Annotated in this window: 45 protein-coding genes, 1 tRNA gene and 1 pseudogene; 20 read left to right on the top strand and 27 right to left on the bottom strand. The window is 45.2% G+C overall.

Features of this window, described 5'->3' with window-relative positions; all coding sequences use genetic code 11:
* Window positions 1–279: 279 nt before the first annotated feature.
* Window positions 280–1,257 carry a class II fructose-bisphosphate aldolase gene (locus QUA47_RS12475; RefSeq protein WP_333430971.1) on the bottom strand — a complete coding sequence of 326 codons (978 nt, stop codon included), beginning with the start codon at window positions 1,255–1,257 and terminating at the stop codon, window positions 280–282.
* A gap of 299 nt (window positions 1,258–1,556) precedes the next feature.
* Entirely contained in the window at window positions 1,557–2,291 is a 735-nt protein-coding gene (locus QUA47_RS12470; protein WP_190733564.1) for a phosphoadenylyl-sulfate reductase, read from the bottom strand.
* A gap of 929 nt (window positions 2,292–3,220) precedes the next feature.
* Between QUA47_RS12470 and QUA47_RS12465 the strand changes: the two genes are divergently transcribed.
* The 7 genes from QUA47_RS12465 to QUA47_RS12435 all read left to right on the top strand — a co-directional run bounded on the left by QUA47_RS12465 (window position 3,221) and on the right by QUA47_RS12435 (window position 15,070).
* On the top strand, window positions 3,221–3,586 hold the full coding sequence (locus QUA47_RS12465) for a response regulator (protein WP_333287695.1): 366 nt from the start codon (window positions 3,221–3,223) through the stop codon (window positions 3,584–3,586).
* A 257-nt stretch (window positions 3,587–3,843) separates the two neighbouring features.
* Window positions 3,844–4,347, top strand: coding sequence for a chemotaxis protein CheW (locus QUA47_RS12460; RefSeq protein WP_190662981.1), 504 nt, complete (start codon window positions 3,844–3,846; stop codon window positions 4,345–4,347).
* Between the two features lie 90 nt (window positions 4,348–4,437).
* Complete coding sequence (locus QUA47_RS12455) at window positions 4,438–10,230, top strand: PAS domain S-box protein (RefSeq protein ID WP_333430970.1); 5,793 nt, start codon at window positions 4,438–4,440, stop codon at window positions 10,228–10,230.
* Window positions 10,231–10,522: 292 nt separating this feature from the next.
* Window positions 10,523–13,420 carry a hybrid sensor histidine kinase/response regulator gene (locus QUA47_RS12450; protein WP_333430969.1) on the top strand — a complete coding sequence of 966 codons (2,898 nt, stop codon included), beginning with the start codon at window positions 10,523–10,525 and terminating at the stop codon, window positions 13,418–13,420.
* A gap of 222 nt (window positions 13,421–13,642) precedes the next feature.
* A complete protein-coding gene (locus QUA47_RS12445; RefSeq protein ID WP_333430968.1) occupies window positions 13,643–14,119 on the top strand; it encodes a chemotaxis protein CheW in 477 nt (158 codons plus the stop codon).
* Window positions 14,120–14,184: 65 nt separating this feature from the next.
* Window positions 14,185–14,961 (top strand): pentapeptide repeat-containing protein, encoded by a 777-nt coding sequence (locus QUA47_RS12440; protein WP_190736023.1) that lies wholly within the window; start codon window positions 14,185–14,187, stop codon window positions 14,959–14,961.
* A complete protein-coding gene (locus QUA47_RS12435) occupies window positions 14,894–15,070 on the top strand; it encodes a hypothetical protein (RefSeq protein WP_333430967.1) in 177 nt (58 codons plus the stop codon). The genes QUA47_RS12440 and QUA47_RS12435 overlap by 68 nt, the downstream gene beginning before the upstream one ends.
* Window positions 15,071–15,240: 170 nt before the next feature.
* On the opposite strand, the gene urtE is transcribed toward QUA47_RS12435, so the two are convergent.
* From urtE to urtA, 6 genes are all read right to left on the bottom strand, one after another.
* Window positions 15,241–15,939, bottom strand: a complete 699-nt coding sequence (urtE, locus tag QUA47_RS12430) for an urea ABC transporter ATP-binding subunit UrtE (protein ID WP_242721685.1) — start codon at window positions 15,937–15,939, stop codon at window positions 15,241–15,243.
* Window positions 15,940–16,066: 127 nt separating this feature from the next.
* Window positions 16,067–16,813, bottom strand: coding sequence for an urea ABC transporter ATP-binding protein UrtD (gene urtD, locus QUA47_RS12425; protein ID WP_190662986.1), 747 nt, complete (start codon window positions 16,811–16,813; stop codon window positions 16,067–16,069).
* A gap of 135 nt (window positions 16,814–16,948) precedes the next feature.
* Window positions 16,949–17,671: a TIGR00266 family protein gene (locus QUA47_RS12420; protein WP_333220064.1), complete on the bottom strand. Its 723-nt coding sequence runs from the start codon at window positions 17,669–17,671 to the stop codon at window positions 16,949–16,951.
* Window positions 17,672–17,857: 186 nt separating this feature from the next.
* Window positions 17,858–19,000, bottom strand: coding sequence for an urea ABC transporter permease subunit UrtC (urtC, locus tag QUA47_RS12415; RefSeq protein WP_333430966.1), 1,143 nt, complete (start codon window positions 18,998–19,000; stop codon window positions 17,858–17,860).
* Window positions 19,001–19,027: 27 nt separating this feature from the next.
* The gene (locus QUA47_RS12410; protein WP_333430965.1) at window positions 19,028–20,182 is read right to left on the bottom strand and encodes an ABC transporter permease subunit; all 1,155 of its coding nucleotides are present in this window, start codon (window positions 20,180–20,182) and stop codon (window positions 19,028–19,030) included.
* Window positions 20,183–20,473: 291 nt separating this feature from the next.
* Window positions 20,474–21,793, bottom strand: coding sequence for an urea ABC transporter substrate-binding protein (gene urtA, locus QUA47_RS12405; RefSeq protein ID WP_333287679.1), 1,320 nt, complete (start codon window positions 21,791–21,793; stop codon window positions 20,474–20,476).
* A gap of 612 nt (window positions 21,794–22,405) precedes the next feature.
* Here urtA and QUA47_RS12400 point away from each other — a divergent pair.
* The 3 genes and pseudogenes from QUA47_RS12400 to QUA47_RS12390 form a co-directional block, all read left to right on the top strand.
* Window positions 22,406–22,858: pseudogene (locus QUA47_RS12400) on the top strand (7-cyano-7-deazaguanine synthase); the annotation flags it as partial.
* 126 nt (window positions 22,859–22,984) lie between these two features.
* Complete coding sequence (locus tag QUA47_RS12395; RefSeq protein WP_333430964.1) at window positions 22,985–23,875, top strand: phosphate/phosphite/phosphonate ABC transporter substrate-binding protein; 891 nt, start codon at window positions 22,985–22,987, stop codon at window positions 23,873–23,875.
* 148 nt (window positions 23,876–24,023) lie between these two features.
* The gene (locus QUA47_RS12390) at window positions 24,024–25,931 is read left to right on the top strand and encodes an ATP-binding protein (protein WP_333430963.1); all 1,908 of its coding nucleotides are present in this window, start codon (window positions 24,024–24,026) and stop codon (window positions 25,929–25,931) included.
* 68 nt (window positions 25,932–25,999) lie between these two features.
* Here the strand turns inward: QUA47_RS12390 and QUA47_RS12385 are convergent.
* The 13 genes from QUA47_RS12385 to QUA47_RS12325 all read right to left on the bottom strand — a co-directional run bounded on the left by QUA47_RS12385 (window position 26,000) and on the right by QUA47_RS12325 (window position 37,959).
* A tRNA-Ala gene (locus tag QUA47_RS12385) sits at window positions 26,000–26,072 on the bottom strand.
* Window positions 26,073–26,192: 120 nt separating this feature from the next.
* Window positions 26,193–26,921, bottom strand: coding sequence for an HAD family phosphatase (locus QUA47_RS12380; protein WP_333430962.1), 729 nt, complete (start codon window positions 26,919–26,921; stop codon window positions 26,193–26,195).
* Window positions 26,922–26,985: 64 nt separating this feature from the next.
* Window positions 26,986–27,885 (bottom strand): class I SAM-dependent methyltransferase, encoded by a 900-nt coding sequence (locus QUA47_RS12375; RefSeq protein ID WP_333430961.1) that lies wholly within the window; start codon window positions 27,883–27,885, stop codon window positions 26,986–26,988.
* 246 nt (window positions 27,886–28,131) lie between these two features.
* The gene (locus QUA47_RS12370) at window positions 28,132–30,558 is read right to left on the bottom strand and encodes an ATP-binding protein (protein ID WP_333430960.1); all 2,427 of its coding nucleotides are present in this window, start codon (window positions 30,556–30,558) and stop codon (window positions 28,132–28,134) included.
* A gap of 436 nt (window positions 30,559–30,994) precedes the next feature.
* On the bottom strand, window positions 30,995–31,720 hold the full coding sequence (locus QUA47_RS12365) for a TVP38/TMEM64 family protein (protein WP_333430959.1): 726 nt from the start codon (window positions 31,718–31,720) through the stop codon (window positions 30,995–30,997).
* Between the two features lie 147 nt (window positions 31,721–31,867).
* Window positions 31,868–32,854 (bottom strand): arsenosugar biosynthesis radical SAM (seleno)protein ArsS, encoded by a 987-nt coding sequence (gene arsS, locus QUA47_RS12360; RefSeq protein WP_333430958.1) that lies wholly within the window; start codon window positions 32,852–32,854, stop codon window positions 31,868–31,870.
* Between the two features lie 231 nt (window positions 32,855–33,085).
* Window positions 33,086–33,481 carry an arsenate reductase, glutathione/glutaredoxin type gene (gene arsC / locus QUA47_RS12355; protein ID WP_006633827.1) on the bottom strand — a complete coding sequence of 132 codons (396 nt, stop codon included), beginning with the start codon at window positions 33,479–33,481 and terminating at the stop codon, window positions 33,086–33,088.
* A gap of 64 nt (window positions 33,482–33,545) precedes the next feature.
* Window positions 33,546–34,205 carry an arsenical resistance protein ArsH gene (gene arsH, locus QUA47_RS12350; RefSeq protein ID WP_333430957.1) on the bottom strand — a complete coding sequence of 220 codons (660 nt, stop codon included), beginning with the start codon at window positions 34,203–34,205 and terminating at the stop codon, window positions 33,546–33,548.
* A 7-nt stretch (window positions 34,206–34,212) separates the two neighbouring features.
* Entirely contained in the window at window positions 34,213–34,917 is a 705-nt protein-coding gene (locus QUA47_RS12345; RefSeq protein WP_333430956.1) for an MIP/aquaporin family protein, read from the bottom strand.
* A gap of 104 nt (window positions 34,918–35,021) precedes the next feature.
* Window positions 35,022–35,363 carry a metalloregulator ArsR/SmtB family transcription factor gene (locus QUA47_RS12340; protein ID WP_333430955.1) on the bottom strand — a complete coding sequence of 114 codons (342 nt, stop codon included), beginning with the start codon at window positions 35,361–35,363 and terminating at the stop codon, window positions 35,022–35,024.
* A 140-nt stretch (window positions 35,364–35,503) separates the two neighbouring features.
* Entirely contained in the window at window positions 35,504–36,619 is a 1,116-nt protein-coding gene (locus tag QUA47_RS12335) for an inorganic phosphate transporter (RefSeq protein ID WP_333430954.1), read from the bottom strand.
* A gap of 233 nt (window positions 36,620–36,852) precedes the next feature.
* Window positions 36,853–37,107, bottom strand: coding sequence for a hypothetical protein (locus QUA47_RS12330; RefSeq protein WP_006633832.1), 255 nt, complete (start codon window positions 37,105–37,107; stop codon window positions 36,853–36,855).
* A 177-nt stretch (window positions 37,108–37,284) separates the two neighbouring features.
* A complete protein-coding gene (locus QUA47_RS12325) occupies window positions 37,285–37,959 on the bottom strand; it encodes a HEAT repeat domain-containing protein (RefSeq protein ID WP_333430953.1) in 675 nt (224 codons plus the stop codon).
* Window positions 37,960–38,227: 268 nt separating this feature from the next.
* Between QUA47_RS12325 and QUA47_RS12320 the strand changes: the two genes are divergently transcribed.
* On the top strand, window positions 38,228–40,687 hold the full coding sequence (locus QUA47_RS12320; protein WP_333430952.1) for a CBS domain-containing protein: 2,460 nt from the start codon (window positions 38,228–38,230) through the stop codon (window positions 40,685–40,687).
* Window positions 40,688–40,902: 215 nt separating this feature from the next.
* On the opposite strand, the gene QUA47_RS12315 is transcribed toward QUA47_RS12320, so the two are convergent.
* From QUA47_RS12315 to QUA47_RS12295, 5 genes are all read right to left on the bottom strand, one after another.
* Window positions 40,903–43,260, bottom strand: coding sequence for a polysaccharide biosynthesis tyrosine autokinase (locus tag QUA47_RS12315; protein ID WP_333430951.1), 2,358 nt, complete (start codon window positions 43,258–43,260; stop codon window positions 40,903–40,905).
* A gap of 1,038 nt (window positions 43,261–44,298) precedes the next feature.
* Window positions 44,299–45,726 (bottom strand): MFS transporter, encoded by a 1,428-nt coding sequence (locus QUA47_RS12310; protein WP_333430950.1) that lies wholly within the window; start codon window positions 45,724–45,726, stop codon window positions 44,299–44,301.
* A gap of 198 nt (window positions 45,727–45,924) precedes the next feature.
* Window positions 45,925–46,482: a Uma2 family endonuclease gene (locus QUA47_RS12305; protein ID WP_333430949.1), complete on the bottom strand. Its 558-nt coding sequence runs from the start codon at window positions 46,480–46,482 to the stop codon at window positions 45,925–45,927.
* Window positions 46,483–46,541: 59 nt separating this feature from the next.
* Window positions 46,542–47,096, bottom strand: coding sequence for a hypothetical protein (locus QUA47_RS12300; protein ID WP_190663009.1), 555 nt, complete (start codon window positions 47,094–47,096; stop codon window positions 46,542–46,544).
* A gap of 115 nt (window positions 47,097–47,211) precedes the next feature.
* Window positions 47,212–47,889: an ATP-dependent Zn protease gene (locus tag QUA47_RS12295; protein ID WP_333430948.1), complete on the bottom strand. Its 678-nt coding sequence runs from the start codon at window positions 47,887–47,889 to the stop codon at window positions 47,212–47,214.
* Between the two features lie 57 nt (window positions 47,890–47,946).
* Here QUA47_RS12295 and QUA47_RS12290 point away from each other — a divergent pair, with 57 nt between their 5' ends.
* From QUA47_RS12290 to rpsN, 6 genes are all read left to right on the top strand, one after another.
* On the top strand, window positions 47,947–48,111 hold the full coding sequence (locus QUA47_RS12290) for a hypothetical protein (RefSeq protein ID WP_333430947.1): 165 nt from the start codon (window positions 47,947–47,949) through the stop codon (window positions 48,109–48,111).
* Between the two features lie 35 nt (window positions 48,112–48,146).
* On the top strand, window positions 48,147–49,241 hold the full coding sequence (gene rseP / locus QUA47_RS12285; protein ID WP_333405632.1) for an RIP metalloprotease RseP: 1,095 nt from the start codon (window positions 48,147–48,149) through the stop codon (window positions 49,239–49,241).
* A 206-nt stretch (window positions 49,242–49,447) separates the two neighbouring features.
* Window positions 49,448–50,125 (top strand): endonuclease III, encoded by a 678-nt coding sequence (nth, locus tag QUA47_RS12280; RefSeq protein ID WP_333430946.1) that lies wholly within the window; start codon window positions 49,448–49,450, stop codon window positions 50,123–50,125.
* Between the two features lie 131 nt (window positions 50,126–50,256).
* Window positions 50,257–50,508, top strand: coding sequence for a hypothetical protein (locus QUA47_RS12275; RefSeq protein ID WP_333221125.1), 252 nt, complete (start codon window positions 50,257–50,259; stop codon window positions 50,506–50,508).
* Window positions 50,508–50,699, top strand: a complete 192-nt coding sequence (locus QUA47_RS12270) for a hypothetical protein (RefSeq protein ID WP_333430945.1) — start codon at window positions 50,508–50,510, stop codon at window positions 50,697–50,699. Before QUA47_RS12275 ends, QUA47_RS12270 begins: the two co-directional genes overlap by 1 nt.
* Window positions 50,700–51,020: 321 nt before the next feature.
* Window positions 51,021–51,323, top strand: coding sequence for a 30S ribosomal protein S14 (gene rpsN / locus QUA47_RS12265; protein ID WP_006633844.1), 303 nt, complete (start codon window positions 51,021–51,023; stop codon window positions 51,321–51,323).
* A 132-nt stretch (window positions 51,324–51,455) separates the two neighbouring features.
* Here rpsN and QUA47_RS12260 read toward each other — a convergent pair whose 3' ends face one another.
* On the bottom strand, window positions 51,456–51,785 hold the full coding sequence (locus QUA47_RS12260) for a hypothetical protein (protein WP_333049991.1): 330 nt from the start codon (window positions 51,783–51,785) through the stop codon (window positions 51,456–51,458).
* A gap of 46 nt (window positions 51,786–51,831) precedes the next feature.
* Here QUA47_RS12260 and aat point away from each other — a divergent pair, with 46 nt between their 5' ends.
* From aat to QUA47_RS12245, 3 genes are all read left to right on the top strand, one after another.
* A complete protein-coding gene (gene aat / locus QUA47_RS12255) occupies window positions 51,832–52,428 on the top strand; it encodes a leucyl/phenylalanyl-tRNA--protein transferase (protein ID WP_445242358.1) in 597 nt (198 codons plus the stop codon).
* A 281-nt stretch (window positions 52,429–52,709) separates the two neighbouring features.
* Window positions 52,710–54,884, top strand: coding sequence for an NACHT domain-containing protein (locus tag QUA47_RS12250; protein ID WP_333430944.1), 2,175 nt, complete (start codon window positions 52,710–52,712; stop codon window positions 54,882–54,884).
* Between the two features lie 311 nt (window positions 54,885–55,195).
* Window positions 55,196–57,671 (top strand): NACHT domain-containing protein (locus QUA47_RS12245; protein WP_333430943.1); only part of this gene is annotated, 2,476 nt, incomplete at its 3' end.

Genomic DNA, 57,671 nt, shown 5'->3' with positions numbered 1-57,671 from the left:
TCGCGAGTGTGGATGGGTGACCTAATTTTGGGCTTGGGTTTGTGGCAGAGTTTTAGGAAATCGATCGACTGTGGCTGCGCTGGTATGATGTTGATGGCAATTGGATTCTGACTGAAGCGAAACAGCAACGGCAGCGGGCCGAGTCAGCGGAAGCTCAATTGCAGTCTTTAATTCGGTGGCTGCGGGAATCTGGCATCGACCCCGATCGATTTTTAAACGGTTAGAGAGGACTGAAGTCCTGACTAAAAACGGGTTCGCAGTCAGGACTTTAGTTTTTTTTTACTTCAACATAAGACTCAAGGCCTCACTATACACAGGCTTTAACCTTTGATCGAAACTTGATTGGTTGCGGCTTGTTTGTTTGTTGGGGGTACTCTTTGCGGTCAATTCAGCCGTCTCGACAGAGTGATGCAAATAAGCTTTACCGACAGAACCGAAAAGTTGCAGTTTGTCAGAAATGACCCATCGCATGGCATCGATAGCTTTTTCCATTATTTCCAACAAATCCGGATGTGCCTCAGAAATGCTACTTTTTAACACGTCCATATAAGCTTCGCGAACTTCTGTATTCACATTAAATTTCGATACTCCGAATTGAATACATTGATGAATCATTGATTCCGACAAGCCGCTAGCACCGTGCATCACTAACGGCACTGAAACAGCAGCCCGGATTTTTTCCAAACGAGGAAAATCTAGTTTTGGTTCGCTGAAATATTTGCCGTGAACGTTACCAATTGTTACGGCTAAAAAATCCACCTTAGTTTCTTTGATAAACTCTACTGCTGCCACTGGATCGGTCATCCTTGCGGCTTTCTCATCGATTGTCAAACCGTTTTCCCTGCCACTAATTCTGCCGATTTCTGCTTCAACTGCCGCACCGTTAGCGTGGGCTAATTTAGTCATTTCCCGGCTAAATATTAAGTTTTGTTCGTATGGCAAAGGAGAACCGTCTGCCATAATTGATTTAATGCCGGCGGCTAGACCGATGTGAATGTCTTTTTCTGAGGTGCCGTGATCTAAGTGTACTGCGATCGGCACAAAAGATGCGCGGGCCGCTTTGATGCACAGCGCGACTAAAGGCGATTTTCCGTATAGGAGGGCGCTGGGGTGAAGTTGCAGTATAGCAGGACTGTGCAGCGCTTCGGCCGCTTTGATGACGGCTTTTACTCCTTCTAGGTTGTAGACGTTAAAAGCGCCGATCGCATAACCACTTCTCAAGGCTGTGTTCAGCAATTCTCTAGTTGAGGCGAGCATATAGTACCTACTTTAAAAACTTTTCTGAATGTTGATCATTCTATCAAAGTTCTAGGCCAAACTCAGCTTGATTTGTGTTTATTTTAATTGCGAATTCTTCCGCTAGTATTAATTCTGAATGTCGATCATTATATCAAAGTTCTAGGGCAAGGTCAGCTTAATTTGTGTTTATTTTAATTGCGAATTCTTCGGCTACGATTTATGTGAAGTGCATTTATTTTTGGGTTGGGTAAGGTGCGCTAGGCGCACCCTACTATTTTTTTGGTGCGCTAGGCGCACCTTACTCCTTAAGTGATTTACTATTTTTGCGCGTTACCAGCGTGCAAACCGCACTCTTTTACGGTCGCTTCTTCCCACCACCAGCGACCTTCACGTTCGTGTTGGTTCGGCAATATCGGCTTCGTACAAGGTTCGCAACCAATACTTATAAAACCGCGTTCGTGCAACTTGTTGTAAGGGACATCCAAAGCGCGAATGTATTCCCAAACCTCTGCCGAAGACCAGTTTGCTAAGGGGTTGAATTTAATCAATTCATGGTCGGGAGTGGAGAATGCAGTGTCAACTTCAATAACTGGAATACCGTTGCGGGTACTGGGACTTTGGTCTTTCCGCTGACCAGTAATCCAAGCATCGAGAGTATTCAGTTTGCGGCGCAGCGGCTTGACTTTCCGCACGCCGCAGCATTCTTTGTGACCGTCTTGATAAAAACTAAACAATCCCTTTTCTTCTACTAGGGCTTGTACTTCTGCTGCATCGGGAAACATTACTTCTAATTTAATGCCGTAATGTTTTCTGACTTGATCCAAAAACTGATAAGTTTCTGAGTGCAGCCGTCCGGTATCTAGGGTAAAAACGCGGAAATTTTTGGTAATTTTTGAGGCAAGATCGATCAGAACTACATCTTCAGCCCCGCTGAAAGAAATCGAGATATTGTCAAAATTTTCTAGGGCAAATTTGAGAATGTCTCGCGGTGTTTTTTGACTGTATTCTGCTTCTAGCGCGGCAATGTTGAGATTTCTTTGGATGGCAACCATATTTTCGGGTTTTCGGTGTTCTTTTCCTCTAGCCCTTTATTATAGCCGATCGCCGTCTCTCCCTCACCGACTAATTTGACAATCAAGCAATGTCATCCGGGGCTGCCGGATTCATCCGTGAAACGAGAAAAAAGCTCCGAATGCTCATCACCAGCCCCCGGATTTATCAGTGGGAGCGCTTTCTTCAATTCTAAAATCTAAAATCTAAAATCTAAAATCGATTGACCGCATCTTGCAGCAGTCTTTGCGGCTGGGCCCACGATCGAGCTCAAGGATGGCGATCGCCTGCGGGTAGTAGTTTTGGTGAACCCAACACTCCTCTACTGGGTAAAATGGGACTGCCGCGCGATCCATTGAATTTGCCCCCCAATTATAAATCGCACACAATAAAATTCTTTAAATGTCCTTGTTATCCTCCTCTATTTTGACTTGTCTCATTAATAAAATAATAGCGCTCACTAAGCGATATTGGGCTGTCTTTTAACTAAAAAAAATATTTTAAAACCAGTAACAACACCGCTATAACTACTTTTAACTTGCTGTTTGTGGCGCTAATTAAAAAATTACCCTACCTCCTTTAGGCAATGGTCTCAACTAAGTGAGTGGGAATAAAGCTAAAACAATATCATAGCAAATCCTGCTTTGGTCTTCCCATCGATCCTTCTACTAAAACCTGTGGGTTTCCCAACCGCAAATTACCAACGATCCATTACTAATTGCCGATTAATTTATTCAGAGTGATTCCGTTAGCAAAGTAAATTTTTATCGCTTTTTATCGCTGACCGCCAACCTTCAGCCATACGATCGGCTATATTGTATTTGGAAGTACATTAATTTGTCCGCAAAGCGGTCTAGTCTCATCGCCGCCGGTCGCGCCAGCTTCTGAATAAACGTAGTCCGCTGTCAATAACAGCAAGGAAGTGTGGAATATGTCAAAAATTTTAGTCGTGGACGACGTTAAGAGCGAACTAGAAATCATCTGCCGCATTCTTCAAGATGCCGGAATGGATGTGATCCGGGCAGGCGACGGCGAAGAAGCGATCGCCATGATCCGCACAACCCGTCCGGCTTTGGTCGTTTTAGATGTAGTGATGCCACGAATGAACGGGTTTGAAGTGATCAGAGAATTGCGGGGCGATCGCGCAACTGCCAAATTGCCCGTAGTATTTTGTACTCATAAAAACACCGAGATCGATAAAGCTTGGGGAACTGATTTAGGCGCCGACGCTTACGTTAGCAAACCCTTTGAACCTCAGCAACTCCTCCACATAGTGCAGCGTCTGCTTTCCGCCTAATCCGAATATAAAGCGATCGGCAGCTTTCCCAAAAATATTATACCGACAAACCCCGTTTTTTTTAAGAAACTGGGTTTTTGAAACCCATAAAAGTTTTATATTTAATGATAGCAACCTGCTTGTTTGCCAACCGGCGGTTTATTTAACATAAACATTTGACGCACCAAAACTGATGCAGAAAAACTAGATCGGCGATCGACTTTAGGGTCAAAGCAAAATTCTAATTGGTAAGCTACACTATAAACAAAAAATAAGCCATGAAAATAACGGCTCCCACGGCAGGGGGGAATCAGACAAGTATAACAAAGCAATTTCTCCTGTTCGGTCAGGGAGGCAGTCTGTTCGGCATAGAATTAGAGGCAGTGCGGGAAGTCCTTTCCCTCAAGGAACAACCGATTTCCCTGGTTCCCAACACCCTGCCATTTTTGCTGGGATTAACCAACTTGCGGGGCGAAATCTTAGCAGCAGCAGACTTCGGACTGTTCGTCGGTATTGAGTCGGTTGACATCTACCACCCAAACAGCCGCATCTTAGTTGTAGAAGCGCCCGATCCGCGAGACGTGAGATTGTTGTCGAGAATCCGCCTAGGATTAGCCGTTTCCCGCGTCGAAGGAGTTTTACCTCTCCATCCCGATCGCATTGTCTCAGCACTAGATGTGAGTCCCGACCTAGCTCCATTCTTAAAAGGTCTGTACAATTCCGAAGGACGCTTGCTAATGATTGTCGATGTAGAAGCGATCGCCCATTCCGAACGCTGGTAAAAATCCACCATAAACGTAAGTCTGCAACTGCTTTGCATCAATACATTTAACTAACGATCGCCCGCATCCGATTTGCCCATCCTTAATTTTATGATCGAAATTCTCTATACCTGGATCGCAACGACTTTAACCCTGACGTTGCCTGACTTCTCCCCATCGCTGCTAGCTGGGGCTGCTAATGTCATCATTTCTGGATGTTACTTTGCCATCGCTTGGCTAATCAGCTTAGCTATGTGGCGAAACCGGCAATTCGGGTTCGACATCTTCGCCACAGTCTCAGCAGGCATATTTTGGAGCTGCGCTTTCGGCCACAGCGGCCACGCTGCCGAATACCTAGGACTGCCGCACTCTGCGGTAGTGCAAACTGTGTTCGATTGGATCACTGTAATTGCGGCGATCGCTTTTTTGAGTTTGTCGAACCGCTACGGCTTCTTAGTAGGTTCCACCCGCATCCTTAACGCTAAAAAACAAACAGAACAAGCGCTGAGCGAAACAACCCAGCGATTTCACGCAATCTTCGACCAAGCTTTTCAAGCGATCGCATTATTGGAGGCAGACGGTACTCTGATCGAAGCCAATCAGACAGCGCTAAAATTGGGCGATTTCCCAGCATCAGAAGTGCAGGGGCTGAAATTTTGGCTGACTCCAGGGTGGGCATCATCCCCAACCAACCAGCAGCGCCTAAAAACGAACATTCAACAAGTTTCTGCCGGAAATTTTGTCCGGGAAGAATACGAAATCACCGGAGCTAACAACCAGGTAACAGTAATTGACTTGTCGTTTAAGCCGCTGTTAAATGCAACAGGAGAAGTATTTCAAATCCTCGCAGAAGGCCGGGAGATTACCAAGCGCAAACAGGCAGAAGCCGCATTGCAGCAGCTAAGCGCAGAACTAGAGCAGCGAGTGAATGAAAGAACCGAGCAGATCCTGCAAACTAACGCACAATTGGAACAGGAAATTCTCGATCGCACCGCAGCCCAAGAGCAATTAAAAACCTCAGAACTATTCTTAAACAACATCCTCAACAGCATCCCCGACCCGATTTATGTCAAAGACCAACAGCACCGCTGGATTATATTAAATGATGCTTTTTGTCAATACATAGGTCACAGCAGAGAAGAACTAATTGGCAAATCTTACGACCAGTTTTTGCCCAAAGAGGAAGCCCAGAGATATCGAGAAAAAGACGAATTAGTTTTATTGACAAATACCAGCAGCGAAATCCAAAAAACCCTCATAGACCCAGCAGGAAACACCCGCTTTCTCTCCGCCAAAAAATCTACATTTGTAGATACCGACGGCAGGAAATTTCTCGTTTCCGCGATGAGAGATATCACCAAGCGCGTGCAAATGGAAGAACAACTGCGACAGACACTCGCTGAAGTAGAAAGCTCCCAAAACTTGCTGCGGACAGTCATTGACGCTACGCCAGACTGCATATTTGTCAAAGATCGAAACTCGCGCTATACCCTAGTCAATGCAAGTTTCGCCACCGCCTTCGGCAAAACTCAAGCAGAAATTATGGGCAAAGACGACGCAGAAATAGGCATATCGGTCGATCGAATCTTTGGCAGCTTCCAGGCCCAAACCGATTCCCAGAACCAAATCCAAAACTTCCGGGCAGACAACCATCTGGCCCCGAACTCCAACGACTCAGCCACCTTAGCCGACGGCAAAGTACACAGCTTCGACACGCTGAAATTGCCTCTCAAAGACGCAGAAGGCAACACTTTAGGAATGCTCGGCTTGGCACGCGACATCACACAGCGCCGCAAATCTGAACAAGAACTATTGCGGTTCAAAGCAATTTTAGAAACCACCACAGACTGGGTAGGCATCGCCGACTCCCAACAGCGCACCATTTATCTCAACCGCGCAGCCAGAGAAATGTTGAGAGTTGGCGAAAACGCAGATGTAGCCGGATTCAGCATTTCCGACCTGACATCGCCCAAAAGTATCGACACTCTTCTCAACGTCGGCATCCCCGCAGCTTGCCGGGATGGGACCTGGAGCGGCGAGGCAACGTGGCGAACTTTAGACGGCCAAGAAATACCAGTTTCTCAAGTAATTATTGCTAACAAATCCGAGAAGGGAGAAATTGAATTTCTGTCAACGATCGCCCGCAACATTACAGAAAGCAAGCGCACAGAAGAAGCCTTGCAGCAGAACTTGCAAATGCTTGACCTGGCAAGCGACGCCTTGATCGTTCGGGATATGGACGGCACGATTAATTATTGGAATCAGGGAGCCGAACGGATGTACGGCTGGACAAAAAAAGAAGCCTTGGGGAAACTCACCCATATTCTATTGCACAGCATTTTTCCCCAGCCTTTAGCAGCTATAGTGGCACAGTTAGAAGAGCAGGATTATTGGGAAGGAGAAATAATTCACACCACAAATTATGACACCAAAATTACCGTATTCAGTCGCTGGAATTTGCAGCGAAACGAACAGGGAAAACCGAAAGCAATTTTAGAAACTAACAACGATATTACGGAGCGCAAGCAAGCCGAAATCGAAAAGGAAAGATTGATTTCGATCGTAGAAAACAGCTCGGATTTTATCGGCACGGCAACCATGGAGGGACAGGGAACATACCTGAATGCCGCTGGACTTAAACAAGTAGGATTGCAAAATATTGAACAAGTCAAAAGCAAAAGTATGTATGACTTCTTCTCAGTAGAAGATGCTAAGATTTTCAAAGAAGAAATCGTGCCGGCTACTGTACGAGACGGTTTTTGGCAGGGTGAATTCCGCTTGAGGAACTTTCAAACCGGCCAAGACTTTCCGGTTGACTTTACCCTATTTACAGTCAAAAACCCAGAAACCGACGAGCCTATGGGGTTCGCAACAGTTACTCGCGACATCAGCGATCGCAAACGCGCAGAAGAGATGCTGCGCGATCGCGAAAGACTATTCCGAGCCATTTTCGACCAATCGTTCCAATTAATAGGGCTGCTCAAACCAGACGGAACCGTTTTGGAAGTCAACCAAACAGCCCTCGCCGTCGCCGGAGTGGAGCGCGAAGACTTCCTAGGCACGCAGTTTGTAGATAATTTGTGGTGGCAAATTTCCCCAGAAGCCAAGCAAAAAGTGCAAGCTGCGCTCGCAAAAGCCGCCGCCGGCGAGGTAGTCCGCTACGAAGCCGACGTGCTCGTTGCTGGGGGTGCTGTGATAACTGTGGACTTCTCCCTCAAGCCGATCGTAGACGACAGTGGCAAAGTCGTGCTGCTGATTCCCGAAGCTCGCGACATCAGCGATCGCAAAGCCCTAGAACGAGAATTAGTTGTGCGTCAAACCCGCTTTGACGCATTTTTCAAAGCCGCCCCGGCCTCAATGTTTATTTTTGACGAGCAGTTGCGCTTCGTGCAAGTCAACGATAAATTAGCGGAAACCACCGGCCCCTCAGTGGCCGAACACCTCGGTAAGACGGTGAGGGAAGTTGTACCCGAAATGGTCGATACCCTACAGCCGATGTTGCAGCAAGTTCTCGTCACCAACCAACCGTTGTTAAACGTTGAAATGTCTGGCTCAACCTTAAACCAACCGGGCGTCGTGCGAGATTGGCTAGCATCATACTTTCCTTTGCCGGGCTCTGACGGCAAACCCATCGGTGTCGGGGGTGTGGTGATCGAAATTACCGAGCGCAAAAAAGCAGAAGAAGAGCGCGATCGATTTTTTACCCTTTCCCTAGACTTGGTTTGTATTATAGGTTTTGAAGGCAAATTCAAGCGCATCAATCCCTCTTGGGAAAAAACACTCGGCTACAAGGCGCATGAACTTGAAGACAACTATTATATCGATTTAGTCCATCCAGACGATCGCGAATCAACCATAGAACAAGCGGAAAAAGTAGCCAGCGGCGCCGAATTAAAGTCTTATGAAAATCGCTACCGCTGCAAAGACGGTTCCTACAAGTGGTTGTCGTGGAAAGTGCGACCTGTAACCGAACTAAAGCTCATGTATGCAGTCGCTCGCGACGTTACCGAAAGCAAACACGCGATGGTGCAACTGGAAAAAACAACAGCCCAATTAGCCAGTTCAGAAGACCAATTTCGCCAGCAAAGCAATCTCTTGCAACTGCTCATAAACAGCATTGGCGACGGCATAATTGCTGCCGACGAAAATAGCAATTTTATTTTGTTCAACCCCGCCGCCGAAGATATCTTTGGCACGGGTTCGACAGAGACTCTTCCCAACGAATGGTCGGCAAAATACGGTTTATTCTTGCCCGATACCGTAACTCCCTATCCCCCAGCAGAAATACCCTTAGCGCGCACGGTGCGAGGAGAATCCGTTGACGAAGTAGAGCTTTTCACCCGCCACGCAGGTAAGCCTGACGGCCTGTGGGTCAAAATTAACGGCCGGCCGCTCAAAGACGAAAGGGGGGCGCTTAAAGGCGGCGTAATCGTTTGTCGCAACGTCACCGAACAAAAAGCATCCCAGCAGCAAATGCAGCAGTTGGCCCAGACACAGGAACGCTTGCTGCAAGAACTAAAAACTCGGCAAAATGCCCTAGACGAAGCTGCGATCGTCAGCGAAACTGATGTCCAAGGCGTGATTACCTACGTCAACGACAGATTTATTGAAATCTCCGGTTACAACATAGGAGAACTCCTGCACCGCAACCACCGCCTCGTCAATTCCGGCTACCATCCCAAATCATTTTTTGAAGAAATGTGGGTGACAATTTCTCGCGGTTTGGTGTGGAAAGGGGAAGTCAAAAACCGGCGCAAAGATGGCTCGTTTTATTGGGTAGATTCGACGATCTCTCCCATTTTTGATACCACCGGCACCATAGTTAAATATATTGCCATTCGCTTTGACATCACCGAGCGCAAAGAAGCAGAAGAACGACTAGGAAAATTGGCAGCAGAACGTAAAGCTGAAGCTGATTCTCTGACGCAGCAAGTCCTTAAATTGTTGGGAGAAATTAAAGGCGCGGCTCAAGGTGACTTGACAGTCAGGGCGGAAGTTACTAACGACGTTTTAGGTGCTGTCGCCGACTCTTTCAACTTCTTAATCGGTTCTCTGCGGAAAGTGGTAACGGGAATTCAAACTTTAGCCGAACAGGTAACATCTGCCACCGACGAGTCAATTAACAATACCAGTCAACTCACCCAACAGGCAGAAATTCAAGCAGCAAAAATATCTGCCATCATGCGCGAAATCGAGCGGATTGTGAATTCGATCCGCGACGTGCGAGATGTTTCGGTGCGGGCGGAAACAGTGGCTCAGCAGTCTTCTCAAACGGCTGAAGTCGGCGGTATGGCGGTCGATCGAGCTGTCGAAGGCATTAACGGGCTCCGGTTGACGATCGCCTCTACCTCGAAAATGATGAAGCGTTTGGGGGAATCTTCGCAGCAAATTGGCAAAATTGTGACTTCGATTTCTCAACTTGCTTCGCAAACTAATTTATTAGCTCTGAATGCTACTATTGAGGCGGCGCGAGCCGGCGAACAAGGTTTAGGCTTTGCAGTTGTTGCTGAAGAAGTGCGGAAATTAGCAGAAAGATCCGCCGGCGCTACTGAGGAAATCTCGGAAATTGTCGGTACAATTCAAGAAGAAATCAGCCGCGTGATGAAGGCAATGGAATCCGGGACGCTGGAGGTAGTGGAAGGCACTAAGCTGGCAAGCGAAGCTAAAACTCACCTCAATGCCATCATCGAAGTTAGTCGAGAAATGAATGCTTTGGTGCAGAATATTACTATCGCATCTGCCAAGCAAACTGTTTCGGCTGAGGGAATTGCTAACAGTATGCAGCAAGTCAACGAGATTGCTAACACGACTGCACAAAAAGGTGCGGATGTCAAAGCATCTTTGGACGACCTGTCTGGTTCTCTGGGCCAATTGCAAAAGTCGGTGGCGAATTTCCGCAGTTAGTTGAGTTAACTGTTGACAGTTGACAGTTAACTGTTCTCTGTGGACTGTTGATTGACAGTTAACTGTTCTCTGTGGACTGTTATACGAATCACTAATAACTATCGTTGTTGTCGGGGCGGGTTGACAAATATCCTGAATGCGAATTTATAGATAATCGTGAACCAACCCTGACAACAATTACAGTTAAATTACGGCAAATATTATATATATAAACTGCCAACAGACAACAAACAACAGTTAACTGTCAACAGACAACAGTTAACTGTCAACAGACAACAGACAACAAACTAATATGAATGATGACGATTTAAACGAATTAATAGATGCTTTTACCGCAGAATGCGAAGAGTTTCTCCAGTCGATGGAGACGAACCTACTGGCGATGGAATCTGCGGGTTTGAAAGAGCGACAAGCAGCAGTTAAAGAAATGTTTCGGGCGGCTCACTCGATTAAAGGTGCGGGTTCGATGTTGGGCTTTCAAAACGTGTCTGTCGCAGCTCATACGCTGGAGGACTGTTTTGTCATTTTGCGCGATCGCACAGACTTGTCGGCTCTGGAACCGACTACTGTGAGTGTTTTGCTGCAGGGGGTGGATGCTCTCAAAAAGATTACGATCGAATCAGTTCAACACTCCGATGTCACAACTCCAGATCAAACGGAAAACTTGGAGGCGATCGCCCAAATTTTCGCTCAGTTGCAGGCCAAGTACGGCAAGTCAGAACCGGCGCCAGTCCCCGCAGTCAGCCAATCTGCCGCCCCGGAAACCCTGAAACAGATTTTTGAACACCAAGTGCCGGCACTCTTCAATCGCCTAGAAACCGAGCTTTCCCAAGCTTCCGAGGCAGATTTGGCAAAAAGCGTCACCGCCCTCAACCAGGTTTACTACCAACTTTCCGGTTTGGCTGGAATGCTGCTATTGCCGGAATTTGGGGAAATCGCCGCAGCCCTCAGGGCTTTGATCGACTCTCCCGACTTGACTCTACAACGGTTGCAATCCGAGGGTTGGGCGATCGCCCAAAACTTGCAAATCGCACGCCAACAAATATTGGAAGGAAGGGCGATCGACCTCCCCGAAATCTCCCCCTCCCCGACTCCCCCCGACTCCCCCCGACTCCCCGACTCCCCGACTCCCCCCGACTCCCCCCGACTCCCCGACTCCCCGACTCCCCCGGAAATCTCCCTCTCCCCCTCCCCGACTCCCCCGGAAATCTCCCCCTCCCCCTCCCCGACTGTCCCCCCCTCCTCGACTCTCCCAGTCCCCAACCCGCAAAGGCCGACAATCCGGGTAGACTTAGAACGCTTAACTGAATTGGTGAATCTAGTCGGGGAATTAGTCATCAACCGTACAAATTTAGAACTTCAAGAATCCGAACTGCGCGGCGAAGTCAAGCGCATCCGCCGCAATATCGTAGATTTGAGCCAATTCGGCGGTCAGTTGCGAGAAGAATACGACAGACTCAGCTTTGCAGAGTGGAGGGGGGGAAACGGGAACTCTGGATTGGGAAAACTTGCAGCAGCAGAGACAGAATTCCCAACGATCGCTAACGGCAAATCCTCTCCGGCCCATGCTCACTTCGATATCTTAGAGATGGATCGTTATACAGAGTTCCACTCGACAGCCGCAGAAGTCATCGAAACTGCCCAAGCAATTTCTCACTCCGCCACCAAATTAGACACCTTAGCGATGAAATTCGAGCGCAGTACCGACCAACTGCGCCGCATTACCGAACAACTACGCAGCCGCGTCATGCAGTTGCGAGTCGTGAGTTTCAGTCGCGCCGTCGATCACTTGCCCAGAGCCCTGCGGGAGATGTGCCTCACATACGATAAGGAAGTCAACTTGCTGCTAGTGGGAAGAGATACCAAAATTGACGAAAGTTTGCTCGACGCTTTGCGCGACCCCTTAATACACTTAGTGAGAAACGCTTTCGACCACGGCATCGAAATGCCCGAAGTTCGGAAAGCCAGCGGCAAGCCCGCCAGCGGTCAAATAGAAATAGAAGCCCGCCACCAAGGCGGCCAAACGATTATTACTGTCGCCGATGACGGCAGAGGCATTGACCCGGAAATGATTCGCCGTAAAGTTGTCACAAAGGGTTTGGCTACGGAGGAACAAGCTCAAGAATTTTCCATTGCCGAACTCTACGATTTTCTGTTTTGGTCGGGTTTCAGCACTACAGAAGGAGTCAGCGACCTTTCGGGGCGGGGAGTCGGGCTCGACGTGGTACGAACAAATTTGCGGACTGTGCGGGGGAGTGTGAAGGTAGACTCTCGCCTGGGAAAAGGTACGAGTTTTATTATCAAACTGCCGCTGCTGCTGTCGATTACTGATGCACTGATGGTGAGGACAGATCACAATAAAATAGCAGTGCCGCTGGATGCAGTCGAGGAAATTCTGCACATTAAAGCCTCGGAAGTTCACATCGCCGGCAATCAGCCGATGCTGTGGTGGCGGGAGGAATTTATTCGTTTGGTGAGGATGCAAGATTTGCTCGAATACAGCGTCGTCGGGCCGGATGCCCCCTCTCCTGACCCTTTGACCCAAGACGAAATTCCTGTCCTGGTTTTGGCTTCTACCGAAGGAATGCTGGCGGTGGCCGTGGAACGGCTGATCGGTCAGCAGGAAATAGTGGTTAAACCTTTGCCACCGCCTCTATCCAAACCTCGCGGCGTTTTGGGGACTACGATTTTGGGGGACGGGCGCGTGGTGAATATTCTGGATGTGGACGATTTGGTGGGCCAACCTGGGGTAAATAGTTCGATCGCCGCTGTCTCCGGTAAAGTGCAGGAGATACCGCCGAGTTCGAGTCAGTCACCGCAGATTTTGGTAGTGGATGATTCCTATACAATTCGCCAGTTGCTGTCTCTGACGCTGACTCGTGCTCGCTACCGGGTGGTACAGGCTAAAGACGGTGTGGATGCCCTGGAAAAGTTGCAAAATGGTCTTGATTGCAGTTTGGCGATCGTCGATATTGAAATGCCCCGGATGGATGGATTTGAATTGTTGCGATCGATCAGATCGACCGAGCGCTTTGCTAAGATTCCCGTAGCCATGCTGACATCCCGTAGCGGGGAAAAACATCGGCAAATGGCAATGGAATTAGGCGCAAATCAATACTTCACCAAACCTTACAGCGAAGCCCAACTTTTACAAGCTATTCCCAAATTAATCCACCAATCAATAATTTAATTCACAATCTCAAATTTCCAATCAAATAATCCCTCATCTCAAACACAACTTAGGCAAAAAGTAATTGAACACGCGAATTATAGAGGAAAGATACGCAGCCGACTCACCTACTAAAATCCAATAATTTTCACTTTCCAATCAAATAATCTTCAATCTTCAATTATCAATCAAATAATCTTCAATTATCAATCAAAAATTCTAAAATCTAAAATATAAAATCCAATGACTCACGCCAATTACAATCGCCGATTTCGGAGCAAGAAACAAGCCACTGTTAGAATTGCCCCTCAAAAATTTGTTTCCTTTGAACTAGGAAATATTTACTATGCTGTTCCTATTGAACGAGTGGAGCGCATTGTTAAAAACTTTAATGCCTACGGTATTTTACCTAACGGTAATAGTTTATTGCGGCATCAAGAAGAACTGATTACCATAATTAATTTATCCACAATATTTCCCAGCAGTCCGAGCTTTGCTGAGTGCAAATACCTGATTATTTGTACCTTAAATAAAAGCGATCGGTTGGGGATTCCCATTCCTGATATGCCAAAAATTTTGGAAATTACCGAAGAAAGCTTCTGCGAAATTCCCGAATTGTACCGTCAACAGGAACTGCCTTCGGTAATAGAAAAGTTAATTCGCGCACCTGATGGTTCCGAAGTTTTTTATCTGAATTTTGATCTACTTAGCGAAATGTAGGGTGTTCACTTTTCGAGGTATTATACCAGATGAATGGTATTTATGAAACAAAAACTTATTGATTTATGAAAAAACTCACAATCATGTCGATCGCCCTACTAATTTTTGCAGGAACTCTCGAACTGCCGAAGGTGGGGCTACAACTAAGTGCGATCGGGCAAATAGAAACACCCCAACCAATCCCAACACCACAACCAATCCAAACACCCCAACCCCTCCAAACACCCCAACCCATCCCAACCCCCCAACCAATCCCAACACCCCAACCACAAACGCCCCAACCACAAACACCCCAACCAATCCAAGCACCCCAACCCATCCAAACCCCCCAACCAATCCAAACACCCCAACCAAAAGCAAACGACCCCACAAAACTCGGCTACGTCTCCCCAGAATTTGCCGAAAATTTCTCCCAGCAACAAATCGACCAAATCAACGCCAACGTCGAAATGCTGCTGCTAACTCAAAGCTGCTCCCGCTGCGACCTCCGAGCCGTAAAATTAGTTAACATTAACTTAAAAAATCCCATCCTTACAGGAGCAGATTTATCAGATGCCAACCTCAGCGGTAGTCGCTTCGAGATCTCAGATTTTGTCAACACCAATCTAGCTCGCACAAACTTAAGCGGAGCCGAATTAGTAGGAGCGAGAATCAGCAACGCTAACCTCAGAAAAGCTAACTTGACAAAGACAAATTTAGACGGTGCAGACCTGCGATTTTCCGACTTGAGAGATGCCAATCTTTCCGATGCCAACCTCCGCAATGCTAATATAGATGGCGCTAGTATCGATCGAGCAAGTATGGCCGGCACCACAATGCCAGACGGTCGAAAAAATCAATAATATAGCAGAAGGAAGAAGGAAGAAGGAAGAAGGAAGAAGGAAGAAGGAAGAAAGAAGAAGGAAGAAGGAAGAAGGAAGAAGGAAAATGCCTCGTTTCCTGGGCGATTGAAATCGCTTATTGTCAAACTTTTGTCCGCCTACGGAGACTGAATACAAGTTTTTTGATTCCTTGTTCCCAGACTCTGCTTGGGAATAAATATCTAGAGGCTCTACCTCGTTGCCTCGTTTCCCTCTTCCCTCTTCCTTCTTCCCTCTTCCTTCTTCCCTCTTCCTTCTGAATCAAACAGCCAAAAACCTCTGAATCACCTCATCACTTAATTCGCTAGTGCTTCCAGAAGCCACAATGCCGCCTTTTTGCATAGCATAATACCAGTCAGCTTGCCGCACAAAATGCAAATGTTGCTCCACCAACAAAACAGAAATTCCCCTAGTCGCAACCACACGGCGCACCGCAGCTTCAATATCTAAAATAATCGACGGCTGAATCCCTTCCGTAGGTTCATCCAAAACCAGCAACTGCGGCTCACCCATCAAAGCCCTAGCAATAGCTAACTGCTGCTGCTGTCCCCCGCTCAAATCACCTCCCAGGCGATCGAGCATAGTTTTCAAAACCGGAAATAACTCAAAAATTTCATCAGGAACTTCAGGATTTTTGATTTTGGTTGGTTTCGCTTCTAAACCCAACAATAGATTTTCTTTAACCGTCAAACGTGGAATAATTTCACGTCCTTGAGGCACATAACCAATGCCTAATCTAGCCCGCTGGTGAGTCAACTTAGAAGCAATAGATTCTCCGCCAAAAGCAATAGTGCCACTGCGGGGTTGCAGCAACCCCATAATCGTTTTTAGCATAGTAGTTTTGCCCACACCATTGCGGCCGATCAAGCAAACCATTTGCCCCGCCCTGACGCTTAAATCGACATCGCGCAAAATGTGACTTTCACCGTAGTAAACATTCAAATTAGAGACTTGTAGCATAGTTTTAAATTGGTAATTGGGCAGGGAAATTAGTAGCAACTAACAAATAACTTCTTCCTTCTTCCTTCTTCCTTCTTCCTTCTTCCTTCTTCCTTCTTCCTTCTTCCTTCTTCCTTCTTCCTTCTTCTTACTCTTCCGGTTTGCCCAAATATACCTCAATTACGCGATCGTCATTTTGCACCTCATCCATAGTCCCCTCACACAAAACCGCACCCTGATGCAACACCGTCACCTGCCGCGCAATTTGCCGCACAAACTCCATATCGTGTTCAATTACCAACACCGAATGACTTTCCGCCAGCGAAATCAGCAACTCTCCAGTTAACATCGTTTCCTCATCCGTCAAACCCGCCACAGGTTCATCTACCAACAACAAATCAGGAGATTGAGCCACCAACATTCCAATTTCCAACCATTGCTTTTCCCCGTGAGAAAGCAAACCAGCCGAAATATCAGCTTTAGCAACTAAACCAATTGTTTCTAACAAACCGGAAACCGTGCGTTTTTCAGCAGGAGAAGCAGGCTTAAACAAAGTCGAAAAAACATTTTTATGGCGGCTGCAAGACAATTCCAAATTTTCGCGTGGCGTTAAATTTAAGTAAACTCGCGGTGTCTGAAACTTGCGACCAATTCCCAAGCGCGAAATCCTATCTTCCGACAACTTGCGTAAATTTTGTCCCTTAAATAACACCCTGCCCTCTGTCGGCTGCACCTTCCCGGTAATTGAATCGAGAAAAGTTGTTTTGCCCGCACCATTGGGGCCAATAATAACTCGCAGTTCGCCCGCATCCATACTAAAATTTAAACCGTTTATGGCTTTAAAACCATCAAAACTAACAGTCAAGTTTTCTATTTCTAAGACTTTTCCATTCATAATTAACAATTCACTCACTAATGAAGAACAACCCATACCCCTTGTAGGTACGTAAGGCAAATATCTTCCCTTCTTAAGGAGATTTTTGGCCCTTCTCTGACAGCATACTTACTACTTTTTGCTGGCAGTTTACTCTCAAGTAAAACTGCTAGAACTGCTCGACAGTGGAGATGGAGCGGCAGCCATAATTCGCTCAGCTAATTTCGAGAGCGGCAGACTTTGCAAATACACTTTTCCAGGCCCGGTTAGCTTGACTAAAAACAAGCCTTCGCCGCCAAATAGAGCATTTTTAAACCCGCCCACAAACTGAATATCGTAATCTACAGTCGGCGCAAAAGCTACCAAACAACCAGTGTCCGCTCGCAACACTTCGCCAACTCCCAAATTTTTCTCAACTATTGTTCCTCCCGCATGAACAAAAGCTAGCCCGTCACCCTGCAATTTTTGCAGGATAAAACCTTCTCCGCCAAAGAAACCGGCACCGAGCCGCTTGGTGAATGCTACCTCAATTTCAATGCCGTTGGCTGCACAGAGAAATGAGTCTTTTTGACACAAAAATTTACCGCCAAGTTGCCCTAAATCTAGGGGAATTACTTTACCCGGATAGGGCGCGGCAAAAGCGACGCGGGCCTTACGATTTCCGGCGTTGACAAAGGTGGTAATGAAAAAACCCGCTCCTGTCAGCATTCGTTTGAAACCTTGAAATAAGCCGCCGCCTGTGGATGTTTGCATTTGGATGTCGCCTTCCATGTATGTCATGGTTCCAGCTTCAGCCCTAACGCCTTCTTTGGGGTCGAGTTCAATCTCGATGAGTTGCAAATCGTCGCCGTAGATTTTGTAGTCAATAATATCTGCCATATGTTGACCCTCAAGTTAAAGAACGAAGCTGTTTGCTAGGGATATCTAAGTAGGTGGACATATATATTGCGTCTCCTCCGAGAGAAACGCAGCTTTTCCCAATTCTATTGTGATTGCTTTGTTTGTCTCTTGCAAGTGAAATTAATTTATTTCCACCTACTTATAAATTACACGATATTTTTGCACTCAATGTTCAAGTTCTTCTTTTTCGAGCTGCACTTGGGGGTCTTGTTCCAGGCTGGGGTAAGTAGATACGTACTTCGGTTTTCTGAACAGGGCGCGGATGTGGTCGAAACTTTGATCTTGCAGCCATCCGACTATGCCGTCGGGCAGGACTGTTACTACTATTAAGAATAGCGCGCCTTGGAAAAATAGCCACACTTCGGGAAATTGTTCGCTCAAGAAACTCTTGCCAAAGTTGACTAGCAACGCTCCCAGTATTGCTCCCGATAATGTGGCGCGACCTCCCACTGCGACCCAGATTACCATTTCAATTGAAAAGGCAATATCCATTGCTTTTGGCGAAATGATTCCGGTTTGTACGGTAAATAATGCGCCTGCAATCCCGGCTAAGCCGGCGGAAATTGCAAAGACTAAAACTTTGTAGCCTGTGGGATTGTAACCTGAGAAACGCAGGCGCACTTCGTCGTCGCGAATGGCAACTAGCAGGCGGCCGAAACGCCCGCTGGTCAGCCATCGGCAGAGGGCGTAAGTTGCGGCTAGAAATAGTATGGTGAGAATGTAGAAAATATATTGAGTATCTCGGTCATTGACTGTGGCTCCGAACAGGGTTTTAAAGTCGGTGAGTCCGTTAGTGCCGTTAATCAGTTTTTGCTGACCGTTAAAGAAGTTGAAAAATACAATGGTTGCTGCTTGGGTAAGAATTGAAAAGTAAACGCCTCGAATTCGATTGCGGAATACTAAATAACCTAAAAGTGCGCCCAAGATGGCGGGGATGAGAACTACTGCTAATGCTGAGAAGGGAAATGAATAAAATGGTTGCCAAAACCAGGGGAGTTCGGTAACGCCGTAGAGGTTCATAAATTCTGGCAATTGACTGCTGGCGGTTGGGGGAATTTGCAATTTTAGGTGCATGGCTAAGGCGTAGCCGCCGATCGCAAAAAATACGCCGTGTCCGAGACTCAGCAAACCGGTGTATCCCCAAATCAAGTCTATGCCGAGGGCGGCAATTGCTAGTGCTAAAAATCGCCCCAATTGATTGAGCCGAACGTCGGGGAGTATTCCTGGGATGAGTAAGATGAATGTGAGGGCGATCGCGCTGACAATTGCCGCTTCTTTTAACCAGGGTTTTTGATGTGTTTTCTGCATTTTTCGCTACACTCGCAGTTATAATTTTTAATTTTCTACTGTCCGCCCTTTTTGCGGGAAAATCCCTCCCGGCTTCACTTGCAGAAAAGCCATAATTAAGGCGAATACCATCACTTTTGCCATGCTGGTTGTGGCGAAAAATGTGAAGAAGTCGGCTAAAGGCTTGACAGGAGCGAATATTATTGCTAAGGTTCCCGAACCGATCAGGTAATTTGCAGTGCCGATCGCGATCGCAGCAACTACACTCCCCACAATCTTGCCGACACCGCCCACAACCACCACCATAAAGGTATCGACTATATAATTTTGTCCCGTATTTGACCCTACGGAACCGATCAAACTAATCGCGCACCCAGCGACACCTGCCAACCCGGAACCCAAAGCAAAAGTCAGGGCGTCTACTTGTTCGGTAGGAATTCCCAAACACGCACTCATGCTGCGATTTTGCGTCACGGATCTAATCCGCAATCCCCACACAGACTTTTGCAAAAATAGGTAAATTCCCGCCAAACAAATTCCGGTCAGGACAATAATAAAAATTCGGGCGTAGGGCAACTGAAAATTGCCCAGCGGTATGCCGCCCCGCAACCATTTGGGTGCAGTTACGTCCACATTTTGAGCGCCAAACCAAGGTTGAGTTACTGCCAGTTTGTAAGTTTGCCCTAAAAAGGCGCTCACCGCCCAGGAAATACCCAAAGATAAAGGCAAAATTATCGCGATAATTTTGCTGCGAATGCGATCGAAATCCAGGCGAGATTTCAGCACCCGCAAACCGCCAAAAAACAGCACACAAAACACCGCAAGCCCAATTACCAGCACCCAACTAACGCTGCGGACAAACTGCTGCAAAATTAAACTTACGCCCCAAGTTGCCAGCAGAGTTTCTAGCGGCCGCCCGTAAAGATAGCGAATCACTCCGCGTTCGAGAATTAATCCTACCAATGCAGCTACTAAAAAAGCTAGGGGAATTGCAAATAAAATGTATGTTTCAAAGGCAAATCCTCCCATACCTTTGAAGACATTTTGCACCACGAAAGTTGTATAAGCCCCCAGCATCATCAACTCGCCATGAGCCATATTAATCACGCCCATCAGCCCGAAAATAATCGCTAGTCCCAGGGCTGCAATTAGTAAAACTGCGCCGATGCTAATGCCGTTAAATAAACCATCTAATATCGCCAATTTTGTTACTCCTGCATCAAGTCGGTTAACTTTGTTCGCGGATAATTAGGGGCGGATTTTACCCCCTTGGTGTCAACTTAAGCGTCAAGTTTTCTATAAATTATGCTTAGAGTGAGTATCTCGATACCCCTAAATCTCCCTGAATCAGGGGGACTTTGAAGACTCCTGTTCCCCCTGATTCAGGGGAGTAGGGGGTGACGCAAGAACGCTCTTGTCCCCCCCTTGTTAAGGGGGGCTAGGGGGGATCGAAGATACCTTGCCAACGTTAAAAAAATTGGTATTACCTACTTATCAAGCTTGGAATTTGCCACCTTTTGCGGGGTCTGACCAATCGCAAGAAAAGCCTTTTGTTTCCGCGACAAATTGATTCCAAGGAACCGGCTTCACTGCTGCTGGTGTAGCAAAAGCGATGTCAAATAAACCGTCTTCTCTCACTTCGCCCAAGCGCACAAATTTAGAAAGGTGATGGTTAACATCCATCGTTACTGTGCCCCCTGGCGCGTCAAAGGTTTGACCCAAAGCTGCTGCCCGCACTTTTTCCAAATCGTCGGCTGTCCCGGCTTTTTCGACGGCTTGCTTCCACAGGTAAACCATGATGTAAGCTGCTTCCATCGGGTCGTTAGTCACTCTATCGTTCCCGTATTTTGCTTTGAAAGCTTGCACAAATTTTGTATTTGCCGGAGATTCCACAGTCATGAAGTAATTCCAGGCGGCGTAATGGCCTTTAAGATATTCTACGCCGATCGCCTTTACTTCTTCTTCAGCAATACTGACAGACATTGACGGATATTTGTCCGGCCCCAAACCTGCACCCTGCAACTGTTTGAAAAATGCTACGTTGCTGTCGCCGTTGAGGGAATTGAAAATGACGCCCCCGTCTGGCAAAGCTGCCTTAATTTTAGTAATAATTGGCGTGACTTCTGTCCCGCCCAAAGGAATGTAATCTTCCCCAACTAATTCGCCGCCTTTGGCTGCTAGCTGTGCCTTGATAATGGTATTTGCCGTGCGGGGGAAAACGTAGTCAGACCCGACTAAGAAGAATTTTTTGCCTTTATTTTCTAGCAGCCAGTCAACTGCTGGTTCGATTTGCTGGTTCGGCGCAGCCCCGGTGTAGAAAATGTTCTTGGAACACTCTTGACCCTCGTATTGTACGGGATACCAGAGCATATGATTTTTTTCTTCAAATACTGGCAATACTGCTTTGCGGCTGGCGGATGTCCAGCAGCCGAAGACGGCGACAACTTTATCTTGGTCGATCAATTTTTTGGCTTTTTCGGCAAAAGTCGGCCAGTCTGAGTTGCCATCTTCTATTACTGCTTCGATTTGTTTTCCGAGGACACCCCCAGCTTTATTAATTTCTTCTATCGCTAATTGTTCGGCATCGACAACGCTTTTTTCGCTGATTGACATCGTGCCGCTCAAGGAATGCAAAATTCCTACTTTGATCGTGTTTCCGCCCCCGGCTGCTGCTGGTGTATTTCCTGTTGATGTGGGAGAAGCGGCGGGAGTTGTTGTTGGAGTTGGAGTTCTACAAGCTTTGAGAAATAAACTTGATGTTAGGGTAGCAGAACTGTATAAAATAAATTTCCGCCGATCGAATCGCTTTGTCATTTTTTCTTGTTACTCTTGAATAGATGAGTCAGATGATTGAGAATAATAACACATAGCGACTTGATATTAAGACTCCCTTAATAAGATAGTTGTATTTTTGGATACAAATTTTATTATTAAGTAAATTAAAGTTTAAGGACAATTTTCGACAATTTACAGTACAGTCTCTCAAAACGGGTGGCGATCGCACTGCGCTTTGAGTACGATCGGACTTGTGTAAATCACCCTGATTGTCGAATAACAAATTATTTGTCGCTTTTAAAAAAAATTAATGCCGTATCGCTCCGAGGAGCTGAAGTCCTTGCTAAATATCGATTGTAGCAGCTTTTTTACCCAAAAAGTACCGCAGTGACTTTAACACGCTCGTTGTCGCTATTTAAACTTTTCACAAATTCTATGTTGCTTCTTAAAAAACGGGGCTGGCAAAAATTAGGGCAGCGTCTAACAAATTAAGCATCGTTTTTTGAAAAAACAGCTTAGAGTGTTGATTATAAAATCAAATTGCTCTGGAGGCGTGCTCGTGATAGGGGATTGTACCCGATCGATCCATCTCCGTTGAGGCGATCGCTCCCTTGAAAACGGTTGCAGGACACCCAGACGCTTTTTTGGCGCGATCGCACCCTCGCTCAAATGTCCGAAAACATTCCCATCACCTACTTTCCCACTCGCCATACAATTTTCCTAAGTTTTGGCCTCGCCTAAGCCGAAAGTCTCAACGCCGATCGCATTTGCATTTGCGTCAACGCTTTAGACTATTCCGGCTATCTAGACTGTCGCCCCGATTATATTCAAGCCATACAACAAGTATTGCGGTTAGGGACAAGACAAGGAAGAGAAGGCGAAGCAATTTCTATCTCAACACCGCTGATTGAGCTAAACAAGACAGAAATTATTAAATTAGGCAATAATTGGAGAGTGCCTTCGGAAAAAACTTAGTCTTGTGACACCGACGGTGAGGTTGCTGGTGGCGTTTGCGATTCCTGTCACTTACCACGGGCAGCGTTTAAGGAGTTAGGTTTACAATATCCGCTGCCTTACGCTGCTAACCCAAACACCGATCAATAAAAATTGTCTTAAAAATTTTGCCGCACAGAAGGTTAACCCATGGATAATCTCTTTTAATCAAAGCTTATTCCAAATAGCTTATAATAGTTATGAAATTTTCAACTGCCACTAAAATTCCTAAAAATTATGAAGAGGCGGCCTTTTGTTGGGTTCTCCCTATTGTTTGTAGCAAGCTGTTCTACAACAGTAAATCAATCTAATCGCAGTTTTTCCAATTTGGCCGTCAGTGAACCAGAAACCCTAGAATTTGCCGTAACTGATATTCAGGGAGCAGAAGATTTGCAGCAAAATTATCAAACATTTCGGACTGTTCTTGGGGAAGTTTTAGAGAAAAAAATTGAATTGTTCCCAGTAGATAACTATATAGCCGCAGCCGTAGCTCTCCAGTCCGGTCAGCTAAAATTAGCTCTAACAGGGCCATCTGAATATGTGATTATGCGGGCCCGGACAAATGCTGTTCCCATCATTGCCATCACCCGCCCCGACTATCACTCAATTATTGCTGTTCCTGCCAATAGCGAGATTAAGTCAGCAGCACAGTTGAAAGGTAAAACAATAGCTATGTGGGAAGCAGGTTCAACCAGCGGTCATTTAGGGCCTACTAAAATTCTACTCGACGCTGGATTAAATCCCCAAACTGACATCAAAATTTCAATGTTGGGAAAAAAGGGCTTGCAGGCTCTTAAAAAACAACAACTTGATGCCTTAGGAATTGGTTTGAATAGATACAAAGATTTGCTCAAAATAGACGGTTTATCGACCAATGATTTTCGGATTATTGCCACAGGGGTACCCTTACCTAGTGACTTGTTTGTAGCTAGTAGCAACCTGCCGAATACTCTTGTTGAAAAAATCCGCGCTCGCCTGGTTGAAAATCAAGATAAGCTAATTGAAGCAATTTTAGTTGGGAAAGCTAATGATAAGTATCAAGGAGCTAAACTGGTGCCAGCAAACGACAGTGATTATAACATGATTCGTGAAGTTTATAAAGCCATTGGTCAGGGGAATGTCTTGTAAGGTTAAATTTTATCTAATGCCGAGTTTGTAGTCAAGCTTTAGCCCTTAATCCATAAACTCTAGGGAATATGGCCCCTACTACGAATAAGAGACTTTATTTATGTGCATTTACTAATAAAATTGTTAAAATTTAGCTCAGGTTGCCAGTATGCAAAAATTTGAACAGGGGGAGAATGGGGCTGTAAAGTTCAACAATCTTACCCTAAATAGACGAAAAAATAATACCGCTGTCACTGAAGGATCTCGCGACATCAAAAATTCTATCCTAAAAACTCCCTTGACTGCCATTAACCGCTTAATTTCTCGCTTAAGCATTGCCAAAAAAATTACTTATGGCTACTCGCTAGCAATTGGAATAGCCGTACTAGGAACCACAGGGGGAATGCTCTGTGGAGACTATTACCAAAAGCAAGCTTTCCAAGCTCTAACCTTCGCTGATGAGCAACAACATTTGCTCAGCGATTTAGAATATTCCGTGCAAGCAGTGCAGTCACATCCCAAACGCTTAATCTCTGTTTTGGGAGATTCAATCTGGTTTGAATATGAAACGGCTAAGTTTTTGAAAGATGTGGATGTAGTCAAAAAACATATTGCAGAACTAGCTTTTTTTACGGAAGAACATTCCACAGAATTAGCAGTTAATTCTTCTGAATTAAAGGAACTGTTAAACGGTTACACAACTGCGACAGATTCGTATTCTCAATTGCTCAAATCTTTTTGGCAAGAAATAGCTCCCTCCTCACTAAAACCAGAGGAAGTTGAAGAGGCACAGCAGCAGGTATTGGATTTAATCAGAGGGGATAAAGCAGTTAAGCTCGATGTGAAGTTTGAGCGGCTGTCAGAGAGTTTGAGCTTGATGACACAAGTAGCTAAGGCACAGCAGGGAGAAGCTTACATTAATTTTAATAGAGCTGAGGAATTGCGAGTGCAAATCATCGTAGTGAGTATGTTAGTGTCCGTCGCGATCGCTATTTTTCTAGCCATCTGTACCAGCCGCGCGATCGCCCTTCCTCTCCAAGCGGTAACCACCGTAGCTAAAACTATTACTCAACAAGCAAATTTTGATTTGCAAGTACCTGTCACCACAGAAGATGAAGTGGGTACCTTAGCCAAATCCATCAATCAATTAGTTGAATGGGTAGCAGAATACACCCATGAATTAGAACAGGCTCGCCAAACTTTGGAAGAGCGAGTAGAACAAAGAACAGAAGAACTTACAGCAGCCCTTTACGAACTCAAACACACCCAAACCCAGTTAATTCAAACCGAAAAAATGTCGAGTTTAGGGCAGATGGTGGCAGGCGTAGCCCATGAAATAAACAACCCTGTTAACTTTATTCACGGCAACCTAGAATACGCCAACCACTATATTATAGATTTGTTAAAGTTAATTCGTCTCTATCAGCAGGAATACCCGCAACCCACAGAGGCGATCGCAGAAGAAATCGCAGAGATAGAACTAGACTTTCTCAGAGAAGATTTACTAAAACTGCTTGACTCTATGAAAATCGGTTCAGAACGCATCAGGCAAATAGTTTTGTCTTTGCGAAACTTCTCTCGTTTAGATGAAGCTCAAATGAAATTAGTTGATATCCATGAAGGCATTGACAATACACTATTGATTTTGAGCAGCCGCCTCAAGCAGGGAATTGAAGTTGTCAAAAACTATGGAGAATTGCCCGAAATAGAGTGTTATCCAGCGCAGCTAAATCAAGTATTTATGAATATTATAGTAAATGCGATAGATGCACTAGAAGAGTCATCGCATAACTCTAAAAAAGGTAAAACTCCTCAGATTTTCATTCAGACGCAAAAGTTGGATAGTAGCCAAATTCTGGTGCGAATTAGCGATAACGGGCCTGGCATTTCACTTGCAATCCAAAGCAAGCTATTTGACCCATTTTTTACAACTAAAGCACCAGGAAAAGGCACTGGTATTGGCCTCGCGATTTGCTACCAGATTGTGGAAAAACATCGGGGTAAAATAGAGGTAATTTCATCTTTGGGAGGGGGAGCAGAGTTTGCGATCGCACTCCCCGCCTCCTCTCAAACTTGAAGCTAGGTATTGTCTATTATCAGGACATTAATGTGTTAACAACGACAAATAATTTCTAATTCGACCTATGGAGAATAGCGGACTCGAACCGCTGGCCTCTGCGGTGCGATCGCAGCGCTCTACCAACTGAGCTAATTCCCCTGATTGAGTTTTAATTTAGCTTTTTAGATGCGGGATTTCCGAATCTAAAAGGCTTACAGGTCTTGCTTGCTTTCGCTTTGGCAGACCGTCACCTACGTTAGCACGTAACTGCTAAAAAGGTCAAGTTTTTTCCGCAGCCGACTCAGTGGGAGCGATCGAGCAAACTTGCGCCACTCTGTCCAACTCTAAATCAGCAAAATAGTCCACCGTCCAATTGGCTTGGCGCTGGATCATGTGAAACGGGTAAGTGTGAGTCACACCCGCAACCTGAATCCCCGCTTTTTTCGCCGCTTCAATCCCCGCAAAACTATCTTCTAGCGCCAAACACTCGATCGGTTGCAGGTTAAAGTCGGGATATTTCTGGTTGAGAAGTTCCACAGCCAATAGATAGCCGTCGGGTGCTGGTTTGCTCGCCGTCAAGTCGTCGCCTGCGACAATGAACTCAAAGTTTGCTGCCAAACCAGCCCGATGTAACACCAATTCTATCTCCGATCGCATTGCCCCGCTAACTACGGCCATTTTCAGTCCGGCGACCCGAATTTTGTCAATAAATTCTGCCAAACCCGGATAAATCGGCACTTTCTCCCAAGTATCTATTTGAGCTTTGTAAGCTTGGGCCTTGCGCTGCAGCAGTCGCTCAAGATATGTTTCTGTCAGAAATCGTCCCCGGCGCTCTAGCAGTGCGGTAATGCAAGCGCAATCGCTTTTTCCCAAACAAACTTCTCGAAACTCCCCACGTTTGAGCTGGAGATTTTCATCGAGCATCAATCGATCGATTATTTTCTCGTGAATCGGCTCGTCATTAACAATCACGCCATTAAAATCAAATAAAACTGCTTTTAGAGTCATTAGTCATGAGTCATTAGTCATTAGTTTGCTAACAGTTAACCATTAACAGACAACAGTTAATAGATCAAGCAGGAGCTGGAATGCCCGGTAAATCCCCATCAAAATCAGGAGTTCGATCGCCCAAATTCCACCCCCTCGCCACCCTCACCTGTTCCAAATCTTCCCCCGGCAAAGGTTTCACGCCCTGCGTCACCTGATTCGTCCACCAGTGTTCGTGAGTTTGCACCGCCGCGAATCCAGCCGCCCCCGCCCAAGCATCGAGGCTGCCAGCCGCGTAAGACTTAATATAAGGCTCCTCAAAGATATCAGTCAGCCACTCTGTCTGCCGCAAAGTTTTTTGGTTTCCGTCCAAAATTGCCACTTGTCCCCCAACCTTCAGCAGGCGGAAGCTTTCTCGCAAAATTGCCCGCGAGACAGCAGGCGGCGTCTCGTGAAACAGCAAGGAAGCTGCGACTAAATCGAAGCTGGCATCGCCAAAAGCAACGCTTTCGGCATTTCCGTGCAACCACTCGATATTTAAGCCGGCTTTTTGCGCTTTCATGTCGGCAACTACCAGCATATAAGGCGACAAATCCAGCCCGACAACTTCCGCTTCGGGAAAGGCTTGCTTGAGCATGAGCGTTGTCGAACCGGTGCCGCATCCCAAATCTATAATTCGGCGCGGTTTCACCCCCACAGCGTCAATTAAGCCTTGCCTGACGACTGTTTCGTGGGGAGGCAAAACATATTGCGTGATTGGATCGTAGGAAACGGCGGCACTGGGGTTGAGGTACCCGCGTTTAATGCCGTGAAAGTTTTGGCTGGTGTAATATTCGGGATAAACTAAGCCGGGTTGTCGGTAGCGATCGCCCGCTGTTTCCCAGTCGATACCTTCGTAGAGTCGTTTCAGTGCTTGTTCGTCGATCGCCAGTCGAATCAGGGGCGACAAAAAGCGCTCGAAAATTGTATCCTTGCCAACAGCCATAAAACTCCTTTAACCAAAACTAAAACTCTTCTAATTTTAGCCAACGGTCGTAAGTTTAGCATTAATTAAAACTGTTGAGTCCCTCTTCTCTCTTCCCTGTATCCGTTACCTCCGTTACAAAATCCGTAGGCTTCCTTTCCCACTTCCTTCTTATACCTGTTTCAAAAATAAATGCAACTAGAGGCAAGCTCCCAACATTATTTCATCAGTCATTACCCATTCTAAAATCTAAAATCTAAAATGGTATTACTTCCCGTTACTAATAGGAATTTTTACCATAAACTCCGTCCCGCCGCCCGGAGGTTGAGAAATTTTGATGCTGCCGCCGTGTCCATCCACTACAATCTTGTAGCTAATTGCTAACCCCAAACCAGTGCCTTGGCCCACTGGTTTAGTAGTAAAAAATGGGTTATAAATTTTGTCTTTAACGCTGTCGGGAATGCCGGGGCCGTTGTCGGCGATCGCCACTTTTAGAAATTTACCGCCATTTTCGCGAACTACTCCCGTGGAAATTGTAATGATTTTATCTAGGCGATCGATCTCGTTCAAGGCATCGATCGCATTGCTCAGCAAGTTCATAAAAACCTGATTGAGCTGAGACGGATAGCACTCGACTGAAGGCACTTTTCCGTATTTCTTGACTATATAAATTCTATTTTTGATGCGGTTGGAGAGCAACAGCAAGGTATTTTCTATACCTTCGTGAATATCCGCCTGCTTTTTGTCAGATTCATCAAGGCGAGAAAAGTTACGCAAAGAAAGAACGATGTTGCGAATGCGTTCGGTTCCTATTTTCATAGAATCCAATATATGCGGCAAATCTTCCTCGATAAAGTCTAACTCGATTTCTTCGGTAAAGTCTGCGATTTCCGGGGGGACTTCCGGGAACGTTTGTTTGTATAAACTCACCAATTCTAATAAATTTTTAGTATATTTGCTGGTGTGAGGTAAATTAGCCGAAATGAAGTTAACCGGGTTGTTGATTTCGTGCGCTATCCCAGCTACCATTTGACCTAGCGATGACATTTTTTCGCTCTGGACTAAATGAGTTTGAGTCTTTTTCAGTTCATTTAAGGCACTATTAAGGAGTTTTACTTGGTCTTGGGTTTGACTGTAAAGGTGAGCTTGAGTAATTGCGATCGCCAGTTGGTCGGCTACCGCTTTTAAGAGTTGGATTTCCTCCTTACTCCAAAGCCAATGAGTAACGTGGCTGCAAATTAAATAACCCTGCGGCTGGTTCTGAGTATGGACAGGTACGGCTAAATAGCTATTAGCTTTAAAGTCGGGCGGTTGAGTTACACCCTCCGCCCAAGTGTCGCTCGAAAGAATAATGGGTTCGCCTTGAGCACTCCGTACTAACACATTTTCGATCAAGTAAGGCTCAAACTTTATGGCTTGTGTCCGAGAATCAGATGGGCAACATTCCCAGAGGATTTGTAACATTTTTTCTTGCGGTTTGTACCAACCAAAAGCCGCCCGTTCTAGGTGCAGCAAACTTGCTATTTCTTCGACTGTACTTTGCACAATTTTGTCTAATTCCAGGGAAGCGCGAATGCGTCCAGCAATCCGGTTGAGCATGGCTTCTCGCTCCGCTTGAGCGCGATTGTTTTCGGAGGAGTAAATTAGCCAAATGGCTGCTAGCATTGCCGGGACGAGCAGTCCGGCGACTACGGATGTCAGCAAATTTAATGCTTGCAGTTGGGATTCAATATTTTCGCGGGGAATTACTAAAGCCATCGACCAGTTAACTTCCTTGAGGGGAGCATAGGCCACATACACCCATTTATTATCTATTTTTACCAGTTCGATGTTCGTCTGGCGGTCGATCATCTGCCGCGCAATTGTGGAGAGTGCGGGGTCTTGTGACTGTAAAAAGCTTGGGGTCTCCCGGTCGATATTTCCGATTAAGTTACTGTTGGGATGAACAATTGGCACTCCTTGTGAATTGAGCGCAAAAGCATAACTGTCAGAACCGTACAGCAAGCTGTTAGCGACCGATGTTACTCGGTCTAATTTAATGCTGCCCGATAGGGTTCCAATTACTTGATTGGGAGCGGGGGGTAAGGCCCAAATAGGAGCTGAAATGATGATCGTCGGAACTTTTGTACTGCGGCCGATCAGCGGGTCGGAAACGTTGAGCTGCCCTGCCATTGCTTTTTTAAAGTGTTGGCGGTCTTTGTTGTTCGCGCGGTTGCCTAGAGTGTTGATAAACGAGCCGTCCGTTTGAGTTAATGACAGGATGAAATACTCTTTTAACCTGTATATTTCTCCTTGCAACCTGGGTTCGACTAATTTCCAATTGAGAGTGTTAACCGTAGGATCGTAAGCAAGGGTTTCTATTTCTGCTTTGCGAGTGCTGAGCCAGCGGTCGATTTCGTCAGTGCCTTTTTCTAGTTTTAATAGTGCTATTTGCTTTAAATTGTCGAGGATTAGCCCGCGCACAAAAAAATAGCTGATGCAAGCAGTTGTGCTAATGGTTAAAGCCGTGGTGGCCAGAATTAGCAGGGTCAGCAAATGGCGGCGCTGCCGTCTGTGCTGCCAAAGACTGTGCGCTTGCTGCCACCTTGATTGAGCAGAATTGGTGATGTTTTCCCAAAAGTGGCGCAGGTTTTTTGTTTGGTGTGGGGGCGCCGCAGACACAGATCCGGCTTGATTTGCTGGGTTTTGCATCATCAAATGTTCTCTCCGAATCAAATTCATCAAACGGTATTGGTCATTCGGCAGAATTAATAATATCAGGCAAGTCGTGAGACAACTTTCAGAAAATAATGCAACTGTAGGCCGGTGCTCCCGACCCTGCTAGTCATCAGTCATTCCGAATCTAAAATCTCAAATCTAAAATTTAAAATGGTATGACTTGCATTCCTGACTCCAAACAATTCTTATTCCGAGCGCACGATCGCCTTCTATTTTGGCATCAATTTTATATTTCGACCTTCGGTTTACCTACTTGAGGTTAGTGCTTTACGATATCTTTAATATCTATCTTGTTTGTATAACAAAATAATTGTAAATAACACAGAGAAAATACGGAGTTTTTTAAATTAGCAATGTATTATAATGTATGGGAAAAACACTATTGACAATTTTACCAATTTGCGCTGTGGTTTCAAGGGGAAATTTTTTCGTCTAAAGCTTTCTTAGCCAAGCGGGTTGCATAAACGGTGAGGGCGATCGTTGCTAGCAAACCAATGCCGTAGAGAACCCACTCAGCAGCAGTGCGCGATCGCCCTTGCGCTCCAAGTGCAGTCAAACTCCCGGCCAGGGAACCGATATAAACATACATGACAGTTCCCGGAATCATGCCGATCCAAGATGCCAAAAAATAGTCTTTTAAAGATACCTGCGTGACTCCGAAAGCATAGTTAAGCAAATTAAACGGAAAAATGGGAGAAAGCCGCGTCAGCAGCACAATTTTCCATCCTTCAGAAGCAACTGCGGAGTCGATCGCCTTAAATTTTTGATTGCCCTCTATCTGTTTGGAAACCCAGTCGCGAGTTAAATACCTTCCTGTTAAAAAAGCGCAAGTTGCGCCTAAAACCGAGCCGATGGAAACACAAACCGAGCCGCCAACGACTCCGAACAAAACGCCAGAACCGAGAGTCAGCAAAGAACCAGGGATAAATAGAACCGTTGCTACAATGTAAATTAGAATAAAAGCTGCCGGGCCCCAAGGGCCGAGACTCGCGATCGACTCCAAGGCATTTTTCAGAATTCCTTGGAAGTTGAAAAACTTGGTCGCAGCAATTAAAGCCACAGCTAAACCAATTCCTAAAATCAGCTTCCACCTGTTTGATGTTGGGGGATTTTCACCGGGCGATCGCGAATCATTCATTACCTCAACTCTCCACTCTCAATAATATGGGCATGGGGCATTGGGCCCAAAAGCATGGGGAATCGGGAATCGGGAATCGGGAATCGGGAATCGGGCCCAAGAGCATAGTTTCTTCCTTCTTCCTTCTTCCTTCTTCCTTCTTCCTTCTCAAATCAAAGTACCGCCGCAGCTAGAACCGCAACCCGCCGTACAGCCATAACAATAAGCAGCAGTTTGCACCTCTTGAATCACATCTAAACTGCCAGATTCGAGCAATTTAGCAACAGTTATCTTTTCCCCGCTGCCAGTTTTCGCGGGCAAATTTTCCATTTGGTTAAAATCGCAGTCGTAGACATTGCCCAAATAGTCGATCGACAATTCGTTACGGCACATTAAATGTTCCAGAGTACCGGGGTTAAAATTCTCCTCCAAAAACCCGAGATAAGGCTTGTGCAGTTTCTTATGTTCCAAATGAAACTTAGTCCGTCCCACCGGCAAATTAGTAATCGCGAACAATTGATTAAAACAAATCCCAAACTTTTCGGCTAAATAAATCTTGTAATCTTGCTCTAACTTGCCTTGTTCCGGTGTTAGCGAAAACTTGTCTGTTGTCGGCACTTGTGGATTGTACACCAAATCTACAATTAAATTTGGGTTTTTCCCGTATCCCAACTGATTTAGCTTTTGCAGCGCCCGAATCGAACTGTCAAAAACACCGTTGCCGCGCATTTTGTCCACATTGTCAGCTTGGTAGCAGGGAAGCGACGCCACAATTCTGAGTTGGTGCTGCGCGCAATATTCGGGAATATCTTCAAAACCTTTTTCAAAGTAAATCGTCAAATTAGAACGAACAATTACCTCTTTACCTGCCGCCCTGGCAGCTTCCGCTAGCGGTTTAAAACCGTAAAGCATTTCGGGAGCACCGCCGGTGAGGTCAACAGTTTTAATTTGAGGAAAGCGACGAATGATTTCAATTAATTGGTCGCAAATTTCCGGGGAAAGTTCTTCTGTTCGTTTCGGGCTAGCTTCTACGTGGCAGTGAGTGCAAGCGAGGTTGCAGCGTTTGCCGAGATTAATTTGTAAAACTGTAATCTGCTTTTTAGTTAAAGCTGAGTTAATTTTGTTTTTGAAAGGCGTGACTGCTGTCTGAATCATGTGCTAACCTTTTGGTCTTTGCTCGCAACGAATGTAGAGGCGTTCCGGCGGAACGCCTCTCATAATTTAGCACTAATTCTTTGGATGCGACAGCGACTAATTTGAATGATTGGCAACAAAGTTAATTGAAACTCACATCTTGCACCATTCTTAAGAACAGGCTTTCCGGCCTGTTCCACAAAAGTTAATTTTCTTGTGGGGTGGGCAGGATGCCCGCCCGTCTACTTAATCTTACTTGAGAGAGTCAACTAATGTTTCAACTCGTGCTTTAATTTCATCTCGAACGCGGTGAAAAGTTTCTATGGGTTGTCCGTCGGGGTCGTCGAGTTGCCAATCTTCAAACACTTCTCGCAATACCCACGCTTCGGGTAAATTCACGCCGCAGCCGCACAAAGAAATTACTGCATCGTAGTCTTCTGCATTGAATTCGCTTAAGGGGTTTGATGTTTGATCTGTGATGTCAATGCCGATTTCTGACATGACTTGAATTGCTGTCGGATGAACTCTGCTTGATTCTAACCCGGAACTGGTGACTCCAATCTTTCCGGCTCCGATGGTTTTAGCGAATCCTTCTGCCATTTGCGATCTGCAGGAGTTTCTTTTGCAAACAAACATTACTTTTTTCATGCTTTTTGTTGGTTGTTAGTTGCGAGTTGTGGGTTATGGGTTGTTGTCGGGGTTCCAGCGGTTTCTAAGCGCCCGGTAATTCAAGGGCGCGATTTGCTAGTGCGATCGCCTCTTTAGCGGCTTGTTCCTTGCGTTCGCTGTAGCGATCGGTCAAATAGTCGGCTTGCTCCCGCAACAGCAGGGTAAACTTGTACAGTTCCTCCATCACGTCGATCGCGCGATCGCGATAAGGCGAATCCTTCATCGTCCCATCGTCATTAAACTCCTGATAAGCTTTCGCAACCGAAGACTGATTCGGAATCGTAAACATCCGCATCCACCGGCCCAAAATTCTCAAAGTATTGACAGCATTAAAAGATTGCGAACCACCGCTAACTTGCATCACCGCCAAAGTTCGACCTTGAGTCGGTCTGACAGCCCCAATGCTTAAAGGAATCCAGTCAATTTGATTTTTCATAATGCCGGTAATATTGCCGTGCATTTCTGGACTAGACCACACTTGACCCTCCGACCACAGGCTCAATTCCCGCAACTCTTGAACCTTCGGATGAGTATCGGGAACGCTGCCGTAAATCGGCAATTCAAGAGGATTGAAAAATCGAACTTCTGCACCCAAATCCTCAATAATTCTCGCCGATTCTTCCGCCAACAAGCGGCTGTAAGAACGCTCTCGTAACGAGCCGTATAAAAACAGAATTCTCGGTTTGTGCGTAAAACTTGTCATGATACTTTCAATTAAAATCCCGAAATCCGTTAGATATTTCCCGATAAACTGCGACTGCTAATTGTGCTCCCCAGATAGGAGCAACCCAGTAAACCCAGTGGTGTTCCCAAATGCCGCCCACTAAAGCCGGGCCGAGAGAGCGTGCTGGATTCATACTCGCTCCGGTAATTGGCCCCATAAATGCAGCTTCTAACCCTACAGTTAACCCAATTGCTATCCCGGCAAAGCCGATGTGAGCGCGTCTATCTAGTCCCGAACCGAGGATAACAAACATTAAGATAAAGGTCAAAACAGTTTCTAAAATTAGAGACTGCAACCAGTGACCATTAAGAGGGATAGTTGCACCTAGATTTGCTACTTCACCTAAAGTAATTAGCAGCAGTTGAGAAGCTGCGATTGCACCCGCACACTGCGCTAAAACGTAAGGCAAAACTTTATATTTTGGGAAAAAACCGCTCGCCCAAAACCCTAAAGTTACGGCAGGATTAAAGTGTGCACCGCTGATGTGTCCGATCGCGTAAATCATGGCACATACTACTGCACCAAATACAAAACTGACGCCTAAATGAGTTACGGAACCAGCGCTAGTTTTGTTAACCATCACCGCGCCGGTGCCTGCAAAAACCAAAATAAATGTACCTAGAAATTCGGCGATCGCCTCTCGCCTGCAATCGGGCCGAGCACAAGCTAACCTCTGAGCTATTGCATCCATCGCTCTCAACTAATTTGTTCCCTCCCATCATATCAATAAAAATTGATATGTCAATCATCAAACAAGCCATATCAGTATTTGAGTGATTAAGAAATGTTGATGGGTTAACCCGCGTCGGAACAGGGGCGCGCCGGCAGGATCTGGCTGAAGCGGCGGTATTCGGCGAGGTACTGTTCGAGGGCGACAAACTGCGTCAAATTGAGGCTGTAGTAAATCCAGCGGCCTTCTTGGCGGCTGCGGACTAAACCGGCTTCTTTTAGGGTTTTGAGGTGGAAAGAGAGTTTAGGCTGAGAGACAGAAAGTCGATCGCACAATTCGCACACGCACAACTCCTGTTCCCGCAGCAACTCCAAAATTTGAATCCGCAGGGGGTCGGAAAGAGCGTGAAAGCCAGCAGCGATCGATTTATCTGCAACAGGCTGCGCGATCGTAGAATTTTTAACCATAAATTACCCTTAAATTTTTATTCAAAAACTCCCACTGCGATTTCTTGTTTTTACCGTTAGATTTGATCGGGTTATCCTTTGATGGCAATCCCGAATCAACTGCGAACTCTTTCTATTCTATGACTAACGATTAATTTTTTTTACCGATGCAACACCCCGTAAGCACAGCCGCTGATTGCCGCAGCAATTGGCAAGGTCAAAATCCATGATAGTAGAATCTGATAGAAAACGCGCACATTAGCTTTTTTTGAAATCAATCCAACACCAAAAATTGAACCTACCGAAACATGGGTTGTAGAAACTGGAAGCCCATAACGACTGGCAACAATAACTAAAAATCCAGTCACTAAGTTTGCCACCAGCCCTTGACCGGTATTCATTGCTGTCAGCTTTTTGCTCATGGTTTCGGCAACTTTTTTAGCATTCAATAAACCGCCGAGCGCCATTCCCAAAGCTACTGCCAAACTTCCCCACTGAACTGATATTGATTGACCGACTAACATGAGCGAAACAATTTTCGGCGTATCGTTCAATCCTCTGGCAAAACTGACGATTCCCGCACTCATAAAATGGCAAACATCCACTAACTTTTGGCTGGGGATTTGTAAGAAATTTCCCCGGTACCTTTGCGTGCATTTATCTAGAGAATCGACGGCGACATCAGCGGTTGTGATGCACTTAAGTATGTTAGTTGCATCGGGCTGGGGAATGGGAATAATCTGTTGAATTTGACCAGCGCAAATACACCATTCTTTCTGGATTCCTAAATAAACTCGCAGGTAGCGAGACAGCGCATAAATTAAAGCTCCTAATATAATCGCAATCATGGGGCTCAGCAACAAAGGCATTAGAAAATTTTTATGCAATGCCGTAAAATTAACTTGAGTACCAATTGCTACTAAACCTGCACCGCCCAAGGCACCTGTAAGACCGTGAGTTGTGGAAATAGGGAATCCAGTTAAGGTAGCAAGAATAACGGTTAAACCCGCAGCGATCGCGACTGCCAAATGAAAATCTGTGCCATTGGCGATCTCGTCTGGAACTAGCCCTTTTCCCGAAAAGCTTTTTACCAGCGTTTCTGCTAAAAAAATAGAAAATATTGAACCTGCAAATGTTGTGATAGTTGCCCAACCAATTGCTGTTTTATAGTTCGTCGTCTGACTGCCAAACAGTGTCGCCACGCCTTTAAAATTATCATTAGCACCATTGCAGTATGCTAAAAAAAACGTGGCGATAAATAGGGCAATAAGTAACATTCTCTTACTCAGAATAAGTGTGGTTTATTTAAAACTGTTTTTGACCCGGACCGCTACAGCACCGAATTTGATTGTATAGACACAGGTGCATCAAAAAAAATAATGAAAATATTAAGATTTCTTGGGAAGGCGAGCGATCGCATCTTAATTTCGCGCCAGCAACATGGACACGATATGGAACGATATTATAATTAAGGCTCGGCGATCGCTTCCCGTACGCTCAATTCACCGATTCACTTAGGATTTTGTACCCTTGCAGGCACATCAGTGAGTCCGGCTTTCTGCATCAGCGAAATCACCCCTATAGACAGAATTCCCCCAATAATTGCCCCGACAACAACCAGGATAATAAAGACTTTTTGCAGAGTTTTTTTAGTTGCCGGGTGGTACTGTCTCGGCAATGCTTCACCTTGATCGTCAACTTCTTGCTCCAAGGGGTCTAGGGGATTGGAGGGATTTGAGTTAAAGGGATTGGGCGCTTGATTCATGGTTAGTTTGAGTTAAAGGAGATTGACAACTATTTTAACTTGCGATTTAGCCTTGCAGCTTAAATAATACATTCGGGTTTTAGTGAATACTCTATAAATTTTATTAAGATTGCTAAAATACGGATTAACCCGGTTTATTCAATAAACCGGGTTTTTCAACATACTAAAAGTTTTATGTCACGCTTCTGCTTTGGACAGGCGATCGAGAGAAATTGTTGCTGCCTTAGATACTTGAAAATTCCTATCTTTTTCTAAGTATTTCAAAGCCGAAACGCTCTTAACACTCGGCAAATTGCCCAAAGCTTCAGCCAGCCTCTGGCGAATCAGCCAATCTTCCGACTGAGCAAAATTGAGGATGCGATCGATCGCCCCAAGATCTTTAATTTCTCCCAAAGCCGAAATTGCCGCCTGCTGGATCACCACTTGCTCGCTGTCGAGAGCTTTCAGCAGTACGTCGCGAGCCCGGGGATCTTTGAGATTTCCCAGAGAAACAGCAGCACTGAAGCGCACCAGCCATTGAGTATCTTCGTAAAAAGCCCGCACCAAAGCGTCAAAAGCTCTGATATCTTCCAGATAGCCCAAAGCACCCGCAGCGTCAGCGCGAATGCCGTAATCCGGGTCTGTTTCTAGCAATTTGACTAAAATAGGATAGCACTCTGCTGTCGGTTTGACCCCGAGAGCAAACACAGCCATCGATCGCACTTGCAAACTTTCGTCGTTCAACACCTTTTTAATCAAAGGCACCGCCTCTGCAGCAGGCACGTTCCGCAAGTTGGCCAAAGCCACCATTCGATCGGCTGAATTTTCGCTTTCTAACTTGGCTGCAATTTGCTCTAAGCTTAAAGTTGTCATTATGGATAAATCTTGTAGTAAAACTTTACATTCGGGTTATTTTGATTATAGGAGAGTCTCAGGAGAAAAGCAGGCAGTAAAAACCGCCCAAGGATTTGAGATCCGTGAGATTGCGAATTAGTGGCACCATTAATCTAAAGCTCAGATTGCGTGGAAATAATCAATGAGAAAGTTTATTATTTAAATCCCAAGCACAGGCGAGGTGTTTCTGCCGTTCCCTAAGGCTTTGCCCGATAGTTAGCCGCCCTCTGACAACCTGCAATCAACTATGCCGTTTTACCACCCGCCCTTTTACTCCTCAGCCTTAGAACAAGCGATCGACCGCTACCCCCTAACTGCCGGGCCAGAAACTTCCTTAGCAGCGGCGATCGCCTTGATGAGTCAGTTGCAAAACAGTTGTCCCCTAGTCAAAACACCTGTACCCTCAGACCGGGGGGGGATGACCGAAACCTCCCCGCCGGACAAGGTGCGGGCCCGGTGCGTGCTCGTCGTGCAGAACCAGCAGACTATTACCACAGGGAACTTATCCGATAGCCCCAGCCGCGGACTGTTAATGGGCATATTAACTCCCGCCGACTTAGTGAGGCTGATAGCTTCTGGCAAAATAGACACCCAGCACAAAGTAGCCCTGCACAAAATACCCATTTCTGAAGTGATGTCCCCGGTTTCGGTCTCCCTCACAGAATCCGACGACCAAGACGTGTTTACCGCTTTATCCTTATTTCGCCAGCACAAGATTCGCTATTTGCCGATCGTCAATCAATTGGGCCACTTGGTAGGAGTGCTGACGCGGGAAAGAATTCGCCAAGTATTGCAGCCTTCAAACATTCTCAAATTGCGGCGGGTAGCAGAATTGATGACTACGCCAATTACAGCACCCCACACCGCCTCGCTGCAGAGTATAACCGAACTGATGTCTGAGCATCAAGTCAGTTGCGTAGTCATCACAAAAAACAAAGAATTAACAATGGAGAAGCCCAAAGATGACTATACCTCCATTTTTCACTATTCCTTTCACCAACCCCTGGGAATTGTTACCGAATACGACATCGTGCAGGCACAGTTTCTCGAACTAAATTTCGAGCAAACCCCAGCTCAAAAAGTCATGAGAACTCCCCTGCAATTTCTTCAACCTTCCGATTCCCTGTGGACGGCCCACAAAGAAATGCAGCAGCAACAAGTGCAGCGGTTGGTCGTGTGCGGGGGGCGCGGAGAACTGTTGGGAATTATTACTCAGACCAGCTTGCTCAGAGTCCTCGACCCCACCGAAATGTACCGAGTTGTCAAACAGTTGCAGCAGTCGGTTTATCAACTGCAAGCCGAAAAAGTGGAACTGCTGCAAAGCCGCAACGCCAAACTGGAACAGCAGGTGCGGGAACGGACTGCAAAACTCCACGAACAATTGCAGCGCGATCGGTTGTTAACTCACATTTCCTTGCGGATTCACCAATCCTTAAACCTCGAAGAAATTCTCAACGCCAGCGTCGATGAAGTCCGCCAAGTTTTGCAAGCTGACCGAGTAGCAATCCTGCATTTAGAGTCCAGCAATTACGGCATTGTAGTGGCAGAATCCGTTGCCGAAAATTGGCCTTCAATCTTGGGAGAAATCATGCCGGATAATATTTGGCAAGAATCTGCTTCCGTGATCGAACAGGAAATTTATGCGGTTCCGGATCTCGACCAAGCCTGTTTGAGCGCCGAAAAATATGCCCGGTTCCAGCAAGCGCAAATCAAAGCTTATTTGATTGTACCAATTTTGCAAGACGGCAATTTGTGGGGGATGATGTGTGTCCATCAGTGTTCCCAATCCCGTCAGTGGCAACCTTCGGAAGTGGATTTGCTGCTGCAACTGGCAACTCAAATCGCGATCGCCATTCAGCAAGCCCAACTCTATCAGCAAGTCCAAAATCTCAACACCGACCTGGAACGCCAAGTCCAAGAACGCACCGCCGAATTGCAGCAAAAAGTTCACGAACTCCAGCATTTAAACGTCCTCAAAGATGAATTTCTCAGCACCGTTTCTCACGAATTGCGGACGCCTTTAGCTAATATAAAAATGGCTATTCATATGTTGAGAATTTCTCCCACACCAGATCGACGCCAGATTTATCTAGAAATTTTAGAAACAGAATGTACTAGAGAAACAGATTTGATTAATGCTTTGCTAGATTTGCAGCGGCTCGAAGCCGCAACTTGTCCGATCGACCTCGAACCAGTAAACTTAGAAGTCTGGCTGCCTACTATTATCGACCCGTTTTACACCCGGGCCCACGACCGCCACCAGGATTTGCGAGTAGAGTGCGATCGCCACCTCCCCACGATCAGTTCCAACCGCGCTAGTTTGGGACGAATTTTAGCCGAGCTCCTCAACAATGCGTGCAAATATACTGCCAATGACGGCGAAATTTTTCTGAAAGTTGAGTGCAAAAACCGAGACGGGGAACAGGGAGGACAAAGGACAAATTCGCGACAAGCAAGTGCCGTGGCTTCAGAAATCCAATTTACACTCAGCAATCAATCGTCCATTTCCATAGAGGAATTGCCTCGAATTTTTGAGAAATTTTATCGAGTTCCCAACGCCGATCCTTGGAAACAAGGAGGTACAGGTTTGGGTTTAGCTTTGGTTCAAAAACTTGTCGAACAGTTGCAGGGAAAAATTGAGGTTGAAAGCAGGAATGGCTGGACTAATTTTACCGTCACATTTCCTACCAACCCGGATGGAAATTAGTCCGCCATCAGTCAATTTTAGATTTTAGATCTTAGACTTCTGCCTAAGAGGTTCGGCGAGCGCTTAGTCAAGTCGCGCTCAGTCGAACGATTTTAGATTTTCGATTTACTCCACAGACGAATCTGGGAGCTTGAACAAGAGTCTAAAATTTTAGGAGTTCCATGACTCCTTTCGGGGGCTTGTATTCATTTTTTGGGGGTCAGCTTTTTTGGGTGTCACTCTTTTTTAGGAGCTAGTTTGCGGATACGAGACGGTGCTGGTGCCAAATTCAAATATTCATTTTTACCTTCAACAACTGACGATCGAGATGCTGGATACTTCTTGCGTTTAGTGGCATGATTCGCAACTGTGCCCAAGCATGGTATGCCAAAATTTTCTAATTGACTGAAAACTTTTTTGACTACAGAAAAGGGAACCTGCTTAATTGCTACAACCATCAGTATGCCATCGGTGCGCGCCGCTAAAAAATTCGTATCTTTACTGTCCGCCAGCGGCGGCGTATCGTAGATAACTAAGTCAAATTTTGCCTGAAGTTCTTCCATTAAATACTGCATCTGAGATGATGCCAGCCGTCTAGCAGTACCAGGCTCCGGGAGACCGGCAGTTAATACAAAAAGATTATCTGCTAGATGCGATCGTTGGATAATTTCATGGGGTTCGTTTTTATTATCGAGCAAGTTGCTCAATCCCTTGACATTAGGCAGTTCCAACAGCAAGTGCAGGCTGGGGGAATGCAAATTGGCGTCTACTAACAGCACTCGCTGACCCGCCAGCGCTGCCACGTGAGCTAAGTTTAAAGCAATGGTAGATTTGCCTTCGCCAACTGTAGCCGAACCAATTGCCAAAGAGCTAATCGTTCGATTTGAAGAAAGAAAGCGGATATTAGTATAAAGAGAGTCAAAAGCTTCTATAAATTCCGCAGCATTTTTCCTATTACCCTCTTTTCCTTCAAGATAAGCATAGGCCTTAGCAATAGAAGGCGGCAATTTTCTAGCATTTTTGTCAAGAGGAATTGCTCCCAATAAAGGTGCTTCAACCGCATCTTTAACGTCATCAGCACAGTAGAAAATATTGCGTAACTTTTCAATTAGGATAGCCGTTCCCAGACCCAAAACTAGCGCCCCAACAACTGCCATCACCAATTTGTTTTTAGCTTTCGATGGAACAGGAATCAACTTGCCCTTCTCATCTCGCGGTATGCCTGGTTCAGAAACTATTTCCCAAGGTACTTGGCTTTGAGCTGCTTGGACGCGCAGAGTTTCCCGCTGACTTAAAAGTTGATCGCGGGTGCGGGCAGCTACTTCTAATTGCTGTTGCAGTTCGTTGTAGCGCCGGGCTATGGTGGGGAATTCTGTTGCTTGTCGGTTTAGATTGTTTTTAGTTTGGGTGATTGCTTGAAGGCGAGCTTCTAAGACTTCAACTTGGTTAGCAGTATCAACCAATTGTTTAATCAAGCCTATGCGAATAGAATTTTGAAAATTCTGAACTTTAGAATTAGCTTGGGTGCCTACTAAATTTTGCCCCAAAATTCGAGCAGTTTGCTGGTTGAGCAAAGCTACTAAATTGGCCCGCTTGCGCTCTAAAGCTTCCACTATAGGGTTAGCAGATTTAAAACGAGCTGTTTCTACAGCAATCTGACCTTCTACTTCCTTAACCTTGGTCAGCAACTCTTTATATTGAGGTTCTTCGCTTAAAGCTGAAGCGGCAATAGCTTCATTGGGTGTAAAATCTAATTGTTTTTGCAAGTTAGCGTACAGCGTTTTCTGTTCTTGCAGTAGCCTTTGAGTTTCTAACTCTAAAGTTTCTACAGTGCGAACTTGCTCGATCAATTGCGCGCCTTGTTCTTTAGGATCGGTAATCTGTTGCTGCTGCTGTATTACCTGTAACTCCGATTTCAGCTTGTTTACGCGCTTATTGAGTCCCGGAAGCTGGTCTTCAATAAATTTAACACCTTCACCAATCCGAGTCTTGCGTTCATCAAGACTGTACTTTAAATATTTCTTTTTAGTTTCTTGTAAAACGAACTCAACTAATTTAGGGTCATCCCCCATGAAGCGAACTTGCAAAATTTTAGTGAGCGTCATCTCATTTTCTCCCATCCGCAAAACGACTAATTCTTTTTCAAGAAATTTTTCGGTAACTTTTGGATATCGTTTTTGGACTTGTTTGGCAATAGCAGAAAGCATCTGAGGACTCTTGAGAATTTCAAGTTGAGTTGCGTAGTCCAAACTAAAAAAATCTCGATTAGGTACTCCTCCCCCCTCGCTGCGATTGGCGAGGGCAGCGGGGTCAGCAATTCTGGCCTCCGTTGTCACTGGTTCCACTAGCATCCGAAAATCGCCTTGATATGTTTTCTTGCCTCCCTTGATCTGATAAAAAGCTCCAACGCCTACTAGACCCATAATCCCAATAATGATGAGGGCTTGTCGCTGAAAAGTCCTCAACAACGGTTTTACATTCAATCCTTTCTGAGGCTGCGCGCTTAACTCTTCTCCCTCGTCAACGGAAAATTGCTGCACCTGTCGGCTCTGGTTGCTAATGGGTACGATATGAGCGTCCTGTTCTCTTTCCATGTTGACCTCTTTCATATTTTGGGGGTAAAATCAGCTTTGTTCTGCGAGCCTTCTAGTTGATACTTTGAGCATTGGCTTAAGGATATCACACGAGATTCTTGGTTGGTCGAACCCAATTCCTTCTAATAGTTCTCACTCTTTTCACCTAGTATACAAAAATAACTAAATCCCTATGCTGTGCCGGCTGCAAAAGTTATTTTACAACTTCTGGAGAGTTGTATCGGACTGCATTTGGGTCTGCTGCGTTGTGCTTGTATGTAGGGTTTCCGGGCGACGAAGCAAACTTTTTCCGGTGTCGCTCAGCTTCGCGGTAGGGGCGCCATAACTTTACCAAACTTTTACAATTGACTGTAACACCTCAGCCGTCGCTTGCGCTGGTATTGCTTTGTAATCTATGACCTTTTTCGCTTCGCAGTCAACGGCAGAAGCATATGTTAACTTACTCATTAACTGACAGGCTAAAACGTTTGGCATTTTCCATGTAGATATAATTAGTAACATTCAGGAAATTTTTGGAACGGCAACTAATCGAATTAATTTCCGATAAAAATCTGTCTTTTCTTTTAATTATAAACTTTTTGAGTAGCTGGATGACTGTTGAAGTTTAGACAGTTACTCACCCCTGCATTATATCACACACTACTCTCAATAGTGCGCGACAGACATAAAATTTAATAATTTGTTTTGTCAAGCTCGATCGACATCTCGAACAACTCAAGCCTTCTGGGTCTTTCCACCGGGGCGGATGGCGCTACGCACTTTATATTTCTCCGTAAAAAAAAGTAGGTTTCTGGGTGCCGGGACTCTTACTAAAACTATCGCTTTTATTCGCCTTCCAAGCAAGCTATAGCAATCCTTTCGGTAAACGCGCAACTGGCTTTTTTTTGAATTAACGGATTCAATAAAAAGATGACACATTGTCAAACAAAAAAAAGAGTTCGCACAGGATGGGAGGATTGCTATTTATCTCGCTCGGATTAGCTATTGGTAGTTATTGTTTTTTGATTTTACTAATTACCAACTACTCCTTATTAGCGGTTACTGATTTTGTGCTTTCCTTTCTCGAAGTTTCAGCAATATTTCTGCATGAACTTCGCGGGTTATGGGATAAAAATATGTAATAATCATGCCAGCAATTAAAGCAATTGTGGGCAGCGGCCCGATCGCAACTCGAATGGCGAACATGGCAGAATCCGGCTGTACTGGCGCAGCCTGTCCCTGAATTGTGGCGAGAAATCCAGCTCTTTCTAATGCTTGTCCTACTAACCACAAGCCGAGCGCCAAACCGATTTTTTGCAACAACACCATAAACGAATAGAACACGCCTTCGCGTCTTTCTCCTGTTTGAAGCTCATCGAGTTCAATGACATCCGGTATCATCGACCAAGGTATAAGATAAGCAGTCGAAACTCCGACACCTGCCATGACTGCTAGCAGGTACATCTGGACTACTTGTCCTGGTTGCAGGAAAAATAGTCCGGCTTGTGCGATAATCCACAAACTCATGCCCATAAAATAAACTGCTTTTTTGCCATATCGCTCGCTGACTTTACTCCAAACAGATAACATGGCGAGTGCAGTGCCTTGAACTGCGATCGCAGTTTGGGTAAAAGTTGCGGCAGGCAGTTTCATCCAGTCGATTACAAAGTAGGGCAAAATAGAAGCAGTTAATTGCACTCCCAGCCAAGAACAGAGATAAATTCCAATTACGTACAAAAAAGGGCGATTGTTAAATGCAATCCGCACCTGTTCTCCCACCGGCAAGGAGGTTGAATTGTCGGCTACTGGATTTTCTGACAATTGAGAGAGTACGTGTTTGCGGGTTCCCAAAAAGCACCAGTACAAAGGCAATACTGAGATTACTGCACATAGTGCGCCTAAGATTAAGTATTTTTGGGTGTCATCTTTAACTATTGCAAAGATAATTTGCGCTATAATTAGTGACAAAATGCTGCCGCCGATCGAGAAAGAAAACCGGAAACTGTTAAGGCTAGTGCGTTCGTTGTAGTCTTGGGTTAATTCTGGGGTGAGGGCGGTGTAAGGCAGGTTGACGGCGGTGTAGGCCGTGTTAAACAAAATGCCGATCGCCACATAGTACCAAAATAGTATCGTTGGATCTTTGCTGGGAACAATCCACTGCAACAAGAAGAAAATGCCGAAAGGAATTGCCCCGTATACGATCCAAGGATATCGGCGGCCCCAGCGGTGAGATGTGCGATCGCTCAAAACCCCCACAATCGGGTCATTTATGGCGTCCCAAACCTTGCCGATCAGCAAAATGTTGCTAGCAGTACCCGCAGCCAAACCGGCGACGTTGGTAAAGAAATACATCAGGAAAAATACCAAAACATTCGCAGTAATTGCGGGGCCGAGGTCGCCGGCACCGTAAGCTAATTTTGTTGAAAAACTGAGTTTTTTTGTTTCGGGGTTGTCGGCGGCTGGTTGAGGTCCGGAAGTGTTGCTCATAAACTTTGATTTCGGAATTTTTGGGCAGTCGCAGTGTTTCCAGTAGGAGTATAACTCGCGCTACGCCCTGATACTAAGTTTTTTGTAGCGATCGGGACGACCCTGAAAATTGGGTAATTGGTAATTGATAGGTTGGTGGGGGCAGGTTTACGAGATTATTTGTCTTAAGCAATTATTCTTAGTAAAACCTGCCCCTACTTAAGGAAAAAGTTGCGAAATCTGAACTTCTATTTCGGGAAATGCCAGCATTGACAAAACATCATCTTCATTAAATACTGTTTCTTGTCGGTAGTTTGCCTCGCCCGGTTCGCGAAAAACATAAACTTGTCGCGTGTTAACATCAAGTATCCAATAATCAGTAATTCCCGCCTTAGCATAAGCCGGTGCTTTTCGCTTGCGGTCTGTTTCTAAAGTCGTGTCAGCTATTTCTACTAATAAAAAAATATTGTCCGGTGCGGGATGAAAATCTTGGTACAGCCGGCGGTCGATTTGCACTACAGCAATATCCGGTTCTGGTTCTGAATTTATAGTTAGAGTAACCGGGTCTTGGATGCGAATTAAAGCAAGTCCTGCCAGCAGACTTCTTAGATGGTCGGCTGCACAGAGATTAGTTGCTGCGTGGAGAGGATTTTTTGCACTCCTTGAAATAATTTGCCCGTCAATTAATTCGACTCGTTTATCGGGATTGAGAATGCCTGTTTCGGTCATGCGGCGATATTCCTCTACAGTCCACAAGCGTAAATCTGTTACAGTCATGGCACAATTTCCTTGGGCGATATTATCTATTATCGATTCACATTCTAGTTTTTCTTAAATTACTCGGTCAACAATCTCGATTTAGCTGTAATTGCTCCCACACACCACAAAATGGCATTGACAATTTCCGATCGCTGAATATCTTCTGCGTCTAAAAAACTTGCAAACTCTTCCTCAATATTCAAATGATCGGCAAAATCATAAAGTATGCGCTTGTATTCCGTTGGCATCGGTATTAAAGTAGCTTTCACTAAATCGAAAAGCGCGTTCAAACAGTTGAGGATAGTAGCTGACTCGTCACAATCTTCGGCATCGAGCAAGTACAGCGTTTCCGCAATGTCGCAAATAGCGTCTATTTGTGTGGGTGGCTTTCCCACTTCGCTGACATCGATATTGCACAATTGGAGAGCGTTAATCGCTAGTTCTGGACGGGTAAAAAATACAAGTTGACCGCCGGCTACCAAGGGTGGCTCTTGTTCTCCATAGACAATTAGAGTATATAGATTTGGTATTTCGGTGCTGGGGTCGATCCGGAAACCGAACAGCCACAACAATTTTTCTGTATTTGGGTTCGCTGTTTGCAGTGTTGTTGGGAAAGTTTTTGGTTCTGACATGAATTTTTAATCCCTATAATACGCTCTTAAACTCGGTTTATATACATTTTTTTGGGAGTTGTGATAAATCTACAGAGAAACCGGGTTTATAAGGCAAGAGTGCGTAACCTTTTTCCTATAAATTTTGCTGAATTATGTCGCAGCATTCGGCAACTGTTGCTCTTTCTTCCATTGCGGCCACTAGGGCTTCGTAAGCTGATTTGTGGCTTTCTATCAGGTTTTTGGCTCGCAGCAAACCCCAGTTTTGTTTGAGTTGAATCTCGGAATTGGGACGGCGCAGTTGTGTTAATATTGCACTAATTTTGGTGCGGTCTTCTGCTCCTCCTTCTGCACTGCCGTAAACAAATTTTTCGGCGACTATTCCGGCCATCCACACGGTGCAGTATTGGTCTAAAAGTTGGGCGGAAAGAGTGCCACTTTGGAGTTGAGATGCTAATTGTTCGTCTTCAAATCGGACGCCGCCTTGGGCTGTTTGACCTTGTTTAAATGCTTCCCAAGCGCTGAGGGCGTAGCTGGTTACGGGAATTCCCAAGAGGTGGGCAACTAGGAAGTGTCCGGCTTCGTGGTGAAGGATACGATCGCGCTTTTGTTTGGAAGTTCCCCCCAGCCAATCTAATAAAATAGTACCGCCTTGACCTTGCCATTGGAAACTGTCAAGGGTGGCTAGCCCCAACAGGCAAAAAGTGGCGATCGCAGGTACGGCTTCTGGCAAGTTGAATAGGGGCCCCAACAATATTGAAACGGTGATGGCAAAGATAGAAATAGCGATAATATTCAAAGAAGTGTCTTTCATAATGGGGAATGGGTAACTGGGAATTGGTAATGGGGAATTTGTAATAGAGAATTGGTAATGGGAATTGGTTTTAGAGGTAAACTCAGGTACGATCATCGCGCGATCGGTTTGGCAGCGTCGGGTCGATCGCAGCACCCGGGACTTCCGACAAAAACACCACCTTCCAGTTTGACTGAAAATTGTCCCTCCGAAGCCACTGATATTAAAAAGATATTAAAATAAATCAAAGTCCAGTAAAAGTGTTAGTGGAATCCTTCATGTCAGTTTTGGCAGCGATCGCAGTTTTAGGTATCTTGATTGTCGTTCACGAACTCGGCCACTTCTTGGCGGCGAGACTTCAACACATCCACGTCAACCGCTTCTCCATCGGTTTCGGGCCCATCCTCTGGAAGTACCAAGGCCCGGAAACTGAGTATGCCCTCCGCGCCTTTCCCCTGGGAGGTTTCGTGGGTTTCCCGGACGACGATCCCGAGAGTACAATTCCCCCAAATGACCCGAATTTGCTCAAAAATCGCCCCGTGCTCGATCGGGCGATCGTCATTAGTGCAGGGGTAATTGCCAACTTAATTTTTGCTTATTTCCTGCTGGTGGTGCAATTGACCACTGTCGGCGCTGCACAAATGAACTACCTACCGGGAGTTAAAGTCCCGGAAGTCGCCGCAGAAGTCAGCTCGGCCGCGAAACAAGCGGGAATTCGATCGGGCGACGTTGTTCTGTCTGTTGACGGCAAGGAATTGGGGGCTTCCGCCGAAGCAAGCAAATTATTGGTCGCAGCAATCGAACATAATCCCAACCAACCCCTAGCGTTGGAAATTCAGCGCCAAGAACAAAAATTTGTGGTGACAGTCACTCCTGAACTGTCGCCCGAGGGTAAAGGTCGCATTGGCGTGAAGCTAATTAATAACGGCACTGTCGTGCGGCAGAGAGTCGGAATTGTAGAGGCGTTTAGCAAGGCCGCCACAGAATTTGAGCGGATTGTGGTGCTGACGGTTCAAGGTTTTGGGCAGTTATTTAGCAATTTCAGCCAGACTGCCGACAAGTTGTCCGGGCCTGTGGCGATTGTGGCGATTGGTGCAGGGATTGCCGAATCGGATGCTGCGAGTTTGTTTCAGTATGCTGTGCTAATTAGCATCAATTTGGCTGTGATTAATATCTTGCCTTTACCTGCTTTAGATGGCGGCCAGCTAGCTTTTCTGTTAATAGAAGGACTGCGGGGTACGCCTCTGCCGAACCGCATTCAGGAAAATGTTATGCAGACGGGTTTGGTGTTGTTGCTGGGTTTGGGAGTTTTCTTGATTATTCGCGATACAGCTAATTTGGCTGGGATAGATTTTCGATTTTTGATGCAATAGTAAATGAAGAAAGAGGGAAGAAGGAAGAAGGAAGAAGGAAGAATTATGTCTACTTTTCCGTTTTCCTATTTTTTCCTCTACTTTTTTTGCTACGCAAGCGAGGCAGAGCCTCTGGTTATGGGTTCCCTGGTCGTGCCTGGGAACCAGTTAAAAACAAATAACAAATGACTACTGATTAGTGACTAATGACTAATGACTACTGACTAATGCCTAAAAAGTTAAGTTTAAAACAACGATCGCTCGAAATTCTGATTCGCCTCAAACGCCTCTATCCAGAAGCTCCTTGTACTCTCAACTACGAAACTCCCGTGCAGTTGCTGGTGGCGACGATTCTCTCGGCTCAGTGTACGGACGATCGAGTAAATTTGGTAACGCCGGCTTTGTTTGAGCGTTTTCCCGATGCGGTTGCTTTGGCAAATGCTGATATAGAAGAATTGGAAAGTCTGGTGCGATCGACTGGTTTCTACCGCAATAAGTCTAAAAACATTAAAGGTGCTTGTCAGGCGATCGTCAATAAATTTAACAATCAAGTGCCGCAGCGGATGGAACTGCTGCTAGAATTGCCGGGAGTTGCCCGCAAAACGGCTAATGTCGTTCTCGCTCACGCTTTTGGTATTAATATGGGCGTGACAGTAGACACTCACGTCAAACGTTTGACTCAGCGGTTGGGATTGACCGAACATACCGATCCTACAAGGATCGAGCGGGATTTGATGATATTGTTGCCGCAGCCGGATTGGGAAAATTGGTCGATTCGGTTGGTTTATCACGGCAGGGCAGTTTGTAATGCGAGAAATCCGGTTTGCAATATTTGCGAACTTGCAGATTTGTGTCCTTCTGCTAATATTACGCACGGGTGCGTCAGTGCCGAGGCTAGCAACTAGCATTAAAATATAGAATCTGACGCACCTTACAATTGCTGAAATGAAGAGTTTATAAATGAACTCGATCGGTAGATAGTTTTTTGAGTTTGCTATAATTATTGTCAACAGCTTAATGCTAAGGAAGTAAGTATATGAGTATTGCGATTTCCCTCAGTCCAGAAATAGAGGCACTACTTCGTGAAAAAGCCACTCGGGAAGGACAAGATATTAGCCTTGTTGCTGCCCAATTGCTAACTCGGATATTAGAATGGGAAGCCCGAGACTCTGAAGAAGCTATTGAGGGTATTCAGGAGGGGTTAAATGATTTTGAGTTAGGACGGTTCCGTTCTTTTGATGAATTTGCTAAATCACAGCGCACCAAGTACAGTTTTCCAACAAACTGATGACATATCTCATTGAAAATTATAGCGTTGCAGAAGCACAAGCGGATAGTGCATTCCTGCTATTATCTCAGATGACATCACCACAGAAAGCAAGGGAGTGGTATGAGGGATTGTTGAAGGCGATCGAGTCTTTATCAGCGATGCCAAAACGCTGTCCTATCGCCAGGGAAAATCAATACTTCAGTAAATAAATTAGGCAGTTACTTTACGGTAAAGGGCGCAACTCATACCGCATTCTTTTCACTATTGCCGAAAGTGAAGATGTGTCCGCAGTTCGCATCCTCCACATTCGACACGCTGCACAACAAACTCTTGGCGAGAACCAAGAGTAGTTCCTAGGGTGCGTCAGCTCGAATTAGAGCAACTGTCGATCGCACAATATTAGCTGAGGCATCCTGCAAATGATATAAGTTGTTGGGTGTAAATAAAAATATTTAAAACTAAAGTTATCCAAAAAGACAAAAATATAGTAAAATAGTAGATTGTGATTAATCTAAGGATATCAACAGATTATGGCTAAGAAGAGCATGGTCGAGCGCGAGAAAAAGCGCCAGAGACTCGTAGACAAGTACGCCGACAAGCGGGAAGACCTGAAAGACCAGTTTGACCAAGCTAACAATCAGATGGACAAAATGGCGATTCACCGCCAACTGCAACAGCTACCCCGCAGCAGTTCGCGGACTCGCTTGCGGAACCGCTGCTGGGCAACTGGACGGCCCAGAGGTTACTATCGTGACTTCGGACTGTCTCGCAACATGATGCGAGAAATGGCTCACGAAGGTCTTTTGCCCGGTGTTGTGAAGTCTAGCTGGTAGCACGAAGGAAGAAGGAAGAAGGAAGAAGGAAGAAGGAAGGAAGAAGAAAAAAACTCACAATTAATCGGCAGGATTAGGTTTGGGGTTGATTTTTGTTTCAGACTTATGAGTTAAATTTTTCTCCTTCTTGCTTCACTGGCCACAGCATTTATCGATGCCGAGACTTTCGAGTAACAAGTCGCTGACGGCGTTGGCGATCGCAAATTCGCCGTAGAAGCTTTTAGAAAAATCATAGGCCTGCATTTCGGTGACGATCGCAATTACGAGGCTGCCCAAGTCGTTTTCGCCTTCCATACGCTGGCGGACATAGATTTGGGCAGCTCTTTTAGCTATTTGCTGGTTGGCTGCTTCTGGGATAAACTCGGAGTCTAGCCATGCCAGCAGCGTTTGTTGGAGCCATTGGCCTTCTTGTTCGGGGTTTTTCGCGGGCGGTAAGGTAATAGGTTCAATGATTTCAGACATGATTATTCCTAATTGCTAATGTTGACTTTGAAAAGTTAACTGAGAAATGACAACTGATAAATATATGCAATATGATATACCGACAATTATACAAGGATACGCGCAAGGCTATTTCTTGATGGCAAATGACGGCGAGGAAAGTTTGGGGTGGTATTCCAGCCGACAGCGGGCGCTGATTCCCCTGGATGAAAGATTTACCTATCCGAAATCCCTGCGTCGCCAAATCAATCAAAATCGATTTTCGGTGGCTGTAAACCGCGATTTTGGGGCGGTGGTTGAGGGTTGTGCCGATCGCGAAACCACTTGGATTTCTAAGGAGCTCAAGAAGATTTACTGGGGTTTGTATGAGGCCGGTTGGGCTTACAGCTTCGAGACTTGGTGCGGCGACGAATTGGCGGGCGGTATTTTAGGATTGTCGATCGGCGGTGCGTTTATTGGGGAGTCGATGTTTTACCGAATTCCCGAGGGTTCTAAGGTGGCGATGGTGAAGTTAGTGGAGAGATTGCGCGATCGATCTTATCTGCTTTTCGACGCTCAAATGAACAATCCGCACTTGGAAAGATTCGGAGCTTATACTGTTAAGGAAAAACTGTACAATACTCTTTTGCAAGCAGCTTTGAAGCGCCGATGCTCGCTATTTTAACTAACATAGGATTTACGCATGGGATCTCAGAAAACGGGTGTTTTCTACAAATATTGCATCAGAGCCTTTAACTGATGAAACACCCGGTTATGAAGGTTGGTAGGGAGCCCAGAAAGCGGGTTTTTTTCCGAAAACGCTGCATCCGAGCCTTTAACTGATGAAAAACCCGGTTTCTTGATAGCTTGGTAGGGAGTCCAGCACTGTTTTGTTGGGAAAAGGCGATCGCCCCTCGAATATTATATACTGAGAATGTAAGCAACCAGGCGCGGGAGACTCAGACAATGGAGTGGTTAGTATTGTGGGGAGCAACAAACTTGGCTGGGTTTATTTTCAAAGAAGTTTTGCTTAAATTGGCGCAGTCAGCATTAGAAGACCATGTAAAAGATTTTTTTAAAGCCTCTATTAAAGATTTGGTAGGTTTAGCGAAAGAAGAGCCATTGAAAGTTGCTTTCGGGAAAGGAATTACAGAATTTTTATTTATTGTACAGGAAAAACTAGAAGATGCAGAAGATGATGATGCACAAATTGAGCGTCCTCCAATTCTGCAATACCAAGATTCATTAAGCCAGTTCCTGCAAGATAAATCCGTATTAGAAACTTTGGGTCAACCTTTCAGTAAAGCACTAGGAACAACTTCTGCTGCTGATGGAACTTTTTTTGATTGTGGATTACTCGCACGAAAATGGAATGACCTCAATTTACAGCGTTTACCTGATGAGTTCAACTGGCAAAAAGTTGGCAAGCGTTATTCTAGAAAAGTAGAAGCTATCCTTGGGGAGTCGAAGGATTTACGGGAACTTTTAGATTCAGAAAATTTGGCAGTAATTAGAAAAAGTCTCGAACAAAGCCTTCCCATCTCACCAGATTTTGAATTGAGTCGTTATCAAGAAGGACTGATAAAAGCTTACAGCAAACTCAAGCTGGATAGTTTAGATACCAGCGGTTGCCATTACAGCCTGCAATTGTGGAATATATTTGTGCCTCAAAAGGTCAAGGAAGAGAGGAATAGCACAGAACCTCTTCCTTCCGTTTTAGATTTGCTCAACGACGGTCAACAAACTTACAAATATACAGTTATTCTCGGTCGTCCTGGTTCTGGCAAGTCTACTCTAACACAGTTTAAGGCATTAGAATGGGCGAGTGCTCAATCAATCATTTTGTCTTCCAAAGAATTGCCTTTACTCATTGAATTGCGAAATTATATTGAAAATCAAGAAAAATCACCGTGCAGTTTCTTAGAATACCTTCATAAAGGAACGGGAGTTAGCGGCGGTACTCTCAATCAGCACGATTTAGCTGAATGGTTGAAAAATAATCAAACTGTTGTGATGTTTGATGGATTGGATGAGGTGCTGGATGATGCAGTACGGGAAAATGTAGTTACTGATATTATTAATTTTGCTAATGACTATCAGAAAGCCCGAGTTTTAGTCACCTCTCGCATTGTTGGTTACGAACAGCAGGGGCAACGGTTCCGAAATGCTAATTTTCGGGAGTTCATGTTGCAAGACTTAGATATAGAGCACATTAAAATTTTTCTCACTCAATGGCACAAATTGGCTTTTGAAGATTGCCCAGATGAAGGAAATCAAAAACGCGATCGCCTCCTGGTTTCAATTGATAATTCCTCAGCTTTTCGAGAATTAGCCGGAAATCCTTTGCTGCTCACCATGATGGCAATTCTGAACCGATTTGAGGAACTACCAAGAGATAGAGCTACCTTATATGAAAGGGCTTCAGAATTATTGCTACAGCGTTGGGATGGCAGCAAAAACTTGCAAGACAGAAGTCCGTTACCTCCTTTAGTAAATAAATATCTTGATTATACTAGAAAACAGGAAATGTTGCGCTTGGTCGCTCACCAAATGCAATATGGTGCTGACACATTGAAGGCAAATTTAGTCATCAGCCAGGAAGATTTAGACCAGACATTGACTCAATATTTACAACATGAAAAAATTTCTGATCCTGCATTAATAGCTAATTATTTGCGAGAGGCTTTAACAGCGCGAAGTTTTATTTTGTGTTTTCTCGGCGGTGATTCCTATGGATTTGTTCACCGGACTTTTTTGGAATATTTCTGTGCTTGGCATTTTGTAGTTGCTTTTGAGAAAAAACGGAATATTACCATTGAAGAACTGAAACAAGATATTTTTGGTACTCGTTGGCATAATTCATCTTGGCATGAGGTTCTGAGTTTGATTGTCGGGAAACTTGATGTCACGTTTGGTAAAGAAATTATTGAGTATTTGCTAGCTCAAGATGGAGCATCGAAAGATTTTAGTAATCTTTTTCTAGCTGCTAAGTGTTGTGAAGATATGAGGGATTTTCGCCAAGTTCCAGAAACGCAGAATCTGCTCATTGAAAAATTACAATTTGTGGTGGATAGTCACGCTGATGTGAGTGATAATATTCGCAATCAGGCGAGGACAATCATCGGAAAATACCAGCAATAGCCTTTAGCTTAACATTCCTAGGTTGTGCCGCTTAGTGACAACTTAACATTAAACAGAAAGTCTTTTTTGTTTGTATTAAAGTCTAGATCCCCCCTAACCCCCCAAAACACAAGGGGGGGACAAGAAAACATTCCTAGGCACAGCCGAGGAACGAGAATAAATGAGAAAAAGTGTTCTTTTCAGTTTTCTTAAGAGGACTTTAGCTTTGAGACAGGGAATTCATTGCCTCTCGGACTCTCGGACTTATGAAGGGAGATTTGGAGGAGCTAAAATTTGTGGTAAAATAAGACAGAACGAATTAGGCATCCATTATGGATTTGCTAGCAATGTCAGGAATTTCCACAAATACAGTCGGGTTTCTCTACAAAACTCTGCTGGAAAAACTGATGCGCGAAAATCTCGATAATTTCGTTGTCAAACTTTTCTCCACAAATGACGCTCAAATTGCAGACTCAACTCAAGACACCCTCATCCAAGCCTGCCTAGCATCGCTGACACAGTTTTTGCTACTGGTACAGCAAGAGTTGGAAGATGCAGATGCATCAGAAACGAAAGTCATTCAATATACTGACTCTTTAGATCAATTTATTCGCCATCCAGCGGTACTCGCCGAATTGGGAAAGCCTTTTCAAAATGCTGAACTATTCCCAGATAGTCATCAGTTAGCACAGACTTGGGAAACTCTACATCTACTACCGCTACCTGATGAATTTGATTGGAAACAATTAGCTAAACGGTATCGGCGCAAAGCACTCGCACTCGGGCAAAAATCCCTGGCTTTACAAAATTTGCTCGCTGCGCCAAAAGGTTCTGTAACACAGGAAGAAACTGCTGATATTAGTTGGCTGCGGTATCGCGACGCAATTAAAAATAATTACGGTTATCTCAGATTAGATACAGTTGAAACTTCCGGTTACAGCTATCAACTGCAATTGTGGAATATTTTTGTGGCTCAAGATGTGCGGGAAGTTGGCGAAGCACTGCCACAAATTCATGAGTTGCCCAAATCTTATCAACAGCGACTCATTGATAGCCATCAACGAGATCCTGAAGATATTTTATTAGATACAGTTGAAACTTCCCGTTACAGCTATCAACCGCAATTGTGGAATATTTTGGTGGATCGAGATGTGCGGGAAGTTGGCGAAGCACTGCCACAAATTCATGAGTTGCCCAAATCTTATCAACAGCGACTCATTGATAGCCATCAACTAGATCCTGAAGATATTTTACCCGAAAATTGGGAACGCTACAAAAAAGTTTATGCTGAATCAGCTCCTCGTTCTGTACTAGAATTAGTAGAGGATAAACAAAATTACCCCTATTTAGTAATCTTGGGAGATCCGGGTTCTGGGAAGTCGAGTTTAGTTCAGTATCTCGCTCTTCTATGGGCTGAACAACCAGTCCCAAATTTGACTTCGCAGCCGATTCCACTACTGATTGAGTTGCGGAAGTATATGCAAGATTGCAACTCCAAGCAGTGTACGGATTTTCTGGATTTTTTCCATCAAGCTAGCAATTCAATCTGCAATATTGAGCGGGAAGTATTGCAAGCACGGCTAGTTTCGGGCGGCGCTTTTGTGATTTTTGATGGGTTAGATGAAGTCTTCGATCCGCAGCAACGAGAGCAAGCTGTTGGCGAGATTATTAACTTTACCATGAAATATCCCCGCGTGCGAGTGTTGGTGACTTCTCGCATCATTGGTTACAAGCCGCAGCAGCTTCGTGACGCAAAGTTTCGGCACTTCATGCTACAAGATTTGACTGATTCGCAAATTAAAGATTTTCTGCAAAAATGGCATAATTTGACTTTTAATAATCTAAAAGACCGGGCTCAAAAGCAAGAAAGGCTGCGTCGGGCGATTGCTGAATCTCAGGCTATTCGAGAATTGGCGGGAAATCCTTTGTTGTTAACGATGATGGCGATTCTCAATCGCTATCAAGAATTGCCGAGAGATAGAGCAGAGTTGTACCATCAATGTTCGCGAGTTTTGCTGCAACAGTGGGATTTGGATAAAGCTCTCAATGATGAACGTTTTGATGTGGTGATAGACTTCAAAGACAAACAAGCTATGCTGCGGCTAGTGGCGGCGGATATGCAAGCAAATGCTAGGGGTTTAGCTGGAAATTTAATTGCCGCGCCACGATTGCAAGAGATTATTGATGATTATTTGCAAGTTATTAAAATCAAAGATTCTCCCAAGATAGCTAAGTTGATTGTCGAGCAACTACGGACTCGCAATTTTATTTTGTGCTTTTTGGGTGCAGATTATTATGCTTTTGTGCACCGGACTTTTTGGGAATATTTTTGTGCGGCGGATTTTGTTTGGCAATTTGAAAGAGAACGCAAAATAGATCTGGAATATCTCAAAACCAAGGTGTTTGGTAAACACTGGCAAGAGGAGTCTTGGCACGAAGTGCTGCGGCTGATTGCCGGTTCGATTAATGAACTGTTCACAGGGGAAATTATCGAGTATTTAATGACTCAGAACGGGGAAGCGGAAAAGTTTAGGAATCTGTTTTTGGCCACGAAGTGTTTGGATGAAGTGAGGAATAGAAATACTATTGATGGAATTGCTAGTCAATTACGCGATGAAGTTAAAAAGTTAACTAAATACGGAAATCTCACTCGTTCTACATCTCTAGAATATCACAACCTAGTTGATCAAATTCGCAGACAAGCAGTAGCAGCAGTAGCCGCCACTTGGAAAGATGACCCAGAAACCTTACCCATTCTCAAACAATGGGCTCAATCACACGATAATTCGCGTGTGCGAGAAGTAGCAG

The organism is Microcoleus sp. MON2_D5, assembly GCF_036701905.1.
Classification (GTDB): Bacteria; Cyanobacteriota; Cyanobacteriia; order Cyanobacteriales; family Microcoleaceae; genus Microcoleus.
The sequence above is the reverse complement of the archived record's forward strand: the minus strand, read 5'-3'. Positions and strand labels throughout refer to the sequence as shown.

Excerpts from the sequence above, each read along its gene's own strand:
- arsC (WP_006633827.1), bottom strand. The coding sequence starts at position 33,481 with ATGAAAAAAGTAATGTTTGTTTGCAAAAGAAACTCCTGCAGATCGCAA.
- urtE (WP_242721685.1), bottom strand. The coding sequence starts at position 15,939 with ATGCTACAAGTCTCTAATTTGAATGTTTACTACGGTGAAAGTCACATT.
- QUA47_RS12325 (WP_333430953.1), bottom strand. The coding sequence starts at position 37,959 with ATGACAACTTTAAGCTTAGAGCAAATTGCAGCCAAGTTAGAAAGCGAA.
- QUA47_RS12290 (WP_333430947.1), top strand. The coding sequence starts at position 47,947 with ATGGGAATTGGTTTTAGAGGTAAACTCAGGTACGATCATCGCGCGATC.
- QUA47_RS12465 (WP_333287695.1), top strand. The coding sequence starts at position 3,221 with ATGTCAAAAATTTTAGTCGTGGACGACGTTAAGAGCGAACTAGAAATC.
- QUA47_RS12335 (WP_333430954.1), bottom strand. The coding sequence starts at position 36,619 with ATGTTACTTATTGCCCTATTTATCGCCACGTTTTTTTTAGCATACTGC.
- QUA47_RS12345 (WP_333430956.1), bottom strand. The coding sequence starts at position 34,917 with ATGGATGCAATAGCTCAGAGGTTAGCTTGTGCTCGGCCCGATTGCAGG.
- QUA47_RS12375 (WP_333430961.1), bottom strand. The coding sequence starts at position 27,885 with ATGGCTGTTGGCAAGGATACAATTTTCGAGCGCTTTTTGTCGCCCCTG.
- QUA47_RS12435 (WP_333430967.1), top strand. The coding sequence starts at position 14,894 with ATGGCGCTAGTATCGATCGAGCAAGTATGGCCGGCACCACAATGCCAG.
- QUA47_RS12315 (WP_333430951.1), bottom strand. The coding sequence starts at position 43,260 with ATGGAAAGAGAACAGGACGCTCATATCGTACCCATTAGCAACCAGAGC.
- QUA47_RS12475 (WP_333430971.1), bottom strand. The coding sequence starts at position 1,257 with ATGCTCGCCTCAACTAGAGAATTGCTGAACACAGCCTTGAGAAGTGGT.
- QUA47_RS12470 (WP_190733564.1), bottom strand. The coding sequence starts at position 2,291 with ATGGTTGCCATCCAAAGAAATCTCAACATTGCCGCGCTAGAAGCAGAA.
- QUA47_RS12420 (WP_333220064.1), bottom strand. The coding sequence starts at position 17,671 with ATGGCAGATATTATTGACTACAAAATCTACGGCGACGATTTGCAACTC.
- QUA47_RS12460 (WP_190662981.1), top strand. The coding sequence starts at position 3,844 with ATGAAAATAACGGCTCCCACGGCAGGGGGGAATCAGACAAGTATAACA.
- urtA (WP_333287679.1), bottom strand. The coding sequence starts at position 21,793 with ATGACAAAGCGATTCGATCGGCGGAAATTTATTTTATACAGTTCTGCT.
- nth (WP_333430946.1), top strand. The coding sequence starts at position 49,448 with ATGCCTAAAAAGTTAAGTTTAAAACAACGATCGCTCGAAATTCTGATT.
- QUA47_RS12300 (WP_190663009.1), bottom strand. The coding sequence starts at position 47,096 with ATGTCAGAACCAAAAACTTTCCCAACAACACTGCAAACAGCGAACCCA.
- QUA47_RS12395 (WP_333430964.1), top strand. The coding sequence starts at position 22,985 with ATGAAGAGGCGGCCTTTTGTTGGGTTCTCCCTATTGTTTGTAGCAAGC.
- QUA47_RS12370 (WP_333430960.1), bottom strand. The coding sequence starts at position 30,558 with ATGATGCAAAACCCAGCAAATCAAGCCGGATCTGTGTCTGCGGCGCCC.
- QUA47_RS12445 (WP_333430968.1), top strand. The coding sequence starts at position 13,643 with ATGACTCACGCCAATTACAATCGCCGATTTCGGAGCAAGAAACAAGCC.
- QUA47_RS12310 (WP_333430950.1), bottom strand. The coding sequence starts at position 45,726 with ATGAGCAACACTTCCGGACCTCAACCAGCCGCCGACAACCCCGAAACA.
- QUA47_RS12260 (WP_333049991.1), bottom strand. The coding sequence starts at position 51,785 with ATGTCTGAAATCATTGAACCTATTACCTTACCGCCCGCGAAAAACCCC.
- aat (WP_445242358.1), top strand. The coding sequence starts at position 51,832 with ATGACAACTGATAAATATATGCAATATGATATACCGACAATTATACAA.
- QUA47_RS12440 (WP_190736023.1), top strand. The coding sequence starts at position 14,185 with ATGAAAAAACTCACAATCATGTCGATCGCCCTACTAATTTTTGCAGGA.
- QUA47_RS12340 (WP_333430955.1), bottom strand. The coding sequence starts at position 35,363 with ATGGTTAAAAATTCTACGATCGCGCAGCCTGTTGCAGATAAATCGATC.
- QUA47_RS12275 (WP_333221125.1), top strand. The coding sequence starts at position 50,257 with ATGAGTATTGCGATTTCCCTCAGTCCAGAAATAGAGGCACTACTTCGT.
- arsH (WP_333430957.1), bottom strand. The coding sequence starts at position 34,205 with ATGACAAGTTTTACGCACAAACCGAGAATTCTGTTTTTATACGGCTCG.
- urtD (WP_190662986.1), bottom strand. The coding sequence starts at position 16,813 with ATGAATGGAAAAGTCTTAGAAATAGAAAACTTGACTGTTAGTTTTGAT.
- QUA47_RS12390 (WP_333430963.1), top strand. The coding sequence starts at position 24,024 with ATGCAAAAATTTGAACAGGGGGAGAATGGGGCTGTAAAGTTCAACAAT.
- QUA47_RS12330 (WP_006633832.1), bottom strand. The coding sequence starts at position 37,107 with ATGAATCAAGCGCCCAATCCCTTTAACTCAAATCCCTCCAATCCCCTA.
- urtC (WP_333430966.1), bottom strand. The coding sequence starts at position 19,000 with ATGCAGAAAACACATCAAAAACCCTGGTTAAAAGAAGCGGCAATTGTC.
- QUA47_RS12320 (WP_333430952.1), top strand. The coding sequence starts at position 38,228 with ATGCCGTTTTACCACCCGCCCTTTTACTCCTCAGCCTTAGAACAAGCG.
- QUA47_RS12380 (WP_333430962.1), bottom strand. The coding sequence starts at position 26,921 with ATGACTCTAAAAGCAGTTTTATTTGATTTTAATGGCGTGATTGTTAAT.
- QUA47_RS12250 (WP_333430944.1), top strand. The coding sequence starts at position 52,710 with ATGGAGTGGTTAGTATTGTGGGGAGCAACAAACTTGGCTGGGTTTATT.
- rpsN (WP_006633844.1), top strand. The coding sequence starts at position 51,021 with ATGGCTAAGAAGAGCATGGTCGAGCGCGAGAAAAAGCGCCAGAGACTC.
- QUA47_RS12455 (WP_333430970.1), top strand. The coding sequence starts at position 4,438 with ATGATCGAAATTCTCTATACCTGGATCGCAACGACTTTAACCCTGACG.
- QUA47_RS12295 (WP_333430948.1), bottom strand. The coding sequence starts at position 47,889 with ATGAAAGACACTTCTTTGAATATTATCGCTATTTCTATCTTTGCCATC.
- arsS (WP_333430958.1), bottom strand. The coding sequence starts at position 32,854 with ATGATTCAGACAGCAGTCACGCCTTTCAAAAACAAAATTAACTCAGCT.
- QUA47_RS12365 (WP_333430959.1), bottom strand. The coding sequence starts at position 31,720 with ATGAATGATTCGCGATCGCCCGGTGAAAATCCCCCAACATCAAACAGG.
- QUA47_RS12450 (WP_333430969.1), top strand. The coding sequence starts at position 10,523 with ATGAATGATGACGATTTAAACGAATTAATAGATGCTTTTACCGCAGAA.
- QUA47_RS12305 (WP_333430949.1), bottom strand. The coding sequence starts at position 46,482 with ATGACTGTAACAGATTTACGCTTGTGGACTGTAGAGGAATATCGCCGC.
- rseP (WP_333405632.1), top strand. The coding sequence starts at position 48,147 with ATGTCAGTTTTGGCAGCGATCGCAGTTTTAGGTATCTTGATTGTCGTT.
- QUA47_RS12270 (WP_333430945.1), top strand. The coding sequence starts at position 50,508 with ATGACATATCTCATTGAAAATTATAGCGTTGCAGAAGCACAAGCGGAT.